This window comes from Micromonospora sp. L31, assembly GCF_052068075.1.
Classification (GTDB): domain Bacteria; phylum Actinomycetota; class Actinomycetes; order Mycobacteriales; family Micromonosporaceae; genus Micromonospora; species Micromonospora purpureochromogenes.
Window position 1 is genome coordinate 107,339 of record NZ_JBQHDC010000011.1, and the last position, 56,889, is coordinate 164,227.

The 56,889-nt window shown below is 73.0% G+C and carries 48 protein-coding genes and 1 pseudogene (1 of these 49 running past the window's edge); 22 read left to right on the forward strand and 27 right to left on the reverse strand.

What is annotated here, in order from left to right:
* Nucleotides 1-19: 19 nt before the first annotated feature.
* Together ACTMS9_RS25560 and ACTMS9_RS25565 are read right to left on the reverse strand one after the other, a co-directional pair.
* Nucleotides 20-343 carry a hypothetical protein gene (locus tag ACTMS9_RS25560; RefSeq protein ID WP_350799688.1) on the reverse strand — a complete coding sequence of 108 codons (324 nt, stop codon included), beginning with the start codon at nt 341-343 and terminating at the stop codon, nt 20-22.
* Nucleotides 343-663, reverse strand: coding sequence for a DUF6158 family protein (locus tag ACTMS9_RS25565; protein WP_441166201.1), 321 nt, complete (start codon nt 661-663; stop codon nt 343-345). The genes ACTMS9_RS25560 and ACTMS9_RS25565 overlap by 1 nt, the downstream gene beginning before the upstream one ends.
* Before the next feature lie 117 nt (nt 664-780).
* Between ACTMS9_RS25565 and ACTMS9_RS25570 the strand changes: the two genes are divergently transcribed.
* A complete protein-coding gene (locus ACTMS9_RS25570; protein WP_441166202.1) occupies nt 781-1,185 on the forward strand; it encodes a hypothetical protein in 405 nt (134 codons plus the stop codon).
* 25 nt (nt 1,186-1,210) lie between these two features.
* On the forward strand, nt 1,211-1,540 hold the full coding sequence (locus ACTMS9_RS25575) for a DUF3817 domain-containing protein (RefSeq protein ID WP_210775676.1): 330 nt from the start codon (nt 1,211-1,213) through the stop codon (nt 1,538-1,540).
* An 18-nt stretch (nt 1,541-1,558) separates the two neighbouring features.
* Here the strand turns inward: ACTMS9_RS25575 and ACTMS9_RS25580 are convergent, their stop codons facing one another.
* Nucleotides 1,559-2,086, reverse strand: a complete 528-nt coding sequence (locus tag ACTMS9_RS25580; protein WP_441142816.1) for a DUF6232 family protein — start codon at nt 2,084-2,086, stop codon at nt 1,559-1,561.
* A gap of 492 nt (nt 2,087-2,578) precedes the next feature.
* On the opposite strand from ACTMS9_RS25580, the gene ACTMS9_RS25585 reads away from it, so the two are divergent.
* Nucleotides 2,579-3,556, forward strand: a complete 978-nt coding sequence (locus ACTMS9_RS25585) for an NlpC/P60 family protein (protein WP_441142818.1) — start codon at nt 2,579-2,581, stop codon at nt 3,554-3,556.
* 72 nt (nt 3,557-3,628) lie between these two features.
* Here the strand turns inward: ACTMS9_RS25585 and ACTMS9_RS25590 are convergent, their stop codons facing one another.
* From ACTMS9_RS25590 to ACTMS9_RS25600, 3 genes are all read right to left on the reverse strand, one after another.
* On the reverse strand, nt 3,629-4,618 hold the full coding sequence (locus ACTMS9_RS25590) for a sigma-70 family RNA polymerase sigma factor (protein WP_210775679.1): 990 nt from the start codon (nt 4,616-4,618) through the stop codon (nt 3,629-3,631).
* Between the two features lie 452 nt (nt 4,619-5,070).
* A complete protein-coding gene (murQ, locus tag ACTMS9_RS25595; protein ID WP_280836066.1) occupies nt 5,071-6,021 on the reverse strand; it encodes an N-acetylmuramic acid 6-phosphate etherase in 951 nt (316 codons plus the stop codon).
* The gene (locus tag ACTMS9_RS25600; RefSeq protein ID WP_334571474.1) at nt 6,018-6,932 is read right to left on the reverse strand and encodes a MurR/RpiR family transcriptional regulator; all 915 of its coding nucleotides are present in this window, start codon (nt 6,930-6,932) and stop codon (nt 6,018-6,020) included. Before ACTMS9_RS25600 ends, murQ begins: the two co-directional genes overlap by 4 nt.
* A 159-nt stretch (nt 6,933-7,091) precedes the next feature.
* On the opposite strand from ACTMS9_RS25600, the gene ACTMS9_RS25605 reads away from it, so the two are divergent.
* Nucleotides 7,092-7,784, forward strand: a complete 693-nt coding sequence (locus ACTMS9_RS25605; RefSeq protein ID WP_441142821.1) for an SDR family NAD(P)-dependent oxidoreductase — start codon at nt 7,092-7,094, stop codon at nt 7,782-7,784.
* Here ACTMS9_RS25605 and ACTMS9_RS25610 read toward each other — a convergent pair.
* Nucleotides 7,769-8,494, reverse strand: coding sequence for a dTMP kinase (locus ACTMS9_RS25610; RefSeq protein ID WP_441166203.1), 726 nt, complete (start codon nt 8,492-8,494; stop codon nt 7,769-7,771). The genes ACTMS9_RS25605 and ACTMS9_RS25610 overlap by 16 nt on opposite strands.
* Before the next feature lie 87 nt (nt 8,495-8,581).
* Here ACTMS9_RS25610 and ACTMS9_RS25615 point away from each other — a divergent pair, with 87 nt between their 5' ends.
* The 4 genes and pseudogenes from ACTMS9_RS25615 to ACTMS9_RS25630 all read left to right on the forward strand — a co-directional run bounded on the left by ACTMS9_RS25615 (nt 8,582) and on the right by ACTMS9_RS25630 (nt 10,448).
* Nucleotides 8,582-9,262, forward strand: a complete 681-nt coding sequence (locus ACTMS9_RS25615) for a nucleotidyltransferase (protein ID WP_441142825.1) — start codon at nt 8,582-8,584, stop codon at nt 9,260-9,262.
* Nucleotides 9,259-9,525: a hypothetical protein gene (locus tag ACTMS9_RS25620; protein ID WP_088960633.1), complete on the forward strand. Its 267-nt coding sequence runs from the start codon at nt 9,259-9,261 to the stop codon at nt 9,523-9,525. The genes ACTMS9_RS25615 and ACTMS9_RS25620 overlap by 4 nt, the downstream gene beginning before the upstream one ends.
* A gap of 13 nt (nt 9,526-9,538) precedes the next feature.
* Nucleotides 9,539-10,314, forward strand: a pseudogene (locus tag ACTMS9_RS25625) (metallophosphoesterase family protein).
* Nucleotides 10,305-10,448 (forward strand): GPGG-motif small membrane protein, encoded by a 144-nt coding sequence (locus ACTMS9_RS25630; protein WP_165947907.1) that lies wholly within the window; start codon nt 10,305-10,307, stop codon nt 10,446-10,448. Before ACTMS9_RS25625 ends, ACTMS9_RS25630 begins: the two are co-directional and overlap by 10 nt.
* Nucleotides 10,449-10,629: 181 nt before the next feature.
* Here ACTMS9_RS25630 and ACTMS9_RS25635 read toward each other — a convergent pair whose 3' ends face one another.
* The gene (locus ACTMS9_RS25635) at nt 10,630-11,406 is read right to left on the reverse strand and encodes a peptidoglycan DD-metalloendopeptidase family protein (RefSeq protein ID WP_441166204.1); all 777 of its coding nucleotides are present in this window, start codon (nt 11,404-11,406) and stop codon (nt 10,630-10,632) included.
* 261 nt (nt 11,407-11,667) lie between these two features.
* On the opposite strand from ACTMS9_RS25635, the gene ACTMS9_RS25640 reads away from it, so the two are divergent.
* The 5 genes from ACTMS9_RS25640 (at nt 11,668) to ACTMS9_RS25660 (ending at nt 17,945) form a co-directional block, all read left to right on the forward strand.
* Nucleotides 11,668-13,008, forward strand: a complete 1,341-nt coding sequence (locus tag ACTMS9_RS25640; RefSeq protein ID WP_238449322.1) for an ABC transporter substrate-binding protein — start codon at nt 11,668-11,670, stop codon at nt 13,006-13,008.
* A 71-nt stretch (nt 13,009-13,079) separates the two neighbouring features.
* Entirely contained in the window at nt 13,080-14,129 is a 1,050-nt protein-coding gene (locus ACTMS9_RS25645; protein WP_280836058.1) for a carbohydrate ABC transporter permease, read from the forward strand.
* A 1-nt stretch (nt 14,130) separates the two neighbouring features.
* Complete coding sequence (locus tag ACTMS9_RS25650; RefSeq protein ID WP_154942333.1) at nt 14,131-15,093, forward strand: carbohydrate ABC transporter permease; 963 nt, start codon at nt 14,131-14,133, stop codon at nt 15,091-15,093.
* A 66-nt stretch (nt 15,094-15,159) separates the two neighbouring features.
* On the forward strand, nt 15,160-16,233 hold the full coding sequence (locus ACTMS9_RS25655; protein WP_441142831.1) for a LacI family DNA-binding transcriptional regulator: 1,074 nt from the start codon (nt 15,160-15,162) through the stop codon (nt 16,231-16,233).
* Between the two features lie 41 nt (nt 16,234-16,274).
* Complete coding sequence (locus ACTMS9_RS25660) at nt 16,275-17,945, forward strand: glycoside hydrolase family 13 protein (RefSeq protein WP_441143980.1); 1,671 nt, start codon at nt 16,275-16,277, stop codon at nt 17,943-17,945.
* A 725-nt stretch (nt 17,946-18,670) separates the two neighbouring features.
* Here ACTMS9_RS25660 and ACTMS9_RS25665 read toward each other — a convergent pair.
* From ACTMS9_RS25665 to xylA, 3 genes are read right to left on the reverse strand one after another with little or no spacing between them, the layout of a single operon-like run.
* On the reverse strand, nt 18,671-20,095 hold the full coding sequence (locus ACTMS9_RS25665) for an MFS transporter (protein WP_441142833.1): 1,425 nt from the start codon (nt 20,093-20,095) through the stop codon (nt 18,671-18,673).
* Nucleotides 20,096-20,153: 58 nt separating this feature from the next.
* Nucleotides 20,154-21,647 (reverse strand): xylulokinase, encoded by a 1,494-nt coding sequence (gene xylB / locus ACTMS9_RS25670; protein ID WP_441166205.1) that lies wholly within the window; start codon nt 21,645-21,647, stop codon nt 20,154-20,156.
* Between the two features lie 11 nt (nt 21,648-21,658).
* Complete coding sequence (gene xylA, locus ACTMS9_RS25675) at nt 21,659-22,846, reverse strand: xylose isomerase (RefSeq protein WP_441166206.1); 1,188 nt, start codon at nt 22,844-22,846, stop codon at nt 21,659-21,661.
* 48 nt (nt 22,847-22,894) lie between these two features.
* Between xylA and ACTMS9_RS25680 the strand changes: the two genes are divergently transcribed.
* The gene (locus ACTMS9_RS25680) at nt 22,895-24,154 is read left to right on the forward strand and encodes an ROK family protein (protein WP_441142838.1); all 1,260 of its coding nucleotides are present in this window, start codon (nt 22,895-22,897) and stop codon (nt 24,152-24,154) included.
* A 465-nt stretch (nt 24,155-24,619) separates the two neighbouring features.
* Here the strand turns inward: ACTMS9_RS25680 and ACTMS9_RS25685 are convergent, their stop codons facing one another.
* Nucleotides 24,620-25,126, reverse strand: coding sequence for a MarR family winged helix-turn-helix transcriptional regulator (locus ACTMS9_RS25685; protein ID WP_441142842.1), 507 nt, complete (start codon nt 25,124-25,126; stop codon nt 24,620-24,622).
* A 97-nt stretch (nt 25,127-25,223) separates the two neighbouring features.
* Here ACTMS9_RS25685 and ACTMS9_RS25690 point away from each other — a divergent pair, with 97 nt between their 5' ends.
* Entirely contained in the window at nt 25,224-26,354 is a 1,131-nt protein-coding gene (locus ACTMS9_RS25690; protein WP_441142844.1) for a PP2C family protein-serine/threonine phosphatase, read from the forward strand.
* Between the two features lie 3 nt (nt 26,355-26,357).
* On the opposite strand, the gene ACTMS9_RS25695 is transcribed toward ACTMS9_RS25690, so the two are convergent.
* From ACTMS9_RS25695 to ACTMS9_RS25725, 7 genes are all read right to left on the reverse strand, one after another.
* Entirely contained in the window at nt 26,358-27,842 is a 1,485-nt protein-coding gene (locus tag ACTMS9_RS25695) for a sugar transferase (RefSeq protein ID WP_441142845.1), read from the reverse strand.
* 214 nt (nt 27,843-28,056) lie between these two features.
* Nucleotides 28,057-29,796 (reverse strand): substrate-binding domain-containing protein, encoded by a 1,740-nt coding sequence (locus ACTMS9_RS25700; RefSeq protein WP_441142847.1) that lies wholly within the window; start codon nt 29,794-29,796, stop codon nt 28,057-28,059.
* Nucleotides 29,797-29,960: 164 nt separating this feature from the next.
* Nucleotides 29,961-30,992 (reverse strand): lactonase family protein, encoded by a 1,032-nt coding sequence (locus tag ACTMS9_RS25705; protein WP_441142849.1) that lies wholly within the window; start codon nt 30,990-30,992, stop codon nt 29,961-29,963.
* A gap of 142 nt (nt 30,993-31,134) precedes the next feature.
* A complete protein-coding gene (locus ACTMS9_RS25710; RefSeq protein ID WP_210778768.1) occupies nt 31,135-31,737 on the reverse strand; it encodes a GTP-binding protein in 603 nt (200 codons plus the stop codon).
* A complete protein-coding gene (locus ACTMS9_RS25715) occupies nt 31,718-32,104 on the reverse strand; it encodes a DUF742 domain-containing protein (protein ID WP_441142851.1) in 387 nt (128 codons plus the stop codon). Before ACTMS9_RS25715 ends, ACTMS9_RS25710 begins: the two co-directional genes overlap by 20 nt.
* Complete coding sequence (locus tag ACTMS9_RS25720; RefSeq protein WP_441142853.1) at nt 32,094-32,516, reverse strand: roadblock/LC7 domain-containing protein; 423 nt, start codon at nt 32,514-32,516, stop codon at nt 32,094-32,096. The genes ACTMS9_RS25715 and ACTMS9_RS25720 overlap by 11 nt, the downstream gene beginning before the upstream one ends.
* Nucleotides 32,516-34,870 (reverse strand): sensor histidine kinase, encoded by a 2,355-nt coding sequence (locus ACTMS9_RS25725; protein ID WP_441142855.1) that lies wholly within the window; start codon nt 34,868-34,870, stop codon nt 32,516-32,518. The genes ACTMS9_RS25720 and ACTMS9_RS25725 overlap by 1 nt, the downstream gene beginning before the upstream one ends.
* A gap of 597 nt (nt 34,871-35,467) precedes the next feature.
* On the opposite strand from ACTMS9_RS25725, the gene ACTMS9_RS25730 reads away from it, so the two are divergent.
* The 3 genes from ACTMS9_RS25730 (at nt 35,468) to ACTMS9_RS25740 (ending at nt 37,571) form a co-directional block, all read left to right on the forward strand.
* A complete protein-coding gene (locus tag ACTMS9_RS25730) occupies nt 35,468-36,061 on the forward strand; it encodes a hypothetical protein (RefSeq protein ID WP_441166207.1) in 594 nt (197 codons plus the stop codon).
* A 10-nt stretch (nt 36,062-36,071) separates the two neighbouring features.
* On the forward strand, nt 36,072-37,046 hold the full coding sequence (locus ACTMS9_RS25735) for a hypothetical protein (protein WP_441166208.1): 975 nt from the start codon (nt 36,072-36,074) through the stop codon (nt 37,044-37,046).
* A gap of 138 nt (nt 37,047-37,184) precedes the next feature.
* Nucleotides 37,185-37,571, forward strand: coding sequence for a hypothetical protein (locus tag ACTMS9_RS25740; RefSeq protein WP_441166209.1), 387 nt, complete (start codon nt 37,185-37,187; stop codon nt 37,569-37,571).
* 153 nt (nt 37,572-37,724) lie between these two features.
* Here the strand turns inward: ACTMS9_RS25740 and ACTMS9_RS25745 are convergent, their stop codons facing one another.
* On the reverse strand, nt 37,725-39,503 hold the full coding sequence (locus ACTMS9_RS25745; RefSeq protein WP_441142861.1) for a glycoside hydrolase family 6 protein: 1,779 nt from the start codon (nt 39,501-39,503) through the stop codon (nt 37,725-37,727).
* Between the two features lie 541 nt (nt 39,504-40,044).
* Here ACTMS9_RS25745 and ACTMS9_RS25750 point away from each other — a divergent pair.
* Nucleotides 40,045-41,259 carry a hypothetical protein gene (locus ACTMS9_RS25750; RefSeq protein ID WP_441166210.1) on the forward strand — a complete coding sequence of 405 codons (1,215 nt, stop codon included), beginning with the start codon at nt 40,045-40,047 and terminating at the stop codon, nt 41,257-41,259.
* Nucleotides 41,246-41,956 (forward strand): class F sortase, encoded by a 711-nt coding sequence (locus ACTMS9_RS25755; protein ID WP_441142865.1) that lies wholly within the window; start codon nt 41,246-41,248, stop codon nt 41,954-41,956. Before ACTMS9_RS25750 ends, ACTMS9_RS25755 begins: the two co-directional genes overlap by 14 nt.
* A gap of 56 nt (nt 41,957-42,012) precedes the next feature.
* Here the strand turns inward: ACTMS9_RS25755 and ACTMS9_RS25760 are convergent, their stop codons facing one another.
* Nucleotides 42,013-47,061, reverse strand: coding sequence for an NAD-glutamate dehydrogenase (locus ACTMS9_RS25760; RefSeq protein ID WP_441166211.1), 5,049 nt, complete (start codon nt 47,059-47,061; stop codon nt 42,013-42,015).
* 287 nt (nt 47,062-47,348) lie between these two features.
* On the opposite strand from ACTMS9_RS25760, the gene ACTMS9_RS25765 reads away from it, so the two are divergent.
* A complete protein-coding gene (locus ACTMS9_RS25765) occupies nt 47,349-49,307 on the forward strand; it encodes a penicillin-binding transpeptidase domain-containing protein (protein ID WP_441166212.1) in 1,959 nt (652 codons plus the stop codon).
* Between the two features lie 157 nt (nt 49,308-49,464).
* Here ACTMS9_RS25765 and ACTMS9_RS25770 read toward each other — a convergent pair whose 3' ends face one another.
* The 6 genes from ACTMS9_RS25770 to ACTMS9_RS25795 form a co-directional block, all read right to left on the reverse strand.
* Nucleotides 49,465-50,760, reverse strand: a complete 1,296-nt coding sequence (locus ACTMS9_RS25770; RefSeq protein ID WP_441166213.1) for an arginase family protein — start codon at nt 50,758-50,760, stop codon at nt 49,465-49,467.
* Between the two features lie 66 nt (nt 50,761-50,826).
* Nucleotides 50,827-51,753, reverse strand: a complete 927-nt coding sequence (locus tag ACTMS9_RS25775) for a tetratricopeptide repeat protein (protein ID WP_441166214.1) — start codon at nt 51,751-51,753, stop codon at nt 50,827-50,829.
* Nucleotides 51,754-51,955: 202 nt separating this feature from the next.
* Entirely contained in the window at nt 51,956-53,644 is a 1,689-nt protein-coding gene (locus ACTMS9_RS25780) for an acyl-CoA mutase large subunit family protein (RefSeq protein WP_441142873.1), read from the reverse strand.
* Nucleotides 53,645-53,736: 92 nt separating this feature from the next.
* Nucleotides 53,737-54,141 carry an Asp23/Gls24 family envelope stress response protein gene (locus tag ACTMS9_RS25785; protein ID WP_210776221.1) on the reverse strand — a complete coding sequence of 135 codons (405 nt, stop codon included), beginning with the start codon at nt 54,139-54,141 and terminating at the stop codon, nt 53,737-53,739.
* An 83-nt stretch (nt 54,142-54,224) separates the two neighbouring features.
* Complete coding sequence (meaB, locus tag ACTMS9_RS25790) at nt 54,225-55,229, reverse strand: methylmalonyl Co-A mutase-associated GTPase MeaB (protein WP_210776220.1); 1,005 nt, start codon at nt 55,227-55,229, stop codon at nt 54,225-54,227.
* A gap of 55 nt (nt 55,230-55,284) precedes the next feature.
* On the reverse strand, nt 55,285-56,484 hold the full coding sequence (locus ACTMS9_RS25795; protein WP_441166215.1) for an acetyl-CoA C-acetyltransferase: 1,200 nt from the start codon (nt 56,482-56,484) through the stop codon (nt 55,285-55,287).
* 62 nt (nt 56,485-56,546) lie between these two features.
* On the opposite strand from ACTMS9_RS25795, the gene mce reads away from it, so the two are divergent.
* Nucleotides 56,547-56,889: the 5' portion of a methylmalonyl-CoA epimerase gene (gene mce / locus ACTMS9_RS25800; protein WP_154942305.1), read on the forward strand. Its footprint extends 134 nt past the window's final position; only the first 343 of its 477 coding nucleotides appear in the window; its start codon is at nt 56,547-56,549; its stop codon lies beyond the right edge, outside the window.

The window sequence follows — 56,889 nt, forward strand, 5'->3', positions numbered from 1 at the left end:
GTTTCTCGTCACGTTCCGCTCATCCCGCGGTCAGGTTGTCGGCCACCTCGCGGGCGAGGTTGGTAAGGGTCTCGTCGGCCAGGCCGTCGTCCCCGCCGGTCAGGTCGAGGCGGACCCGGGACCCGCCGGCGTCGGCCGGCTCCACCTGGATCTCCGCCGACCACCCGGGGGCGGAGTCGCTGCTCCACCGGGCCCGCAGGTCGTCGGCGCTGGCCTGGGGGTGCTCCCCACCGTCGGACCGCAGCGGCTCCGGCAGCCAGGCCGAGGCCCGGTCCGGGTCGGTCGCGGTGTTGAACACCACCTCGGGCGGCGCGGACATCCCCCGCTCGGCGTGCGTGCCCATCAGGCGTCCCGCAGCCGGCTCGGATCCACCTCGCGCCCGGGGTGCCGGGCCAGGTACTCGGTCTCCAGCTCGGCGGTGCGGCGCAGGTGGTGGGCGAGCGCGGAGTCGGCCGCGTGGCGCAGCGTGTCCAGCCGGGTGCGGTGCAGGCTCTGCATCTCCCGGATCAGGTCCTCGTCGTCCAGCTCCGCCGGGTCCACCCCGAGCAGCTCTCCGTCGACGTGGCCGCCGGTGGCCGACGTGTCGCGGGCGTGGTCGCCGTCCCACTCCGTCATCCGCTGCTCCGGGCTGACGTCACCGGACTGGCGTACTGATTCGGTCATGTCGCCCCCTCGGGCTCGTTCGGGCTGGCAGCTAAACGGATGCCCAGCCGGGGTGTCACCAAACCCTCCTACGACACCGCGTCGGAGACGCCCGGCCGTCCCGGTACGCTCAATGCCATGAAACGGCTCTGGACACCGGCGTGGATCGCCCGCCACGTGGCCATGGTCGTGCTGGTCGTCGGGTTCCTGGCGCTGGGCTGGTGGCAGATCAGCCGGGCGGCCTCGGGCAACACGCTGAGCTGGGCGTACGCCGTGGAGTGGCCGATCTTCGCCGGCTTCGTGGTCTTCGTCTGGTGGCGTGAGGTCCGGCACACGCTGCGCGGCCCGGCCGCTGCGGCGCAGGAGACGGCCGGTGGCGCCGCGCCGGATCCGGGCGCCCCGGGGGTACGCCGCCCGGTGCGGGTGGCCCGGGTGCCGGCCGCGGTCGACGCCCCGGACGACGCGGACCTGACCGAGTACAACCGCTACCTGACATGGTTGAACGCCAATCCGGGCGCGAGGCCCGGTGACTATCCCGGCTGAGGCCGGTGCGGAAGGACGGACGACGGTGGGCGGAGCCCTTACCCGGTACCGCGTGATCGCCTGGATCGTGGGCGTGGCGCTGGCCGTGCTGGTGCTGATCGGCATGCCGCTGAAGTACGCGTTCGACGAGCCGATCGTGGTGGCGGTCGTCGGCACCGCGCACGGCTGGCTCTACATGCTGTACCTGGCCGCCACCTTCGACCTGGGCCGCCGGGTGAACTGGCCGCTCAAGCGGATGCTGCTGGTGATGCTCGCCGGCACGGTGCCGTTCGTGTCGTTCGTCGCCGAGCGCAGGGTCACCCGGGATCTCGCCGCCCGGCAGCCGCAGGCCCCGGAGCCGGTCGCCGCGCGCTAGGCCCGTGCGGGCGGCGACCTAGGCCCGTCGGGGCTGCGGTCGCCAGTAGCCGGCCGCGGCGGCCGGGTCCTCCGCGTCGGGATACGGGTGCAGTTCCCGGGCCTGGTTCAACGCCCGGCTGACCTGCCCGAACTGCCGCTCGTCGTCGCTGCTGAACAGCAGCACCTCGACGCCGCCGCAGTGCCCCCACAGCTCGTACGCCGGCGGCCGCCAGCGGTCGCCGGCCAGCGCCAGCAGCACCGGCAGCAGGAACACCACCCCGAGGGTCAGGTACGCCCCGGCGGTGAGCCGTTGCAGCCCACCGGTGAAGCCGAGCAGCACGCCGACGCCGGTGATCAGGGTGGCGGTCACCGCGACGGCGCGCACGGCCAGCCGGTCGTGCGGCCCGCGCCCCACCCGCAGGTGGGTGAGGTCGGCGACGGCGAAGGTGTTCCGACCGACGGTGAACCGTTCGGTGGTCACCACGATCCCCGGGCGCGCGTAGAGCAGGGTCGTCCCGCGCGACGAGCGCGGCGGGCGGGTGGCGGAGCGGTCTGCCTGCTGCACGGCATCCTCCCAGGGGCCGGCGGCGTCGGCTCTCCCACCGCCCCGTGCCTGCTCACGGCGGGATTCCCGGCACCGGGTTCCATTCTGTTGCCCGCCCGCCAGCCGTGCCGGTCGGATTCCCGCCTCCGCCGCGCCCGGCCGATCAGGGCCGCCCGCATCTGGCGTCCATTTCGGGTTTGTCCGGCGGTCGTCGCTCACGTGCCACGACATCCGCCCAGAACGACGAATCCGGCGCAAGCGACCAAGAGCGACGAAGCACCCGCGACATGCCGCACGCCACGGCACAACGGCGTCAGGGGATGTCACGCTGCGCAGCGGCCTTTCCTGCCCCTTTGCCAACTTTCGCCCCGGCTTCCTCTGCGCGTCACTCCCGTCCCGGGTTACGTTGGGCGGGCCGGCGCGGTCGGCCGCCATCCGTCCGGATGGCCCCGAGCCGGTGCCGTCGGGGGCGTCAGCATCCCCCGAGGGCCCGTGGAGAGGAGCCTTCCGCTCTTGTCGTCCTTACGGATGCTGGTGCGAACGCTCACGGTCGCCGGCCTCACGGCCGCGCTGATCGCCCCGTCGTCGGTGGCTCGGGCCGAGCCGTCGGTGGCCGAGCTGACCGCACGGATCGAAAAGTCCTCGACCGAGCTGGAACGGGTCGTCGAGTCCTACAACAAGCTCAACGAGGAGATCAAGGCCAACAAGAAGACCGCGGCCGCGCTGCACGCGCGGATCGGCCCGCTGGAGGAGCAGACCGCGCGGAGCCGGGCGGACGTCGGGCACATGGCCGTCACCGCGTACAAGACCGGCGGCCTGCGGACCGCGCAGGCGCTGCTGGAACCGGGCGGGTCCGCCTCCCTGCTGGACCGGCTCAGCACGATCGACCGGCTCACCCGGGAACGCCAGGACCGCATCGCCGGCTTCACCACCAGCCAACGCAGGTTGGTCGACGAGAAGAACCGGCTGGACGCGACGCTGGCCCGGGAGGCCGCACAGGCGCGCAGCATCGCGAACACCAGGAAGAAGATCGAGCGCGACCTGGCCCGCCTCTACGAGCTGCGCCGGGCGGCGTACGGCCAGGCCACCGAGGCGCCGAGCCCGCGGCCGGCCGCCCGCTCCGCCCCCGACGCACCCGCCGTGGCGGGCAGCGCCGGGGTGGCCGTGCGCTACGCGTACGGGGCGATCGGCAAGCCGTACGTCTGGGGTGCCGACGGTCCCAACGGTTACGACTGTTCCGGCCTCACCTCGGCCGCCTGGCGGGCGGCGGGAAAGTCCCTGCCGCACAACACCCGGATGCAGTGGGGTGTGGTGACCCACATCGGCCGCGGTGATCTCCGCCCGGGAGACCTGGTCTTCTACAGCGGCCTGGGCCACATGGCCCTGTACGTCGGTGGCGGCCAGATCATCGACGCGCCCAGCGCCGGGCGCAACGTGCTCAAGCGGGACATGGACATCATGCCGATCCAGGGCTACGGCCGGGTCCGCTGACCCCGTCCCGGCACGGCGAACGGCCGGCGTCCCCCTACCGGACGCCGGCCGTTCGCCGTCATTACTACCAGGTCAGGCTGCCTGCAGCCCCTCGGCGCGGGCCAGCTCACGGAGCCGGCCGAGGGCCTGGATCTCCAGCTGGCGGATCCGCTCCCGGGAGAGCGAGAAGCGCGACGCGACCTCGGTGAGCGAGTGCTCCCGACCGTCCTCGAGCCCGTACCGGGCCCGCATGATGCCGGCCGACCGGTCGTCGAGGTGGTTGAGCAGACCCTCGATCCGCTGCCGCTCCAGGCCGGTGAGGACGATCTCCTCCGGCGACGGGGCGTCGCTGTCGGCGACCAGGTCGCCGAGCTTGGTGTCGCCGTCGTCGCCGACCGGGGTGTCCAGCGACACCGTGTCCTGCGACCAGCGGACCAGCTCGTTGACCCGCTCGACGGTGACGCCGAGGGCCGCCGCGATCTGCTCCGGCTCCGGGTCGCTGCCCAGCTCACGGGTGAGCTGCCGGGCCACGTTGCGCATCCGGTTGACGTCCTCGACCAGGTGCACCGGCAGTCGCACGGTCCGCTCCTGCTGGGCGATCGCCCGGCTGATGGCCTGACGGATCCACCAGGTCGCGTACGTCGAGAACTTGTAGCCGCGCTCGTAGTCGAACTTCTCCACCGCGCGGACCAGGCCGGTGTTGCCCTCCTGGATCAGATCCAGCATGGGCATCCCGGACCGGACGTAGCGGCGGGCGATCGAGACGACCAGCCGCAGGTTGGCCCGGATGAAGAGATCCTTGGCGCGCTCGCCCTCGACGACCAGGCGCTCCAGGTCGTCCCGGTCGACGCCCTCGGGGACGCGGTCCTCGGCGAGCAGGTGCTCGGCGTACAGGCCGGCCTCGATGGCCTTGGAGAGATCAACCTCCTTGGCGGCGTCCAGCAGCGGCGTCCGGGAGATCTCGTGAAGGTAGACGCCGACCAGGTCGCGCTCCTCGGCGACCTCGTCGGTCCGCATGCCGATGTTCTTGTCCACGTTGCCCACGGTCCCCTCGCTCGCGCCGGTTGCCCGGTTCCTTGCCATCCCCACGTCCATCGGCCCTCCCCCGTAACCTCCGCTGTGCCCGTCGGTGCTGACACCTACACAACAGATGAGACGTGTCGGGGATTCCATGTCGTGAGTCGAAAGTGTCACGAATGCCTGAGTATCAGCTGTAAGCCAAGTCCACGTTTGCTGTCAGCGCCCATTCGGGGCTCACCGACTCCGCACCACGAACAGGCTGGCGGATCAGGGGAAATCGACCTCCGCCCCTGGCAATCGCACCATTGCGACCCCAACGACGCAGCGACCCTCGTCACCGCCCGGCTGCGATCCTGGTCACTGCCAGATACGCGCCGGCGTACCGGTCGGTTCATCCGCTCCGGGATTGATTACCCCGCCCCCTGGACAACAATCCGGGGCGTGTGGGACGTCCCATCCGCGACGTGTTCCGCGTCTCACCCGGCCGTGGGCGGGCCGGGGGGCGGCGGAGGGGGTCAGGAGGCGAGCAGGGCGAGCGCGCCGCGCACCTGGTGCGCGCTGCGGGCCAGGGCCGCCCGGGCGGCGGACACCTCGGCCCCGGAGACCAGCGAGACCAGGGCGGTCTTGAGATCGCCGGCGGCCTCGTGCAGGGCCCGCCGGCAGATCTCCTCCGAGCAGTTGGTGGCCTCCATCAGGATGGAGATCATCCGCCCGCGCAGCTTCGCGTTGGTGGCCACCATGTCGATCATGAGGTTCGAGTAGACCCGGCCGAGGCGCACCATCACGGCCGTGGAGAAGCTGTTCAGCACCAGCTTCTGCGCGGTGCCCGCCTTCATCCGGGTCGACCCGGTGACCACCTCCGGTCCCGTGTCCACCCCGATGAACACGTCGACCGAGGAGGCGGCCTGCGCCTCCGGGTTCGCACAGAGCAGCACCGTGGCGGCGCCCTGCGCCCGGGCTGCGGCGAGCGCCCCGAGGACGTACGGGGTGCGCCCGCTGGCCGCCAGGCCGACGACCAGGTCGCCCGGTCGTACGCACTCGGCCGCCTCGGCGGCACCGCCCCGCTCGTCGTCCTCGGCGTCCTCGACGGCGCGCCACATCGCGTCCGGGCCGCCGGCCAGGTGGGCGCAGAACCAGTCCCGCGGGGAGTTGAAGGTGGGGGCCAGCTCGGCGGCGTCGAGCACCCCGAGCCGGCCGGAGGTGCCGGCGCCGAAGTAGTGCACCCGGTGCCCGCCGCGCAGGGCCGCGACGGCCAGGTCGACGGCCGCGGCGATCTCGTCGAGGACGGCCGCGACGGCGGCCGGCACCCGGCGGTCGGCGTCGTTGATGACGGTGAGCACGTCCCGGGTCGACATCAGGTCGAGGTCGGCGCTGTCCGGGTTGCGACGCTCGGTCGGCGCGCCCACCCGGACCACCGGTCGGGCCACGGTCGCCGCCTCGTCCGGCTCCACCCGACCGGCGGTCACCCGCGCCTCCGACCCGGGCCGACCCGGTGCGACTGGACCGCCTCGGCGGTCGCCTCCAGGGCCTTGCGGGCGCGCGCCCGGTTCCGCGCGGCCACCCCGACGAAGAGCACGTCGACGACGGTGAGCTGGGCGAGCCGGCTGGCCATCGCGCCGGAGCGGTAGGTCGTCTCGCGGGCCGCGGTGGTGAGCACGAAGTCGGCCACCTCGGTGATCGGCGAGCGGGGGAAGTTGGTCAGCGCGACGGTCGCGGCGCCCCGCGCCCGGGCCTGCTCCAGCACCTCGATGACGTCGGAGGTGGTGCCGGTGTGCGAGATGCCGACGGCGACGTCGCCCTTGCCGAGCAGCGCGGCGGAGGTCAGCGCGGTGTGGATGTCCGGGAAGTAGAAGGCGGTGCGGCCGATGCGGTGCAGCTTCTGCTGGAAGTCCGAGGCGACGAAGCCGCTGGCGGCGGCGCCGTAGACGTCGATGCGGCCGGCGGCGGCGATGGTGTCGACCACCCGCTCGCAGACCGCCGGGTCGAGCTGCTCGGCGGTCTCCTCGACAGCCCGGGCGTCGTTGAACGCGATGGTGGCGATGATCTGCGCCAGGTCCGCGCCGGGCGGGATGTCACCACCGACGACCCGGGCGTCCGGCGGCTCGACCCGGCGGGCGGCCTCGGCGGCGAGCCGGATCCGCAACTGGGGGTAACCGTCCATGCCGACCGACCGGCAGAACCGGATGACGGTGGCCTCGGATGTCTCCGCGGCGGTGGCGAGATCGGTGATGGTCCGCCGCGCGGCGTCGGCCGGGTCGGAGACGACCAGCCGGGCCACCCGCTGCTCGGCGGGCGACAGCGAGGGGAGCAGGCCGCTGATGTGGACGATCAGCCCACCCGGCTCGTGACTCGCAGAAATCTTCGTACTCTTCGCCACGGATGAAACTTACTTTCATAAACGGTGGCCCGTCAACCATCACCGCGCGTATCCGACAACAAGTATCCCCCGCGCGCGTCACGTTCCGGCAGCGTATGCGGTCACCACAGCATCACGCTCCCGTCCGCCGCGGTCGAACACCACGCTACGGTGTCCCGCATGGCGGATCGCAGCGTGCTGGTCACCGGCGGAACGGGCGGGCTCGGCGGGGCGGTCACCGCCGCCTTCGTCCAGGCGGGCTGGCGGGTGGTCGTACCCCAGCGGGAGAGCGCCACCGGGGCGGGGCCGGCGGCGTCCGGCCCGGTCCGGGTGACCGCGGACCTGATGGACCCGGCGGGCGTCGAGCGGGCCGTGCGGGCCGCCGCCGACGACCCGGCAGCGCCGCTGCGCGCGGTGGTCAACCTGGTCGGCGGGTACGCCAGCGGCGGCCGGGTGCACGAGACGCCGGTCGAGGAGTTCGAGCGGATGCTCTCGATCAACCTGCGGCCCACCTACCTGGTCACCCAGGCGGCACTGCCGCACCTGATCGCGGCCGGCGGCGGCGCGGTGGTCTGCGTCTCGTCCCGGGCCGCGCTCGCGCCGTTCCCAGGGGCGGCCGGGTACGCCACCGCCAAGGCGGCCGTGCTCGCCTTCGCCAACGCGGTGGCGGTCGAGTACCGGGCCTCCGGCGTCCGCTGCAACACGGTGCTGCCCAGCGTGATCGACACCCCGGCGAACCGGGCCGCCCAGCCGGGCGCCGACCACCGCCGCTGGGTGACCCCGGCCGAGATCGCCCCGGTGATCCGCTTCCTCGCCTCGGACGACTCCGCGCCGACCAGCGGGGCGGCCGTCCCGGTCTACGGGCGGGCCTGAACCGGCGACCGCCCCGGGATCGCCGCGGCGACCGGCCGGTCGGCGGCCGACGCCTCGACAGCCGGCGGGCCGGCCTCGGGCGGTAGCCAGGCCGCCAGGTGGGCGCGGATGCGCCGCGCCACGTCCTCCGGCGCGCCACCGGCGTCGACCACCACGAAGCTCGGGTACTCGGGCAGGGTGCGGTATGCCGTGTCGGCGGCGGTCAGCCAGCCCATCGTCTCGTGGTCGTCGCCGCGCCGCTCGATCCGCCGGTACGCCTCCGCCGGGTCCACGGTGAGCAGGAAGGTGACCTGCGGGGGCGGGAAGACCCGGTAACCGACCCGGGCCAGGCGCTCCCAGCGCTGCCCGCCGTGCGCCCGGATGCTGGCGTACTGGCAGGCGGAGTAGCGGTCCATCACCGCCGTGCGGCCGGTCACCAGGCAGCTCAGCAGCGCGGCCGCGATCGCCAGCCAGCGCAGCACCGACTCCACGGCCAGCACGCCGTTGCGCCCCACCAGGCGCTGCGCGTCGGGGCGGCCGAGCCGGTTGGCGAGCCGGCCGAGCCAGCGCCGGCCGCCGGCGTTGCGGTGGTAGGTGGCGGGCCGGCCGGCCGCGGTGAGCGCGTCGGCGAGCCGGTGCGCCTGGGTCGTCTTGCCCGAGCCGTCAATGCCGATCAGGGCGACCCGGCGAAGTCGGGCCGCGCCGCCGGTCCCCCGCAATGATCTGGCCACTCTGCACAGGTTATCCGACCGGCGCTCGCCCACCGGCGGTTTGCCCGGTTGATGGCCGGGTGACCAGTCTCTGATCGCCGCCCAGGTGTGGGCGGCGGGCGGGCCGGGTACGCAACGTCATTTCCGACCGCCTGTCCACCTTCACGACGACGGGAGAACCAGATGGCCGAGCGCGGGGACGAGAGCCTGTTGCACACCCTCAAGCGGGTCGCCGCCGTGCTCAAGCAGAACGACATCCCCTTCGCCCTCGGCGGCAGCTTCGCCGTCTACGCGCACGGCGGCCACTCCAGTGAGCACGACGTGGACTTCCTGCTCCGCGAGGAGGACATCGAACGGGCGCTGGAGGCGCTGGTCGCCGAGGGCTTCAACGCCGAGCGTCCGCCGGAGGACTGGCTGGTCAAGGTCTACGACGAGGGGCGGATGGTGGACCTGATCCACCGACCGATCGAGACCCCGGTGACCGAGGAGACCTTCGCCGACACCGTGGTGCGCCCGGTGGACGCCATCCACATGCCGGTGCTGTCCGCGACCCGGCTGATGGTGCACAAGCTGCTCAGCTTCTCGCAGCACTACTGCGACTTCGCCCGCGGCCTGCCGCTGGCCCGCTCGCTGCGGGAACAGATCGACTGGGAACGGGTACGGAAGGAGACGCGGCACTCGCCGTACGCCGAGGCGTTCCTGGTGCTGCTGGACCGGCTCGACGTGGTGCCGTACGGCGGCACGCCCGTGCCGTACGCCCGCACCCCCGAGGGAGAGGAGACACCGTGACCGAGCATGGCGCCGGCCCGCCGGACGAGTACGTCGAGGCGGAGATCCACCGGCTGCTCGCCGAGGATCCGGACGTCGCCGAGCAGGGCATCACCGTGGTCCACCGGGAACGCGGTCTGGTCCTCTACGGCGAGGTGGAAACCCCGCACCGGCGGGAGGAGATCCTCCGGCGGGTCTCGGAGCGCTTCCCGGACCTGCCGATCACCAGCGACATCGGGGTGATCCGCGCGCAGGCGCCGACCCAGGTCGAGGAGCTGCCGTGAGGAGGGCCCGACGATGATCCGGATCGCCGCCGTCGGCGACGTGCACGTGGACGAGGACGTGGTCGGCCGGTTCCGCCCGGCGCTGGAGGAGCTGCCGGACTGCGCCGACGTGCTGCTGCTCGCCGGGGACCTGACCCGGCACGGCACCGAGTCCGAGGCGCGCTGCGTGGCCCGGGAGTTCGGCGGGCTCGGGGTGCCGGTGATCACCGTGCTCGGCAACCACGACCACCAGTGCGACCAGGTGCCGCAGGTCATCAAGGTGCTGGAGGGCGCCGGGATCACCGTGCTGGAGGGGACGGGCACGGTGGTGGAGTGCGCCGGCGGCCGGCTCGGCGTGGCCGGGGTCAAGGGCTTCGGCGGTGGCTTCGCCGGCCGGTGCGCCAGCGACTTCGGGGAGCCGGAGATGAAGGCCTTCGTCCGGACGACCAACGAGAGCGCCGATGCGCTGGGCAAGGCGCTGCGCGGGCTGGACTGCGACCGGCTGGTCGCGCTCACCCACTACTCCCCCGTGCCGGACACGCTCGCCGGCGAACCGCTGGAGATCTATCCGTTCCTGGGGTCGTACCAGCTGGGTCAGGCGATCGACTCGGCGCCGACCGCGCTGGCCCTGCACGGGCACGCCCACGCGGGCACCGAGCGGGGCACCACCCCCGGCGGGGTCCGCGTCCGCAACGTCGCGCACCCCGTGATCAAGCAGGCGTACAGCATCTTCCACCTGGGCGATCACCTCGAATGATCTCCCAGGTTTCCGGGATCGGAGAGACGGGTACTCAGCCGCCATGGAGCTGATTCTCTGGATTCTCGCAGTCGTACTCGTGGTCGCCGGCATCCTCGCGCTGTTCCGCCGGCAGATCCTGTGGGGCGTCGTCCTCATCGTGGTGGGCCTGCTGGTCGGCCCGGGTGGTGTCAGCATCTTCAATTGACGCTGGTTTCGCGTCACCGGACCCGCCGGGGTCGTCGCTTCCGGAATCTCCGTCCTCCCAGACCTGGAGATGCGGCAGCGACGACCCCGGCGCCGTGCGTCCGGGGTCTGTCGCGCCCGCTCTTGGGTCGGGTTTGTGCCGTCGGCCGGACGGACGCTGCTCTACGCGCTGTCCGCGCGCTTCAGCAGCGCGGGACGTTCGGGATCCAGCCGTCGTGGCCGGTGTAGACGTACGCGTCGGAGATGAACCGGCCGGAGCCGATCCGGTCCCAGATCGAGCTGGTGCCGTACGTGCCGGTGACGGTGGTGCCGGTGGTCTGGCAGTAGATGGTCACGCTGGCCCCGTCGGCGACCGAGCCGACCGCGCTGTAGCCGGTACCCGGGCCGGAGCGCACGGTCAGGTCCGCGCCGGCGGTGTTGACCGTGCCGGAGGCGGTGCCGCCGGAGCAGGCGTTGTCGCTGGAGTAGCTCTTGGTGCCCCAGTAGAGCGCCAGCGCGCCGTTGAACCGCACCTGGATGTCGTTGCCGTTGAGCCGCTGCTCGTAGTGCAGGTGCGGCCCGGTGGAGCCGCCGGTGCTGCCCACCCAGCCGATCACCTTGCCATAGCCGACGGTCTGGCCGACCGAGACGTTGAAGCCGTTGAGGTGGGCGTAGTAGGTGGTGTAGCCGCCGCCGTGGTCGATCCGGACGTACTTGCCGTAGCTGGTGCCGCCGAGGTCGGTGACCCGGTCGACGGTGCCGGGGGCGCTGGCCACCACCGGGTCGCCGAGGTCGTCGGTGCGGTTGAAGTCGATCGCGTACGCCGGGCTGTGGTCGGACCGGGTCTGCCCGGACCAGGACTGGCCGCAGGGGAACGGCACCTTGAACGTCGGCGCGGCCAGCGCGGGGGTCGCCGGGGCCACCAGGGCCACCGAGGCGAGCAGCGCGGCCGCGGCCAGGCTCCACCACCGTCTGCGCATCCAGCACCTCCAATGTTGAGATTCTTCAATCTGCTGGGCACAGCGTGGCAGAAACCTCCATCGATGGGAAGTGGCGCTTGGTGCAGGTCGCGACTACTGCGCGGGAGCGTGCCCACGGCCGCTGGGCGGGTTTCGGGATTGTTACCGGGCCGTGTCCGGCCAGGGCTGGACCGGAGGTGATGCAAGCGCTTACATGTGGAGACGACCATCGGACCGGCGCGACTTCGACTCCTCCACGCGCCGGCAAGGAAGGAGAACGGCATGGCGTTTGCCAGATCACGCCAGGCTCTCGCGATCGCCGGCGTACTGGGGCTGGCGCTCGGCGCCACCGCCTGCGGCACCGGCAACGACAAGAAGAGCAGCAACGCGGGCTCCGCGGAGTGCGCCGCATACGAGAAGTACCAGGGCCACGACGGCAAGAAGGTCACGATCTACTCGTCGATCCGGGACATCGAGGCCGACCGCCTGGAGCAGTCCTGGAAGCAGTTCGAGGACTGCACCGGCATCACGATCGACCACGAGGGCAGCGGCGAGTTCGAGGCCCAGCTGGGCGTCCGGGTCGACGGTGGCAACGCCCCCGACCTGGCCTTCATCCCCCAGCCGGGTCTGCTCAAGCGGTTCGTCGACGCGGGCAAGGTCAAGACGGTCGGCGCCGACACCAAGGCGCTGGCCGAGCAGAACTTCACCCCCGACTGGCTGAAGTACAGCACCGTCGACGGCAAGCTCTACGGCGTTCCGCTCGGCTCCAACGTCAAGTCGTACGTGTGGTACTCGCCGAAGACCTTCAAGGAGAAGGGCTGGCAGGTCCCGACCACCTGGGACGACCTGATCAAGCTCAGCGACACCATCGCGGCCAGCGGCACCAAGCCGTGGTGCGCCGGCATCGAGTCCGGTGACGCCACCGGCTGGCCGGCCACCGACTGGATCGAGGACGTCATGCTCCGGACCCAGGGTCCGGAGGTCTACGACCAGTGGACCACCCACGGCATCCCGTTCAACGACCCGAAGGTCGCCGACGCGGTGAACAAGGCCGGCACCATCCTCAAGAACGAGAAGTACGTCAACGGCGGCTTCGGCGGGGTGAAGAGCATCGCCACCACCTCCTTCCAGGAGGCGGGCGTCCCGATCACCACCGGCAAGTGCGCGCTGCACCGCCAGGCGTCCTTCTACGCCAACCAGTGGCCGCAGGGCACCAAGGTGGCCGAGGACGGCGACGTCTTCGCCTTCTACTTCCCGGCCATCGACCCGGCCAAGGGCAAGCCGGTGCTGGGTGCCGGCGAGTTCGTCGCGGGCTTCGCCGACCGTCCCGAGGTCCAGGCGGTGCAGACCTACCTGGCCTCCGGCGAGTACGTCAACAGCCGCGCCAAGATCGGCGACTGGCTGTCGGCGAACAAGAAGCTCGACCTGGCCAACGTGCCGAACCCGGTGGACAAGCTCTCCGTCGGCATCCTCCAGGACCCGAAGACCGTCTTCCGCTTCGACGGCTCGGACCTGATGCCGGCCGCGGTCGGCGCGGGCACCTTCTGGAAGGGCATGGTCGACTGGGTGAACGGCAAGGACACCGCGACCGTCCTCAACGGCATCGAGGGCAGCTGGAAGTGATCTGAGTTGGTGGCCCGGTCCGCGTCGCGGACCGGGCCACCACCGCAAACCGAGCCCTTGAAGGAGGGTCGATGGAGTTCGACTTCGCGGAGGAACAGCCGAAGTTCCTCATGCTGATGTACGGGCTGATCGCTTTCGTCGCGGTGGTGGGCGGTCTGCTCCTGCTCCTCGACGTGGTGCCGGCCTGGTTCGCCCGCCGTCGGGAGCAGAAGCTGGTCGCCGCAGCGGCGAGCGGCGGTCCACTGCCCCGCCGGCTGAAGCCGCGGGAGGGGCTGTTCGCCCTGTTCTTCCTGCTGCCGACGCTGCTGCTGCTCGCCATCGGGCTGGTGGTGCCGGCGATCCGGACCACGCTGCTCTCCTTCATGGACGCCGGCAGCAACGACTGGGTGGGCCTGCGCAACTACGGCTGGATGTTCTCCGAGGACTCGATCGTCCGGGTCCTGCTCAACACCCTGGTCTGGGTGCTGCTGGTCCCGCTGGTGGCCACCTCGTTCGGCCTGCTCTACGCGGTGATGGTGGACAAGGCCAGGTTCGAGGCGGTCGCCAAGTCGCTGATCTTCCTGCCGATGGCGATCTCGTTCGTCGGCGCCAGCATCATCTGGAAGTTCGTCTACGCCTACCGCGGCGACGGCCAGGAGCAGATCGGCCTGCTGAACCAGATCGTGGTCAGCCTCGGCGGCGAGCCGAAGCAGTGGCTGCTGGAGTCGCCGCTGAACACGCTGCTGCTGATCGTGATCATGGTATGGATCCAGGCCGGTTTCGCCATGGTGGTGCTCTCCGCCGCGATCAAGGCGATCCCGGCGGACATCGTGGAGGCCGCCCGCCTCGACGGGGTCACCCCCTGGCAGATGTTCTGGCAGATCACCATGCCGAGCATCCGGCCCGCGCTGATCGTCGTGGTGGTGACGCTGTCGATCGCCACGCTCAAGGTCTTCGACATCGTCCGGACCGCGACCAACGGCAACTACGACACCAGCGTGATCGCCAACGAGATGTACAACCAGGCGTTCCGGTACGGCCAGAACGGGCAGGGCTCGGCGCTGGCCGTCTTCCTGTTCATCCTGGTGGTCCCGATCGTGATCTACCAGATCCGCAACCTGCGTCAGCAGCGGGAGGGCTGAGATGAGCACCGCCACGCCCACGGTCCCGGCCGGCACCCAGGCCACCGGGAAGACCACCACCGCCGGACGCGTCCGCAAGCGGCTGAACAGCCGTACGGCCACGCTGATCTCGATCGTCATCGCGCTGCTCTGGACGATCCCGACCTTCGGCCTCTTCGTGTCCTCGTTCCGGCCGGAGGACGAGATCAAGAGCACGGGCTGGTGGACGTTCTTCACCAACCCGCAGTTCACCCTGGAGAACTACCAGGAGGTGCTCTTCGGCAGCTCGTCCTCCTCGGGTCAGCTCGCCAGCTACTTCATCAACTCGCTGGCCATCACCATCCCCTCGGTGCTGTTCCCGCTCGCCTTCGCCTCGCTCGCCGCGTACGCGCTGGCCTGGATCAACTTCAAGGGCCGGGACTGGCTCTACATCGCGATCTTCGCGTTGCAGATCGTCCCGCTGCAGATGGCGCTGGTGCCGCTGCTGAAGTTCTTCTCCACCGGCGTCACCGTCGCCGGCGTCACCCTGATGCCGGCCTGGGACCTGGTGGACGAGCAGAAGTTCGCCCAGGTGTGGTTCGCCCACACCTGCTTCGCGCTCCCCTTCGCGGTGTTCCTGCTGCACAACTTCATCTCGCAGCTGCCCAGGGACCTGATGGAGGCGGCCCGGGTCGACGGGGCCACCCACCCCAAGATCTTCCGCACCATCGTCCTGCCGCTGATCACCCCGGCCCTGGCGGCCTTCGGCATCTTCCAGTTCCTCTGGGTCTGGAACGACCTGCTGGTCGCGCTGATCTTCGCCGGGGGCGGCAACGAGACCGCCCCGCTGACCGTCCGGCTCGCCGAGATGGCCGGCACCCGGGGCAACGAGTGGCAGCGGCTGACGGCGGGCGCGTTCGTCTCGATCGTTGTACCGCTGATCGTGTTCCTGTCCCTGCAGCGCTACTTCGTCCGCGGCCTGCTCGCCGGCAGCGTCAAGGGCTGAGGCCTCGTACCGCCGCCGCCCGCCGGGCGGGCGGCGGCGGTGACGGGCGCGGAGCGGGGGAACACCATGACGAAGATTGATGACGTCGCCCGACTCGCCGGGGTCTCGACCGCCACCGTCTCCCGGGCCCTGCGCGGCCTGCCGACGGTGTCGGCCGCGACGCGCCGCCGGGTGCTCGCCGCCGCCGAGCAGCTCCAGTACGCCGTCTCGCCGAGCGCCTCGCGGCTGGCCGGTGGCCGGACCGGGACGGTGGCCGTGGTGGTCCCCCGGATCACCCGCTGGTTCTTCGGCACCGTCGTGGAGGCGGTCGAGGAGTTCCTCCACCAGGCCGGGTACGACCTGCTCCTGTACAACCTGGGCGGCCGGGAGCAGATCCGGCAGCGGGTGCTGCGCAACGCCAACCTGCACAAGCGCGTCGACGCCATCATGCTGGTCGCCACGCCCCTGCGGCCGGCCGACCTGACCGCGCTGGGCGCGCTGGACCTGCCCGGGATCACCATCAGCTCCGGCACCGTGGTGCCCGGCTGGCCCTGCGTCCGGATCGACGACGTGGCCGCCGCCCGCACCGCCACCCGGCACCTGCTCGACCTGGGGCACCGCCGGATCGCCCACATCTCCGGCGACCCGGACGACGAGCTGGCCTTCACCACCCACCTGGACCGGCGCCGGGGCTACCGGGAGGCGCTGCGGGCGGCCGGGATCCGCCCCGACCCCAGCCTCGACGTCGAGTCGCAGTTCACCATCGACGGCGGCACCCGGGCCACCGCCGAACTGCTCTCCCGGGGCGAGCCACCGACCGCGATCTTCGCCGCCTGCGACGAGATGGCGATGGGCGCGATCACCGCGCTGCGCGACGCCGGGCTGCGGGTGCCGCAGGACGTCAGCGTGATCGGCGTCGACGACCACGACCTGGCCAGCGTGCTCGGGCTCAGCACCATCGCCCAGCCCGCCGCCGAGCAGGGCCGGCTCGCCGCCCGGCTGCTGCTCGACCCGCTCGGCACCCGCACCACCGGCCCGTACGCCGGCCGGGTCCCCGACCAGCGGGTCGGCGGCGGCCGGGACGACACGCCGACCCCCCCGGTGATCCTGCCCACTCGGCTGGTGGTGCGTGAATCGACCGCACCACCGCGGGCACACTGAACGGATTCGACCGCACCACGGCTCGACACAGGGAGAAGGCTCTGAACACCGACGCGAGGCACCAGGAACAGTCCGGTGGCCCGGCCACCGGGTGGTGGACCGAGGCCGTCATCTACCAGATCTACCCGCGCTCGTTCGCCGACTCCGACGGGGACGGCGTCGGTGACCTGCCGGGCATCACCGCCCGACTCGGCCACCTCGCCGAGCTGGGCGTGGACGCCGTCTGGCTGTCGCCGTTCTACCCGTCGCCGCAGGCCGACGCCGGGTACGACGTGGCCGACTACCGGAACGTCGACCCGCTCTTCGGGCGGCTGGAGGACGCCGACAAGCTGATCGCCGAGGCCCGCGCCAAGGGTCTGCGGGTGATCGTCGACCTGGTGCCCAACCACACCTCCTCGGCGCACCGGTGGTTCACCGCGGCCCTGGCCGCCGCCCCGGGCAGCCCGGAGCGGGCCCGCTACATCTTCCGGGACGGTCTCGGCCCGGACGGCGACCAGGCCCCGAACGACTGGCAGAGCGTCTTCGGCGGCCCCGCCTGGACCCGGGTCACCGATCCCGACGGCCGGCCCGGCCAGTGGTACCTGCACCTGTTCGACACCGGCCAGCCCGACCTGAACTGGGACAACCCGGAGGTCCGCGAGGAGTTCCTGGACGTACTGCGGTTCTGGCTGGACCGGGGCGTCGACGGCTTCCGGGTCGACGTGGCGCACGGCCTGATCAAGCAGGCCGACCTGGCCGACTGGCAGGAGCCGCAGGAGATCCTCTCCGGCAGCGAGGTGGCGAAGCCCCGGCCCCCGATGTGGGACCAGGACGGCGTGCACGAGATCTACCGGGAGTGGCGCCGGTTGCTCGACTCGTACCCGGGCGAACGGGTCCTGGTCGCCGAGGCGTGGGTGGAGCCGGCGGAGCGGCTGGCCCGCTACGTGCGCCCGGACGAGATGCACCAGGCGTTCAACTTCGAGTACCTGCTCGCCTCGTGGACCGCGCCCGCCCAGTACGCGGTGATCACCCGCTCGCTGGAGGCCACCGACAGCGTCGGCGCGCCGACCACCTGGGTGCTCTCCAACCACGACGTGGTGCGGCACGCCTCCCGGCTCGGACTGTCCGTCGGCGGGGGCCGGCCGAACGGCATCGGCATCGGCGACCCGCAGCCGGACGCCGCGCTCGGCCTGCGCCGGGCCCGCGCGGCCAGCCTGCTGATGCTGGCCCTGCCCGGCAGCGCCTACCTCTACCAGGGCGAGGAGCTGGGCCTGCCGGAGCACACCACGCTGCCGGACGAGGTCCGGCAGGACCCGACCTGGGAGCGCAGCGGCCACACTCAGCGCGGCCGCGACGGCTGCCGGGTGCCGATCCCGTGGGAGGCCGACGCTCCGTCGTACGGCTTCGGGCCGACCGACGCCAGCTGGCTGCCGCAGCCGCCGCTGTGGGCCGAGTACGCCCTCGACCGGCAGCGCGGGGTGCCCGGCTCGACGTACGAGATGTACCGGACGGCGCTGCGGCTGCGGCGCGAGCACGGGCTGGCCCGGGGTCCGCTGCGGTGGCTCTCCTCCGGCGACGAGGTGCTGACCTTCCGCAACGGCGGGCTCACCGTGCTGACCAACTTCGGCGCGGCAGCCGTCCCGGCGCCGGCCGGGGAGCTGCTGCACAGCAGCGCCCCGCTGGACGCCGACGGCCGGGTCCCCACCGACGTGACGGTCTGGGTCCGCGCCTGACCACTGCCGCTCCCGCCGGCCCCGCGCTCGTCCGCGGGGCCGGCTGGTCGGCTCGGGCAGGACTGGCGGCCGTCACCTGTCGGCGTCGGCGGGGTTGGGCCTCGTCGCCCGGCACACCGATCTCGGGTACGTCAGGGCACGGCCGCTCGGCGGCTCGGGCATGGCGCGGCGCCTCGGTCACTGCCGTGTCCGGCACTCTTCACCCGTCCACCCCAGCACCCGGTTGGTTCGCTATGGATCTGATGTCGTAAACGACTCAGCCCTGCTTCCCCACCCCCGCAGCGCACCGGCACGGACCCCGCGTCCCGCCATGGTCGGCAGGCCAAGAGCCCTTGCGCTACCCCGTCGTTGACGGGGACAGGTGTGCGCGTCGCGATGGCGGCGCACGGGATGTAGGGCGGGTTCCACGGCGGGTCGTGTCCCGGGGCACGCTGCCGGACGTGTCGCGCCGTCCCGAGTGGACGGCGGTCTGCATCGTTCCGACATCAGGCCGGCCTGAATCGTTTACGACATCAGGTCCATAGCGTCCTGGGGGCACCCGGCCCGGTGGATCCGCCGGCTCAGCCCCAGCGCCAGCGCCGCTAAGCCGACCCGGCGCGGCGTGGACCGACCCGGCGCAGCCCGACCCGGCCCGGGGCCACCGTGCTGATGATCGGCGTCCACCTCGGCCCGGAGGCGTGGCATGGCCCGGCCCGGCGCGGCCGGTGAGGCCCGACGGCGATCGGTCAGAGGCGGTCGGCGCGGGCGTGCAGCAGGTCGTGCACCGCCTCGATGTCCTCCGGTGAGGAACGGGAGGCCCGCCAGTACATCAGGCCGGTGGGGATGAAGAAGAGTTGGAAGACGGCCAGGCCGACGGCGTAGTTCAGCGGCGGCGGGAAGGCCGCCCGCAGGGTGTGGAAGGCCACCCCGACCAGGCCGTTGCCGGCCGCCCGGCCCACCCCGTTGACCAGGTTGCCCAGGCTGTAGACGGTGCCCCGGTGCTCGGGCGGGTTGACGTCGGCGATCAGGGCGAACCAGTTCGGCGAGTTGGCCGAGGTCAGCGCCAGCGCGACCACGGCGGCGAGCAGGCTCAGCCCGACCGTCGGCTCGGTCAGCACGCTGGCCAGCACCGCCCGCACCACCGCCCCGCCGCCCGCCCCGTCGGGCACCACGATGCGGATCGGCACGAAGAAGAGGACCAGGTAGAACGGCACGGCCGCGAGGATGCCCACCGCCGCGACCAGGGCCCGTCCCCTCGCGGTACGCCGTTGCAGCGCGTCGCCGGCCAGTCCGCCGACGATGGAGAACACCCCGCCGAGTTGGAACAGCGTGGCGAAGACGCTGCCCACCACCACCGCGGTCGCCGACGAGTAGCCCTGGGCCTCGGCCCGTTGCGCGAAGAGCACCGGCAGCCAGACCAGCGAACCGAACGCCGCCTGCGCGGTCAGGCCCTGCAGGATCAGCCACCGGTTGGTCCGCCGGTGCAGGATCCGGGGCAGGTCGGCGCGGGTGATCCGGTAGTCGTACTCGGCCCCGGCGTTCAGCGCAGCGGCCAGCTCGGGCTCGCTCTGCCCGCGCCGGATGTCGTACGTGAAGAGGTAGGCCAGGGTGGCGGCCAGCCCGACCACGGTGAGCGCCAGGAACGGACGCCGCCAGTCGGTGGCCCCCAGCAGGCCGCCGGTGAGCGTGCCGGCCAGCGTCCCCACTCCCTGCGACAGCCCCCAGAAGCTCATCACCAGCCCCCGGCGGCGGGGCGAGATCAGGTCGGTGACGACGGAGAACCCGACCGAGCCGACCGCGCCGAGCCCGACCGCGGCCACCAGTTGCGCGGCCAGGAAGGTCGGGTAGTCCTGGGCGAGCGCGCTGCCGCCGGTGCCGGCCGCCCAGATCAGGGTGCCGACCATGAGCAGCGGCTTGCGGTTCGTCCGGTCCCCCACGTACGCCCAGGCCACCGCCGCCACCGCGCTGACCAGAAAGCTGACCGCGGTGACCAGCCCGAGCAGCCGCTGCGACACGCCCAGCGCACCGGAGATCGGCCCGTACAGGGGCGGGACCAGGCCGATCGCCACGTTGTCCAGCGAGGCGAGCACCACGAAGACCACGACACTGTAGAACCGGTGCACCGTGCCGCCGCCCCAGGACCGCGCCGCCCCACCCCTGGTCAAGGTCATGTGCGGCAGCCAATCAGGGCGAGGTCACGGTCGCGTCACCGGGGTCGGCCCCACCCGCTCAGCCCGGCGTCCGGTCGACGGTCCGGTCGCGGGCCTGGGCGTACCGCTCGCGGACGGCGGGGACGGGCTCGGCGTCGTACTCCCGGGTGTCGGCGTCGGCCCACTCCGGTGGCGCCGCGCCGCCCAGGGCGACCCAGGCGGCCTGGCGAGCGGCCCCGTCAGCGACGTACTCGCCGGGCGGTGGCACCACCACCGGCCGGCCGAAGACCTGCGGGGCGATCCGGCGCACCGCCGCCGAGCGGGCCCCGCCACCGACCAGGATCACCCGCCGCGCGTCGGCGCCCTGGGCGGTGAGCGCGTCCAGCCCGTCGGCGAGCGCGCAGAGCATCCCCTCGACGGCGGCCCGGGCCAGGTGCGCCGGGGTGGCGGTACGCAGGGTGAGCCCGTGCAGCGCGCCGGTGGACAGCGGCCGGTCGGGCGTCCGCTCCCCTTCCAGGTAGGGGACCATGACCAGCCCGTCCGCGCCGGGTGGGGCGGACAGCGCCAGCTCGCTCAGCTCGTCGAGGCCGACCCGGAGCAGCGCGGCGGCGGCGTCCAGCACCCGGGCGGCGTTGAGGGTGCAGACCAGCGGCAGGTACCGGCCGGTGGCGTCGGCGAACCCGGCGACGGCGCCGCCCGGGTCGGCGGCCGGCACGTCGGCCACGCTGAACACGGTGCCGGAGGTGCCGATCGAGACGACCACGTCGCCGGGGCCGGCGCCGACGCCGAGGGCGGCGGCCGCGTTGTCCCCGGTGCCCGGGCCGAGCACGATCCCGCCGGGCGCGGCACCCGACGGGCCGACCCCGGAGCCCCCGACCGCGCCAGGCCCCGGCGCCCGGCCGCCCAGCGTGGCCGGGTCCAGGACGCCGGCGGCCTCGGCCGGGCCGAGCACCGTCGGCACCGCCACCACCCGGCCGAAGGCCTGTTCCAGCAGGTCGAGGCGGTACTCGCCGGTGCGGGGCGACCAGTAGCCGGTGCCGCTGGCGTCGCCCCGGTCGGTGCGCAGCGCGGCCAGGCCGGGCGCGCCGGCCAGCCGCCAGGTGAGCCAGTCGTGGGGCAGACAGACGGCCGCGACCCGGGCCGCGTGCTCCGGCTCGTGCCGGGCCAGCCAGCGCAGCTTGGTGCCGGTGAAGCTGGCCACCGGCACGCTGCCCACCGCCTCGGCCCAGAAGCGGCGGCCCGCCACCTCGCCGCCGGCCTCGTCGACCAGGTCCCGGGCCGCGTCGGCGGAGCGGGTGTCGTTCCAGAGCAGGGCTGGCCGGACCACCTCGCCCGCCTCGTCCAGGCAGACCATGCCGTGCTGCTGGCCGGCGACCGAGACCGCCGCGACGTCGGCCAGCCCGCCGGCGGCGTCCACCGCCGTGCGCAGCGCGTCCCACCAGGCCCGCGGGTCGACCTCGGTGCCGTCCGGGTGCGGCGCCCGGCCCTGCCGGACCAGGGCCCCGGTGGCCGCGTCCCGGATCACGACCTTGCAGGACTGGGTGGACGAGTCGACCCCGGCGACGAGCGGCACGGCGGCCCGCCTCAGCGCGCGCCGAGCAGGTGCTCGACGGCGAGCTGGTTGAGCCGGACGAAGCCGAAGCCCCGCGCCGCGACCGCGTCCACGTCCACGTCCTCGAACGCGGACCGGTCGGCGAGCAGCTCGGCGTACCCCTCCCCCGGGTTCAGCGTCGGGGTGGACAGCTCGGCGACCTTGCTGCCGGCCAGCGCCTCGGCCACCTCCGGGTCGGCCCGGAACGCCGCGGCCCGCTCCTTGAGCAGCAGGTACGTGCGCATGTTCGCCTCCGCCGAGGCCCACACGCCGGCGAAGTCCTCGGTGCGGGAGGGCTTGTAGTCGAAGTGCCGGGGCCCGTCGTACGCGGGGCCGCCGTCCGGGCCGCCCTGCTCCAGCAGGTCCACCAGGGCGAAGGCGTTGAGCAGGTCACCGTGACCGAAGACCAGGTCCTGGTCGTACTTGATGCTCCGCTGGCCGTTGAGGTCGATGTGGAACAGTTTGCCCTGCCAGAGCGCCTGCGCGATGCCGTGCGCGAAGTTCAGCCCGGCCATCTGCTCGTGCCCGACCTCCGGGTTGAGGCCGACCAGATCCGGGTGGGCCAGGGTGGAGATGAACGCCAGCGCGTGCCCGATGGTGGGCAGCAGGATGTCGCCGCGCGGCTCGTTGGGCTTGGGCTCGAGGGCGAAGCGCAGGTCGTAGCCGGAGTCCACGACGTACTGGCAGAGCAGGTCGACCGCCTCGCGGTAGCGGTCCAGCGCGGCCCGGACGTCCTTGGCCAGGTCGTACTCGGCACCCTCCCGGCCGCCCCACATCACGAAGGTGCGGGCACCCAGCTCGGCGGCGAGGTCGACGTTGCGCAGCACCTTGCGCAGGGCGTACCGGCGCACGTCCCGGTCGTTGCTGGTGAATCCGCCGTCCTTGAAGACGGGGTGGGTGAAGAGGTTGGTGGTGACCATCGGGACGACCAGGCCGGTCTCGTCGAGCGCCTTGCGGAACCGGGCCAGGTGGGCCTCGCGGGCGGCGGCGTCCGCGCCGAAGGGGACCAGGTCGTCGTCGTGGAAGGTGATCCCGTACGCGCCCAGCTCGGCGAGGCGGTGCACCGCCTCCACCGGGTCCAGCTCAGCGCGGGTGGCGTCGCCGAACGGGTCGCGGGCCGGCCAGCCCACCGTCCAGAGCCCGAAGGAGAACTTGTCGGCGGGGGTGGGACGGGGTGCCATGGCAGACCTCCGGTGGTGTCGCCGCAATTTGTTCAATGGATGGATTAAATGACCGTGCTGTGGCACTGTCAAGGGGTGACCAGCACCAGCACCGCGGGCGCGGTCCGGCAGGGCAGCCTGCGCGAGCTCAACCTCGCCGTCGTGCTCGGGCGGATCGCCGCCGCCGACCAACCGCCGTCGCGGGCCGGCATCGCCGGCCAGACCGGTCTCACCCGGGCCACCGTCTCGGCCGTGGTGGACGACCTGATCACCGGCCGCCTGGTCACCGAGGCCGACCCCGCGCCGCGCGGCGGAGCGGGCCGCCCGGCGCGGGGGCTGCGGCTCGCCACCGACGGCCCGGCCGGGCTGGGGCTGGAGGTCAACGTCGACTACCTGGCCGCCTGCGTCGTCGACCTCGCCGGCACCGTCCGGCACCACGAGGTACGCCGGGCCGACCTGCGCCCGGTCGCCCCCGCCGACGCGCTCGCCCGGCTGGTCGAGCTGGCCGGGCGGGCCCGGGCCGCCGCCGACCGGGAGGGGCTGACCCTGGCCGGGGCCACGCTGGCCGTGCCGGGGCTGGTCGACGGCCACGGCCTGGTCCGGCTCGCGCCCAACCTCGGCTGGCGCGACGTCGACGTCCCCGCCCTGCTCGCCGGGCATCCGCCGCTGGCCGGGCCGGTCGACGGGGTGCCGGCGCTGGTGGTCGACAACGAGGCCAACCTGGCCGCCCTCGGCGAGCTGCACGCCGGCCCGGCCACGGCCAGCTTCCTGCACGTCTCGGGCGAGATCGGCATCGGCGCCGGGATCGTGCTCGACGGCGCGCTGTTCCGGGGCGCCCGGGGCTGGAGCGGCGAGCTGGGCCACGTACCGGTCGACCCGGCCGGGCCACGGTGCCGCTGCGGCGCGCGGGGCTGCCTGGAGACGTACGCCGGCCAGGAGGCCGTCCTCGGCGCGGCCGGCCTCTCCGGGGCGGACCTGCCGGCGGACACGGCGGCGCGCCGGCTGGCCGACCTCGCCGAGGCGGGCGACCCGGCCACCCTCGACGCGCTGCGCGCGGCCGGCACCGCCCTCGGGGTGGCGGTGGCCGGCGTGGTCAACCTGCTGGACCTGGACACCGTGGTCCTCGGGGGCGGATACGCCACCCTGGCGCCCTGGCTGCGCCCCCCGGTCCTCGCCGAGCTGACCGACCGGGTGCTCACCGCCGCCTGGTCACCGGTCACGGTCCGCGCGGCGGCGCTCGGCCCGGCGTCGGCCGCGGTCGGTGGGGCCGGGTCGGTGGTCCGCCGGATCATCACCCGGCCGTCCGGTTGGCTGGCCAGCCGGCCCTGAGCCGACCTTGCTGGATGGGTGCCCGTCGGTCCGCCTCGCTACCCTTGCCCTGAGGCAACGTTCCCGTCCGAGGAGTCCGCTACCAGCATGCGCACAGGTCGAGAGGCCGAGGCGACCGGCGACCAGCGGTGACGACCATCCGTCGTGGTGCACCCGCCGGGCCGGCCGGCGGCGGGGAGCCGGCTTCTCCCGCGCCGCGCCGACCGTCCTCCGACGCGCCGCTGCCCGCGCGGCGGCCCGACGGCGATGGAGATGTTCGGCGAGCGACGGCTGCGCGAGGCGCTCGCCTCGGCGGCGGGACTGCCGCCGAGCGCGGTGGTCGACGCCTGCTGCAAGTGGTGGCGGACTGGCTGGACGGGCAGAGCCACGACGACATCGCCATGCTCGCCGTCTGCGCCGCGCCCTCGGCGTGACCGGCCCGGAGCTGACCCACGACCGGCGGTGACGTCTCCCAGCGGGTCAGGATCAGGCGGAGCGGGCCGCCGACGGGTCGCCGATCGCGTCGTCGTGGGGCGGGACGCCGCTGCCCTGCCACGGCACCACCGGCGGCGCCAACTCCTCCAGGTCGCGGGCGACCCGGTCGAACTCCCGGACTCCCCGCAGCAGGGCCTGGCGATCCTCGTCGCTCATCCCGGCCAGCACGTCGGCCAGCCGCCGCCGCCGGTCCCGGCGCAGCTCGGCGAGGAGTCCCCGGGCCTCCGGGGTCAGGTGCAGGGAGATCTCCCGCCGGTCGACGCGGCCCGGCTCCCGCTCCAGCATGCCGGCCGCCACCAGCCGGTCGCAGAGCCGGCTGGCCGAGGAGAGCAGCATGTCGAGCAGGGTGGCGAGCCGGCGCAGGTTGATCCCGTCGTGCCGCTCCACCACCATCACCGCGCGCAGCTGAGCGGCGGAAAGGCGGCTGGTGGTGCTTTCCCGCGCCGCCTCCCACAGGGACAGCAGGGCACCGGCCGCGCCGTCGAGCTCGGCGGCCATACTCAGTTCCGGTCCCGCGGGACCATGTTGGTCGGCCATGGTGGGCCCGAGACTACCCGGAGTACCGGGTGGTCGGCCCCTGTCAGGAGGAGTGACGATGAGCGGACCGGACGGTCACGCCCGGCGGGTGCTGGTCGAGGCACCGGCCGACCTCCTGCTCGACCGGCTCACCGCCGAGCTGGAACGGACGTTCAGCATCACGGAGAGCGAACTCTTCCAGGTCGACTACCGCCTCTCGGTGCTGCTGCCGCTGGGTGACGGGGATCCGATCACCGAGCCCGGCCACCCGGCCTGGCGCTGCTTCGACCACCAGGAGCCGATCGTGGCCGGCGACGTCGGCTGGTTCCCGGTCGGCATGCGCGGCGAACGGCGCGGGGTGCTGCGCCTGGCCCCGGTCGCCGACGAGCCCGCCCAGGTCGAGGAACTCGCCGCCATCGCCACCGCCCTCGGGCACGAACTCGCCGCCGTCTCCGCCGGCACCGACATCTACCGGGCGTCCCGCCGGGCCCGTCGGCTCACCCTCGCCGCCGAGATGCAGTGGGAGCTGCTGCCCGGCCGCAGCCGGATCCGCCCGTCGTTCAGCCTGGCCGGTCAGCTGGAGCCGGCGTACGCGGTGCGCGGCGACAGCTTCGACTGGTCCGACGACGGGAACCGGGTCTGGCTCGCCACGATCAACGGGTCGGGTGAGGGGGTGGCCGCCGCGCTGCTCACCTCGCTGGCCACCTACGCGCTGCGCAACGCCCGTCGAGGCGGGCTCGGGCTGGCCGACCAGGCCGCCCTGGCGGACCAGGCGATCTACGCCCTGCACCGGGGCGAGCAGCACCTCTCCGCGCTGCTGATGGAGCTGGACCTCGCCTCCGGGAAGCTGACGGTGGTGGACGCCGGGTCGCCCCGCCTGGTGCGACTGCGCGACGGGGAGATCAGCGAGCACGTGCTCGAGAAGCAGTTCCCGCTCGGCATGTTCGAGGGCACCGACTACCAGGAGCAGTGTTTCGAGCTGCGCCGCGGCGACCGGCTCTTCGTGCTCAGCGACGGCGTGATCGACGCGACCAGCCAGAACATCCGGTACGGGGAGACCGCGCTGGACCGGTTCCTGCGCCGTACCGGGCCGATGGAGCCGCTGGACGCCGTCCGGTCGCTCCTGGGCGACCTGCGGGCGTTCGTCGCCGGCGACCTGATCGACGACGCGGTGGTGGTCTGCCTGGACTGGACCGGCCCGCAGCCCTGAGGGTCAGTACGCCCCGCGCCCGCGCAGCACCGCGCCGAAGGTCTTCCAGAGGATGGTGAGGTCGGCGGCGAGCGACCAGTTCTCGACGTAGTACAGGTCGAGCCGGATGCCGTCCTCCCAGCTCAGGTCGGAGCGGCCGCTGACCTGCCAGAGCCCGGTCATCCCGGGCTTGACCAGCAGCCGCCGGGCCACGTCGCCGTCGTAGCGGGCCACCTCGGAGGGCAGCGGCGGCCGGGGGCCGACCAGGCTCATCTGCCCCAGCAGCACGTTGACCAGCTGCGGCAGCTCGTCGAGGGACCACTTGCGCAGCAGCCGCCCGACCCGGGTCACCCGCGGGTCGTCGCGCATCTTGAACATCAGCCCGTCGGTCTCGTTGCGCACGACCAGCTCGTCGAGGAGGGCGTCGGCGTTGACCACCATGGTGCGGAACTTCAGCACGCCGAACTCCCGGCCGCCCCGCCCGACCCGGGTCTGCCGGAACAGCACCGGGCCCCGGCTGTCCAGCCGGATGGCCAGCGCGACCGCCGCTCCCAGGGGCAGCAGGAGCAGCAGGGCCAGCGCGGCGGCGGCCCGGTCGACGAACTCCTTGACCAGCTTGCGGGCGCCCCGGAACTCGGGCGCCTCGACGTGGATCAGCGGCAGCCCGGCGACCGGCCGGGTGTGGATGCGGGGGCCGGCCACGTCGGTGAGCGCCGGCGCGACGACCAGGTCGATGCCGGTCCCCTCCAACTGCCAGCCCAGCCGGCGCAGCCGGGCCGCGGTCAGCTCGCCGGAGGCGGTGACGGCGACCGTGTCCGCGCCGATCGCGCCGGCCGCCTCGGGGATGCCGCGCAGCGAGCCGACCACCGGCACGTCACTGAGCCGTTGCGGCACCGGCGCGAGCAGCGCGTCCGGGATGCAGGCACCGACCACCTGATAGCCGGCGTACGGCTCGCGGCGCAGGGTGTGCACGAGTTCCAGCACGTGGGCGGTGTCGCCGACCACCAGCACCCGGCGGGACCAGCCGGCGCCCCGATACCGGGCCCGGTGCAGCCGCTTGCGCGCGGCGAACCGGTTCACCTCCAGCGCCACGGTGCCGACGGCGAACGAGATGCCCAGGAATCCCCGGGACACGTCGGCCTCGGCGATGTAGCCGACGATGGCGATGCCACCGGCGAGCCGCAGGCTGGCCGCGCTCACCCGCCGGTACTCGTCGGCGCCGTAGCCGACCACCCGGTCGTCGTAGCAGCGCAGCATCCGCAGCGAGAGCAGCCAGGCGAGCACCAGGCCGGGGGCCACCAGCACGTACGGGATCTCGGAGCCGACCGGCACCCGGTCACCGAAGCGGGCGGCGTACCCGACCAGGACGGCGAGGGAGAGCACGGCAGTGTCGAGCACCACCAGCATCCGCACGTACGCCCGCTGGTCGGCCCGGGCGACCGGGCCGGTGGGCGGGCCGGCCGGGGCAGGCGGGATCCGTGCCGGCGTGGAGAGCGTCGCAGACGTCACCCGGCCTCCCCACATCGCGCGCACCGGCTCCGGCCGACGACCGCCCCGGGCGGGACCTCGACGCCGGAGCGTACCGGACATCCTGCCTGACAATGATGCTCGCCGATTGATTCGGACGTATTGCCGTCACTTTGCCTTCCGGCCCGGACACCGGAAATGCGAACCGCCGCACCGGAAAAGTCCGGCGCGGCGGTTCTCCGCACTGTCCGAAGACTCAGCGCGGCGCGTTCGGGCGCAGCGCGATCGCCTTCAGGAAGATGTCACCGATCTTGCTCGGGTCCTCGGTGACGAAGGTGCCGCCGCCGGTGACGTTGGTGATCGACTGGAGCTCGGCCTTGGAGACCTCGTTGCCGATGCCGATGACGACCACCTGCACCGGGCGCTCCGGATCGTTGAGCTGCTTGAGCTGGCTGATCAGCGAGGCCTGCGAGATGCCGTTCTTGTCGTCGTTCTTGCCGTCGGTGAAGAGCACGATCGAGTTCACCCGGCCCGGTTCCCAGTCCTTCTGGACCGTCTTGTACGCCTCCAGCACGGTGTCGTACAGACCGGTGTTGCCGCTGGACGGGCGGATCCCGGCGAGGCCCTGCTCCAGCCGGCTGCGGTTGGTGGAGAGCGGGTTGATCGGCACGAGCTCGCGCCAGTCCCGCGAGCCCACCAGCTCGGTGGAGAAGGTCCAGAGGCCGATCGACCAGGAGTCGTCGAACAGGTTCAGGCCACGGCTCGCCGCCGCCACGGTGACCTGCTCCCGGGTGGCGTTGCCCGCGGAGGGCACCTTCGCCTTCATCGAGCCGGAGACGTCGATGACGGCGAGCATCCGACCGGACTGGGTGGCGATGGACCAGCCGGAGACCGCACGGTCTATCGCGAAGGGGTCCAGGCCACCCACCGCGCCGACACCCGCCGGCGGGGCGGTCGCCGGACCACCGGCCGGGCTGGGCGCCCCCTGCGGCGCCTTGAAACCGTCACCCCAGTTGCCGTCCGGCGCCCGCAGCGACTGGGCGGCCAACCGGTTCTTGAAACCCTGCGTGGTGAGCAACTCGTAGAGCACCCTGGCGGCCGACTGCTTGGCCGGCTCGATGCCCGGCAGCACCGCGAACGGGTAGTCCAGCGGCATCGGCGCCGGCTCCAGGTAGAGCGCGGCCAGCGGGATCGGCGGCTTGGTGCTGTTGTACGCCATGACGTCTTCCTCGGACAGCGCGGCGGCGGCGAGCCCGCTGGCGATGGACGTCGGGTCGTTGGAGCGCGGGAAGCGGGCGAGCAGGTCCTGCCGCAGCGCGGAACGGCCGGTGGCCAGCGCCCGCAGCGCCCCGGTGGTCGCCTTCGCGGTGTCGCCGCCGGAGGCGCTCGCCGCGGCGGTGAGGGAGAGCAGGCCGGAGAGGCCGGCGGCGTCCTGGGTCGGCTCGACGATCCCGGCGCGCAGGCCCTTGCCGGTGCTGACCGCGTTCAGCAGGTCGGTCCAGCTGAGCTTCTTGTCCGGCCAGCCGAAGCGGGAGGCCACCGGCTCCGGCATCGCCACCACCACCGGGCTGCGGGCGACGGAGGCGCCGTTGCCCGGGGCGAAGGCGGTGGCGCCGTTGTTCTTCAGCCGCAGCAGCCAGGTGGAGGAGTCCGGGATCCAGACGTCGGGCGTGCTCACCGTGCCGCTGGCCTGGCCGACACCCGCGAGGGTGGCGCCGTGCTTGCTGGCGACCGCGGCCGCCACGTCCACCGGCTCGGAGGCACTCACGTTCACCGCGATGCAGGTGCCGCTCACGGCCGCGCCGTCCTCGACCCACTGCGCCGAGGCCTTCTGCACCGCCGGGGCGAGTTCGGGAGCGGCGGCCACCGACAGCTGGATCTCGCCGGAGCAGGAGGGTCCGGCCAGCTGCTGGTAACCGAACCAGGTACCCCCGACCACGACGACGAGCGCAGTCGCCGCCGCAGCGGCTCCTGCTCCACGGATACTTGAACGCATGCGATGGCGGCCAGACACGCTGACCATCTTGCGTAACTCGTTCGGATAGTGCCATAACCGTTCGGCTGAAAGTTACGCAGGAGAAACAGTTGATCGCTCTTTTGGCACAGTGAGTAATCAGTCAGTCTCGTGCCGTCGCCACGATCCACACCGGACGGCGCCGCTCAGGGCAGGACACAGGTCGGGCTCGGCACCGGCACGGGTTCGCCGAGCGGCTCGGGCGCGCCCGAGCCGGGGTCGACCCGGAACACCCGGACCATGTCGGCCCGCTCGTCCGCCACGTAGAGGTGAGGCCCGGTCAGCACGAAGTGCCGGGGCCACTCGCCCCCGGTGTCGACCTCGGCGACCAGCCGGGGCAGCTCCGCGTCCAGCGCGAAGACCGCGACCGTGCCCACTCCCCGGTTGCCGACGTAGAGGAAACGCCCGTCCGGCCCCACCGCGATCTCGGAGGGCTGGACGTGCCCGGTCCGCCCGCTGGCGTCCACCCGTCCCCGCTGGCGCAACGCCCCGTCCGGGGTCGACTCGTACGCGGTGACCGTCGCGTCCAGCTCGCCGGCCACCCAGCAGCGCCGCCCGTCGGGGTGCCGGGCAAGGTGACGGGGCCCGGTGCCGGCCGCGGTACGGATCCGGGGCTCGCGGGACACCAGCCGGCCCGGGTCGGCGTCCAGGTCGTACCGGTAGATCGAGTCGGTGCCCAGGTCGACGGCGAGCAGCGGCCCGGCCCCCGGGTCCGGGGAGACCATGTGGCAGTGCGCCTGCTCCTGGCGCTCCGGGTCGAGGCCGTGCCCCTGGTGCACCACCAGGTCGCTGCGCTCGGCGGGCGCCCCGCCGGCGTCCAGCGGGAAGACCGCCACGCTCCCGCCGCCGTAGTTGGCCACGAAGAGGTGCCGCCCGTCGGGCGCGACCGCCAGGTGGCAGGGGTCGGCCCCGCCGGTCGGCCGGACGCCCAGCGGGGTCAGCTCGCCGTCGCCGCCCACCCGGAAGGCGCTGACCTGCCCCGCCGGCAGCTCGTTCACCGCGTAGAGAACGGGCAGGGCGGGATGCCGGACGAGGAAGGAGGGCGAATCGGTCACCGCGACGGTGCCGAGCGGAGTGAGTTCCCCCGATCCGGGATCCCGACGGGCGGCGACGATGCCGTCCCCCCGCCCGCCGCTCGCCGCCGTGTAGCCGCCGATGTGGACGATCGTGTTCGTCACCGGTGCACCCTCCGCCGAATCTGCCGTCGATCCCACCAGAGGCTTCCCCGTCGACCCGGGCGTCAGCCCTGTTTTCCGGAAATTCCTCCGAACGCCGCCGGCGGCGGCTCCGGCTCCACCGCCCGGCCCCGCCGCCCGCGGGTCAGGAGACCGGGACCGGTTCACCCCGCTGCCGGGCGACGTGCTCGACCAGCGAGATCAGCACCAGCTTGGCGGACTGCCGGTCCCGGGCGTCGCAGAGCACCACCGGCACGTCCGGGTCGATGTCCAGCGCCTGGCGTACCGCCTCGATGCCGAACCGGCGGGACCCGTCGAAGCAGTTCACTCCGACCACGAACGGGATGCCCCGCTGCTCGAAGTAGTCGATCGACGGGAAGCAGTCGGCCAGGCGCCGGGTGTCGGCCAGCACCACCGCGCCGAGCGCGCCGAAGGCCAGCTCGTCCCAGAGGAACCAGAAGCGGTCCTGCCCGGGCGTGCCGAAGAGGTAGACCTGGAGGTCCTCGTTGATCGTGATCCGGCCGAAGTCCATCGCCACGGTGGTGGTCGACTTCGCCTCCACCCCGGAGAGGTCGTCGGTGCCGATGCCGGCCCCGGTCAGCACCTCCTCGGTCTGCAACGGGCGGACCTCGCTCAGCGCGCTGACCAACGTCGTCTTGCCCGCGCCGAACCCCCCGGCGATCAGGATCTTGAGAGCCAGCGGCAACCGGGGCCCGGAGGAGTCCCGGTCAGAGCGCACGTAGTCCACTGACCACCGCCTTGAGGATGTCGTTGTCGGGAAGACCGGCGGCCGGGGGCTCGTGCACCGAGACCAGGCCCCGGGCGAGCAGGTCACCGAGGAGGACCCGGACCACGCCCACCGCGAGGTCCAGGTCGGCGGCGAGGTCCGCCACCGCGACGGGACGCCGGGCCAGCTCGACCAGGCGCCGGTGCTCCGGCTGGAGGCCCGGCTGGGCGGACGGGTCCGCGCCCGCGCCGGCCAGCACGAACGCGACCAGGTCGAACCCGTCGACGGCCGGGCGCACCCGGCCGCCGGTGAGGGTGTACGGACGAACCACCGGGCCGGCCGCCGCGTCCAGCCACTCGTGCTGGGCGCCCGGCGGCTCAGCCCGCATCGACGGCCCCCACCGTCGCTCGGGCGGGCGCGGTCAGGTTCTCGCCGACCCGGATGACCAACATCGCCATCTCGTACGCCACCAGGCCGATGTCCGCGTCGGCCGCGCAGACCACCGCCAGGCAGGCGCCCCGCCCGGCGGCCGTCACGAACAGGTACGCGGACTCCATCTCCACCACGGTCTGCCGCACCCCGCCGCCGGCGAGGTGCCGGCTGGCGCCCTTGGCCAGGCTGGAGAAGCCGGAGGCCAGGGCGCAGAGGTGCTCGGCGTCGGCGCGGTCCAGCTCGGCGGAGGCGCCGAGCAGCAGCCCGTCGGCGGAGAGCACCACGGCCTCCCGGGCGGCCGGTACCCGGTCGACCAGTTCGTCGAGCAACCAGCCGAGGTCGACGTTCTGCCTCGTCGTGTCCACCACTAGGCGTCCCTCTCAGTCGCGGTCGGGGAATCGGGGGTCGCCGCCGTCGCACCCGGCGGCGGGGACGGCGCGGGATCCCCGCCCCGCCCCTCGGTACGGCCGCCGGTCGGGGCGGGCACGGCGTCGTCGGGTCGCCCCGGCGGCACGGAGCGGATCGCGCCGTCGCGCCGACCCCGGGCGGTGCCGGCCTGGAGCGCGGACATCTGCCGGCGTACCTCCTCTGGGGAGCGGGCGGCCGGGGCCTCGGCGACCTGCGGGCGGGGGCGGGCGACCGGCCCGCGCCGGCGGACCCGGCGGGGCAGGCCGTCGCCGTCGGGGGCGGCCTCCACCGAGGAGATGCGGGCCGGGGCGAACGGCAGCACGGTCTGCTCGGCCCGGTCCCGCCCGGCGCGGCCGGCGCGGGTCCGGGGCAGGGTGGCCAGCCGGGTGACCACCGAGGCCGGCCGCCCGGTGTTGACCGGCGCGGCCGGCGGCTCCTCGGTGACCAGGTCGGACGGGACGAGGACCACGGCGGTCACCCCGCCGGGAGCCTCGGAGCGCAGGGTGACCCGGACGCCGTGCCGGGCGGCGAGCCGGGACACCACGAACAGGCCGAGCCGGGCGCTGTCCGCCGGGTCGAACTCGGGCGGCCGGGCGAGCCGGCGGTTGGCGTTCTCCACCGCCTGCGGGGTCATGCCCAGGCCGTGGTCGGTGATCTCCACGACGTAGCCCCGGGGCACCTGCTGGCCGGAGACCTCGACCCGGGTCTCCGGCGGGGAGTAGGCGGTGGCGTTCTCGATCAGCTCGGCGAGCAGGTGGATGACGTCGGCGACGGCCCGGCCGACCACCCCGGCCGGCTGCACCGCCCCGATGTCCACCCGGTCGTACGCCTCGACCTCGGAGACCGCGCCGCGCACCACGTCCAGCACGGCCACCGGCTGCCGCCAGCCCCGCCCTGGGGCCGCACCGGCCAGGATGACCAGGTCCTCAGCGTGCCGGCGCAGCCGGGTGGCCAGGTGGTCGACCCGGAACAGCTCGGCCAGCTCGTCCGGGTCCTCGGTACGCCGTTCCATCCGGTCGAGCACCGCCAGCTGGCGGTGCACCAGGCCCTGGCTGCGCCGGGCGAGGTTCAGGAACACCTCGTTGAGGCCGCGGCGCAGGGTGACCTCGTCGACGGCCGCCCGGACGGCGGTCCGCCGGACCTCGTTGAAGGCGCGCCCGACGTCGCCGATCTCGTCGGCACCGTACTCCAGCGGCGGCGCCTCCCGGGCCACGTCCACCTGCTCGCCCCGGCGCAGGCGGGCCACCACGTCGGGCAGCCGCTGCTCGGCCATCTCCAGCGCGGCGCTGCGCACGCCGATCAGCCGGCGGGCCAGCGTCCGCCCGACCCGGACCGCGACCAACAGCGACACCACGATCGCGGCCAGGCCGAGCAGCCCGGCGACGGCGAGCCGGACCAGGATGCCGACGGCCACCGGCACGGACCGCTCGGCCAGCCCGTCGGCCTGGCTCAGTTCGAAGTCGCGCAGCGCCTGCTGGACGGCATCGTGGCTGGTCTGCCAGCTGCGGGCGTCGACCGGCGGAGGGGCGGCCGGGTCCGCCCGCAGCAGCCCCTCCTGGAGGGTGCGCAGCCGGACGAAGGCCGGGTCCTCGGTCAGCCGCTGGTAGGCGCTGCGGGCCTCGGGCGGCAGGTCGGCCACGGCCGTGTCGACCAGGAACCGCTCGTTGCCGATGGTCTGGGTCAGGAGCAGGTGCTCGCCGTCGGAGAACCGCCCGCCGGCGAGCGCGCCGGCCACCAGCGCGTCGGCCTGACCGAGCAGGTCGCGGGAGCGGCCGAGCGCGGTGAGCGCCAGCGCCTCCCGGTTGAGCTCCGGGTCGGGTAGGGCGGCCATCGCCGAGAAGGTCTGGAAGGCGAAGGAGATCATGCCGCTGTAGAGCCCGACGGCGCCGGCCCGGTCCACCTGCCGGCGGTCGATGAAGCCCCGCCCGGCCGGCAGGGCGTCGAGCGCGGCGACCAGCTTGTCGAGCCGGGCGTCGAGCAGTTCGCCGGCCGCGTCGCGCAGCTTGTCCCCGCCGACCCGGTCCCGGAGCTCGGCGATCGCCGCGTCGGTGCGGCGGCGCTGGTCGGCCAGGGCCGGCAGGGCCGCCGGGCCGGCGAGCTGCACCACCGAGAGCCGGCGTTCGCGTTGCAGCTCGGTGACCACCACCTCGCCGGGGCGGCCCAGGTCGTACAGGAGGGTCCGTGCGGAGAGCAGATCCAGCGCCGGGCCGAAGGTCAGCGTGGTGGCGAAGATCCAGAGCGCGAGCAGGGCGGCCACCGGGGTGACGACCAGGGCGGTCAGCTTGGCGCGGATCGGCCAGTCGCGGGTGTCCATGAGTCCTCGCCCGAAGGGGTGGCAGCGGTGGCGCCGGCACCGGCCGGGCAGCGTCCCGGCCGCGCCGGGCACCGGCTCGGGCGCCTTGGGCAGGATACGTAATCCCGCGCCGTAGCACTACCGTCCGTCTCGCCCGTCACTACCAATCCGGTGTGGACCGTCCCCGGAGGACACTCGCTTCCCGGACGACGGACCTCCCGCCGGTGGATCGGCGGAGCGTCGCGTGCCGAGCGGAACGGTCAGTCGTTGTTTGAGATGCCGAGGCCCTCGGCGACCCGCTGAGCCAGGTTGTCGACCAGGTTGAGGATCAGATCGTCCCGCTCCCGGTCGGCCATCCCGCGGTAGGGCGCCGGCCGGCCTGGGAGTCGTCGTCTGCCGCTGGATCAGGCCCGATCGTGGCGCAGCCCGGTCCGTCCGGCGTCGGAGTGGACCGGCATCACCCCGCCCAGGCGCTTTTTCTGGAACAGGTCAAGTTTTTGGGACGGCTCACCCGGTGGGCCTGGCCATGCTCGGGTGGGGGAATCGGCCAGGAAAGTGCGCGGGATCGGGATTGGCGGCCAGCGCGCGGAGGGAATACCAGGTGGCGAAGGAGGAGCCATGTCGCCCACGCAGGTAATCGTTGTGGTTCTCGTCGTGCTGGTGGTCGTGGTGCTGGTCGCCGCGGCCGTCGTCGCCGGCCGGCGGCGCGCGCTCAGGCGCCGCTTCGGCCCCGAGTACGACCGGGTCGTCGCGGAGCAGGACAGCCGCGGCGCCGCCGAACGGGAGCTGCGCGACCGGGAACGCCGGCACGCGGAGCTCGAACTCACCCCGCTGGACCCCGAGTCCCGGGCCCGGTACGCCGCCGCCTGGGAGGAGCTCCAGGTCCGCTTCGTCGACTCCCCCGGTGAGACCGTCGGCGACGCCGACGAGCTGGTCAGCCGGCTGATCGCCGAGCGGGGCTACCCCACCGGGGACTTCTCGGACCAGATCGCCCATCTCTCCGTCGACCACGCCCGCACCCTCACCCACTACCGGGACGCGCACGAGATCCGGGTGCGCAACGAGCGCGGTGAGGCCAGCACCGAGGAACTCCGCCAGGCCGTCGTGCACTACCGCGCCCTCTTCGCCGACCTGCTCGGCGAGGAGCCGGTCGGGCACCGGCCGCCGGAGCAGCGCCGCCCGGACAGCCCGCACGACGTCACCAGCCACTGAGGAGCCGACGATGCGCCAGGAAGAGCAGCAGGGCAGCAGCGACCACCCGGAGGCGGTCCGCTCCGCCCCGGTGCCGGTCCCCCCTCCGGACGCCGCAACCCGGACGCCCCGGGACGACCGGGACGGCCGGGCCGACATCCCCGACGACGTGCTGGACGACCGGGGCACCTTCGACGACCCGCGGGTGGCCGCCGACCGGCGCGCCGACGACCCCGACGACACCCGCCCGTACGACGTGCGTGACCTCGACCGCGACGACGCCGACGGCGACGGACGGCCGGAGTTCCACGAGCCGGCCCCGCTGCCGACCACCTTCGGCGCGGCCTCCGTGGGCGACGCGGTCGCCGCGTCGGCGCTGGCCAGCGGCCGTCCCGAGGACGAGCGGGACGCCCGGGGCGAGGACACCGTGGCGCCGGGTGACGGCGCGCCCGGGCGGACCGAACCCTTCGACGACGAGCGGGCCGACCCGACCGCCGCGGACCGGATCCACGACCGGCAGCGGTGGGAGGCCGAGCACACCCCGGGTGGGGTACGCCCGGACGGCGACGCGTCGGCGGAGGGCGCGGCCGGGTACGGCAGCGCCGAGCCGACCATGGTCGACCCGGACGCCGAGGCGCCGGAGGGTGGCGCGGCGGCGGCCGCGGCCGGCGTCGGCGCCGCCGGAGCGGCCGGGGTGGCCGAGGCGGCCCGGCCGTCCGGAGCGAACGTCCCGACGCACGCGGCGACGCTCTTCGAGGCGGACGCGGCGCAGGCCTTCCGGGACCGCTGGCGGGAGGTGCAGCTCCGCTTCGTGGACGACCCCCGCGCAGCGGTCGGCGAGGCCCAGTCGCTGGTCGAGGAGGCGATCCAGGCCCTCTCGGACGCGCTCGCCACGCAGAAGGAGAAGCTCGGCGGCTGGCAGACGGCCGGCTCGGCGGACACCGAGCAGCTGCGGGTGGCCGTGCGCCAGTACCGCGACTTCCTGGATCGGGTCCTCGGACGCTGACCACAAACCGGGCGCCCCGGCCGTACCAGCGGCCGGGGCGTTCGCGTGCGTACCGGAAGGCGTGACCTCCGCCGGCATGGGCCGGTCCCAGCGGGGTACGCGAGATCAGGGACGCGCCCGGGACAGGAGGTCAGCACCATGACAGATCGTGACCCGAACCGCCGACCGCTGGAGGAGAGCCCGGAGGTGGCCGCCGCGGTCGACGACGAGACCACCGTGCCGCAGTTGGCCACCGGGGGCGGCGCCGACCGGGACAACCCGTCCTTCACCGAGCCCGGTGGCGGGGCGGGCGGCGGCGTGCCGACCGAGGACCTGCTCGGCGACCCGTACGCGGCCGGCACCGGCGCCACCGGGACCGGCACGGGGGCCGGCGGGGACAACATCCGCACCGGGGCCGAGCAGCCCTGGGAGCCGGAGGACCTGGTGATGGCCCGCGGGCAGGACATGACGCCGCAGAACCTCGAGCGGGCCCGCCGCGACCTGGCCGAGCACGGCCGGGCCGCGATCGAGCGGACCGTCCCCTGATCGGCACGCCGCACCGGGCCCGCGCGCCCGACCGGCGGGCACGGCGGGGGCCCCTGGCCCGACCGGATGGACCGGTCGGGCCAGGGGCCCGTGGGGAACCCGCCGCGGCAGTGCCTCACTCCCGCCGCGGCGGGTGGGCCGTCCGCCCGGTGCTCAGAGCGCCGGGTAGGCGTTCCTCATGAGCTCCTGGAACTGCGCGGAGAACCAGGCGCCGGAGATCGGCGCGTTCGGCAGGGCGCCGCTGAGGCTGTTGCCGTTGCGGGCGTTGCCGGTGTAGGTCGGGTCGCACATCCGGTCGAAGCCCTTGCCCTCGTTGTTCGGGATCAGGCTGCTGGAGCCGTCCGACTCGCCCGGGGGCTTGACCCAGACGTACGCGTCGATGCCCGGCTCCGGCGCGGCCTTGGGCCGCTCGCCGAGGCCCGCCCCGGCCTGGTTGCACCAGTTGCCGGCGTGGATGCGGCGGTCGATGCGGCCACCGTTGACGTAGGTGTCCACGTTGGTCGTCGCGCCCGGGCCGGTGGGCCGGGCGGTGCCGCCCCAGCCGTTGCGGGAGGTGTCGATCAGCATGCCGATGTTGGCGTCGAAGCCGACGGAGACCAGCTTGCTGCGGAACGCCTGGGCGAACGACAGCTCGTCGACGTACTGGTTCCAGTCGATCCACTTGGACTGGCGGACGGTCTGCCCGTTCACCGTGTCGGTGATCTTGATGTACGGCTCACGAAGCGCCGAGTAGTTCGCGGTGTTGACGATGAAGCCGTGCACGTTCTTCACCGTGCTGCCGGAGGCGGTGGCGGCCTGGTGGAGCTGGGTCGCGGTCGGGCCGAGGTTGCTGTCCCAGCCGATCCAGCCGTGGTGGGCGGCGTCGATGTAGTTGTAGACGTTGCCGATGGCGCCCAGCTTCGCCAGGGCGTACCCGACACCGTTGACGTACGCGCCGTTGGCCTTGACCGTGTCGCACATCGCGGTGCCGCCGGGCTGGCCGGAGGTGTTGGTGACCAGGTTCGGCAGCGAGTCGATCTCGATGATGTTGACGATGCGCAGGCTGGCGTACTTCGGGTCGCCCTGGATGGCCGCGATCGGGTCGATGTACTCGGCCTTGTACCGGGGCAGTTCCTCCGGACCCAGCTCACCGTTGGAGGCGAGCGCCGCGCAGTCCCGGCCGGGCAGGTTGTAGATGACGAACTGGATGTAGCTGGCGCCCTGGGCCAGGGCCTTGTCCAGGTGGTCACGCACTCCCATCGCGCCGTTGGAGCTGCTGCCGGTGGTGCCGTTGATGGCGGCGATCCGGTCCAGCCAGACGGCGGTCGGGTTGTTCGACACCCGGCTGCCACCGGGCTCGGCGTCCGCCTTCGCCTTCCACTCCGGATTCACGTACCCCTTGGCCCCGACGTACGGGTTGTCCACCTTCTGCCCCGGCGTGGTCGGTGACGGGGTCGGGTCGGTGGGCGTGGGGGTTGGGTCGGTGGGCGTGGGGGTCGGGTTCGTCGGCGTCGGCGTCGGGTTGCCGCCGTTGCAGACCGTCCCGTTCAGGGTGAACGAGGTCGGCTTGGGGTTGCTGCCGCTCCAGGCGCCGTTGAACCCGATGCTGGCGCTGGCGCCGGAGGCGAGCGAGCCGTTGTAGGACTCATTCGTGGCCGTGACGTTCTGGCCCGTCTGCGACCACTTCGCCGACCAGCCCTGCTGCACCTTCTGGCTGCTGTTCGGGAAGGTGAAGCCGAGGTTCCAGGAACTGACCGGGTCACCGAGGTTCTTGATGACTACGGTGGCGGTGAACCCGCCCGGCCAGTCGTTGGTGGTGTAGTCGACGCTGCACTGGGTCGCGGCCTGCGCCGCGGTGACCGGAATGGCCACCATCCCGCCCGCGACCAGGGCGCTCGCACCGGCTAGCGCGACCGCCCGGCGCCGGCCGGACAGGTTTCTCCACAGATTCATGCCACTGAACTCCTTGGGCGAGACCGGATCCGCGTACGGCCCGGCGGAATGGCCCGGGTGGACGTCCCTGCGGGGACGGTCCTCGGCGCCAACGGGATATCTCGGGGGTGCCCGACCCGGACGGGCGTGGTGGTGGTGACGTCGACCGGTCACGCGGACCGGTCCAGCGGCGACGCCGTCCGGTCGGACCGGTTGCCCTCGACGTCTGCCTGCGCGGTGTGGCTCCCCGAACCGCGTGCAGCGATTCTTGCATGGGAGCGCTTCCATGGCAATGCCTCGATACCTGCTGCAAACCCCCACACCCGGGGAGCATCGGTGACCCGGACGTACGCCCTTCCCGCCGCGGAGACACCCAGAGCGCCCGGCAGGTCGACAGCGGGGCCACCGGGCGGACAGAAGCCATCTAGCACCTCTATCGCCCTGACTGCCTAGAAACTCTTAAACGCGAATCTTTCCCCGCATAAGTCGCGAAACGGTCTAACGTCGGTCATAGCTCGACTGTCGTCGGGCTCAGGACAACAGGGATGGAGTGACGCAGGTCATGGCAAAGAAGATGCTCGGGAAGGTCGTAGCGGGTGCCGCCCTCGGCGGCGCGTCCCTCCTGGTGTTCACGCCGGGGATCGCGTTCGCGGACAACAACCACGACAGCGAGGACCGCGGCGGCAAGGTCATCGCCAAGCCGCACGTCGTGAAGGCCGGCGACGAGGTCAAGCTCCTCGAGATCTGCCCGGAGCGGCAGAAGCACGCCTTCGTCTGGTCCAAGGTCACCGGCAAGGTGGAGCTGAAGCCGGTGGACAAGGACCGGCATGACGACCGGGGCGAGGACCGCGGCGGCGAGCACGGGGACTGGAAGGACAAGGACAAGGACAAGGACAAGGGCGACTGGGAGCACGGCAAGGACGACGAGCGCCGCGACGAGCACGGCAAGAAGGACGACCACGGCAAGAAGGACGACGGCAAGAAGGACGACCACGGCAAGAAGGACGACGGCAAGAAGGACGACCACGGCAAGGGCGAAGAGGGCCGCGGCGACGAGCACGGCAAGAAGGACGACGGCAAGAAGGACGACGGCAAGAAGGACGACCACGGCAAGGGCGAGGACGGCAAGGGCCAGTGGTCGAACGAGGGCGGCCAGCCCCCGGCCAACGGCGCGGGCGGCGGCTTCGCTGCCGACAACGGGCCGGACCGCGACGCCAAGAACCACGAGGAGGGTCGCGGCGACGAGCACGGCAAGAAGGACGAGCACGGCAAGAAGGACGAGCACGGCAAGAAGGACGAGCACGGCAAGAAGGACGACCACGGCAAGAAGGACGACCACGGCAAGAAGGACGACGACAAGAAGGGCCACGACGAGTACGGCCAGGAAGAGGGCCGGGACCGCAACGGCCACGACGAGAAGTCCGACGAGCACGGCGACAAGGGCGACTGGAAGAACGGCCACGACGAGAACGGCCGGGACGACCACTCGGGCTACGGCGATGACGAGGACCGCTGGGAGCACAAGAAGGACTTCGTCTACTACGGCGAGGCCAAGGTCTCCAAGGACGCCCGTCCGGGCAAGTACGAGCTCAAGGGCTCCTGCGGCGAGGGCGAACTGGTGGTTCTCCCGCGCGGTGGCGTCGACGGTGGTGACGGTGGCATGACCAGCACCAGCACCGACCGCGGCATGGCCATGGGCGGGGCGGGCATGATCGGCGCGGCCGCCCTGGGTGGCATCGTGCTGATGCGTCGGCGTCGGGCCGATGGCCTCGTCTGACCAGACGGCGACACGGGCCGGCGGCCGTCACGGGAGACCGTGGCGCGCCGCCGGCGCGGCCGTCGTCGTCCTGCTGGCCATGGTGGGCGCCGGCATGATCGGCGCGTCGCTGCGGACCGAACCCCCGCCCCGCCCCCCGCAGCCGCGGGCCCAGTCCGCCCCGCAGACCCCCGCCGCCGAGCCGGACGTCGTAGCCGGCGAAGGCCCGGTCGAGGCGGTGGAGGTGCCCCCCGCCGCGTTGTCCCGAGCCGCCCCCGGCACCATCTCGATCCCGCGGATCGGGGTCGACGCCGAGATCATGACGTTGGGCACCAACCCGGACGGCACCGTCCAGGTCCCCCCGCTGGACCAGGCCCAGCGCGCCGGCTGGTACTCCCCGGGGCCCAGCCCCGGCGAGGTCGGCAACGCGGTGATCGTCGGGCACGTCGACTCGGCGAAGCTCGGCCCCGCCGTCTTCTTCGAACTCGGCGCCCTCCAGCCGGGTGACACCATCACCGTCACCCGGGCCGACGGCGTCAAGGCCACCTTCGCCGTCGACGAGGTCCGGTCGTACCCGAAGGTGTCCTTCCCCACCGAGCTGGTGTACGGCCCGAACGACAAGCCCGCCCTGCGGGTGGTGACCTGCGGCGGCGAGTTCGACCAGGCCACCGGCAGCTACCCCGACAACATCGTCGTCTTCGCCACGATGACCCCGTGAACGCGACGCGCCTCCGGCGGGACCTGAGTCCCGCCGGAGGCGCGTCGGCGTACTCGTCAGGCGGCGGCGGAGGTCCGCACCAGGGTGCGGATCTGGCGCAACAGCACCGACAGGGCGGCCAGGTCGGCCCGCGACTCGTCGAACTCCCCCATCGCCCGACGGGCGCGGTGGATCGAGGTGGCGTTCGACTGCTCCCACTGGAGCACCCGCTCGTTCGAGGGCAGGTTGTCCGGGGTAGAGCCGAGAACCTCCGCGGTGAGCGCGGCCAGCGCGGCGTACAGGTCGTAGCGCAGCGCCATCCGGGCCAGCGTCTGCCAGCGGTCCTCCCGCGGCAGCAGGGAGATCTTCGACAGCAGGGAGTCCACCCGGAACAGGTCGGACAGGACGAAGTAGACCGAGGCCACCTCGCCCACGTCCCGCCCGCTGGAGGTGGCCGTCTCCACCACGTCCAGCAGGCCGAAGCTGTACATCAGCCGGGTCGCCTGCTCGGCCAGGTCGCGCGGCAGACCCCGCTCGGTCATCGAGTCGATGTGTGCCGCCAGCGACTCCCGCTCGCTGCCGTAGAAGCGCTCCTCCAGGTCCGGCAGGAGTCGGGCCACGCCGTCGCGCAACCGGGCGATCTCGGCCGGCACGTCGATCGGGGAGCGCCGGTTGGTGACCAGCCAGCGCACCGCGCGGTCGAGCAGCCGCCGGGTGTCCAGGTAGACGCTGGTCTGCAGCTCCGGGGAGACCTTGTTGTCCAGCGCCTCGACGGCGTCCCAGAGTTCACGCAGCCCGAAGACCTCGCGGACCACCACGTACGCCCGGATCACGTCCGCCGACGACGCGGCCGTCTCCTCGACGACCCGGAAGACGAACGAGATGCCGCCCCGGTTGATCGCCTCGTTGACCAGCACCGTGGTGACGATGTCGCGGCGCAGCCGGTGCTGGGCCATCCGATCGGCGAAGCGCTCGCGCATCGGCGTCGGGAAGTAGTTGACCAGGACCTCGGTCGTCCACTCCTCGTCGGCCAGCCCCTCGGCCAGGATCTCCCGCTCCAGCACGATCTTGACGTACGCGAGCAGGACCGCGAACTCCGGCGCGGTCAGCCCGGACTCGGTGCGGACCGCCAGTTCCTCGTCCGGCGGCAGCGCCTCCAGGGCCCGGTCGAGCTGACCGGCCCGCTCCAGCTCGTTGATCATCCGGCGGTGCACCGGGAGCAGCGACGCGGCCTGGGCCTGGGCGTTGTTGATCGCCCGCGCCTGGTCGTAGTTGTCCCGCAGCACCAGCTCGGCGACCTCGTCGGTCATCTGGGCGAGCAGCTCGTCCCGCTCGGGGACGTCCAGCGCGCCGTCGGCGACCGCCGTGTTGAGCAGGATCTTGATGTTCACCTCGTGGTCGGAGCAGTCCACCCCGGCCGCGTTGTCGATGAAGTCGGTGTAGATCCGTCCGCCCGCCAGGGCGTACTCGATCCGGCCGAGCTGCGTGCAGCCGAGGTTGCCACCCTCGCCGACCACCCGGCAGCGCAGGCTCTTGCCGTCCACCCGGATCGCGTCGTTGGACTTGTCGCCCACCTCGGCGTTGGTCTGCGTCGACGCCTTCACGTAGGTGCCGATGCCGCCGTTCCAGAACAGGTCGACCGGCGCGGTGAGGATCGCCTTCATCAGCTCCTGCGGGCTGAGCTGCGTCGTGCCCTCGTCGAGGTCGAGCACCGCCCGCACCTGCGGCGTGATCGGGATCGACTTGGCGGTACGCGGGAAGATCCCGCCGCCTTCCGAGATCAGCTTCCGGTCGTAGTCCTCCCACGACGACCGGGGCAGCTCGAACAGCCGCTTCCGCTCGGCGTACGAGGTGGCCGCGTCCGGGTCCGGGTCCAGGAAGATGTGCCGGTGGTCGAAGGCGGCCACCAGCCGGATGTGCTCCGAGAGCAGCATCCCGTTGCCGAACACGTCACCGGACATGTCGCCGACGCCGACCACGGTGAAGTCCTGGGTCTGGGTGTCGTGGCCCAGCTCGCGGAAGTGCCGCTTGACCGACTCCCAGGCGCCCCGGGCGGTGATGCCCATCTTCTTGTGGTCGTACCCGGCGGAGCCGCCGGAGGCGAACGCGTCGCCCAGCCAGAACTGGTGCGCCGCCGAGATCTCGTTGGCGATGTCGGAGAACGTGGCGGTGCCCTTGTCCGCCGCCACCACCAGGTACGGGTCGTCGACGTCGTGCCGGACCACGTCGGTCGGCGGCACGATCTCGCCGCCGACGATGTTGTCGGTGACGTCGAGCATCGCGCCGACGAACTCCTTGTAGCAGGCGACCGCCTCGTCGCGGTCCCCCGGCTTCTGCTTGAGCACGAAGCCGCCCTTGGCGCCCACCGGAACGATCACGGCGTTCTTCACCATCTGCGCCTTGACCAGGCCGAGCACCTCGGTGCGGAAGTCCTCCCGCCGGTCGGACCAGCGCAGCCCGCCCCGGGCCACCGGCCCGAACCGCAGGTGCACGCCCTCGAACCGGGGCGAGTACACGAAGATCTCGAACTTCGGCCGCGGGGCCGGCAGGTCCGGGATGGCCTGCGGGTCCAGCTTGAACGCCACGTACGACTTGGGCCGCCCGCCGACCGGCTTCTGGTAGAAGCTCGTCCGCAGGGTGGCCTGGATCAGCGTCAGGTACGACCGCAGGATCCGGTCCTGGTCCAGGCTGGCCACGTCGTCCAGGGCCGCGCTGATGGCGCCGACCAGCTCGTCGCCGCGCTGCCGGCGCTCCTCCATGCTCGCCGAGCCCGGGGCGAACCGCGTCTCGAAGAGCTCCACCAGCAGGGCGGCGATCTTCGGGTACGCGATGAAGGTCTGCTCCATGTAGTCCTGGGAGAAGACGGTGCCGGCCTGGCGCATGTACTTCGCGTACGCCCGCAGCACCACCACCTGCCGCCAGGTGAGACCGCCGCGCAGGACCAGCTCGTTGAAGCCGTCCACCTCGGCCTCGCCCCGCCAGGCGGCGGCGAAGGCGTTCTCCACGTGCGGACGCACCTCGGCCAGCTCCTGGTGCCTTTCGGGCAGGCGCAGGCCGAAGTCGTACAGGAAGACCCGGCCGTCGACCCGGTCCACCTCGTACGGGTGCTCGTCGACCACCGCGACGCCCAGCGAGTGCAGCACCGGCAGCACGGCGGAGAGCATCATCGGCTCGCCGTACCGGTAGACCTTGAAGCGGACGTCCATGGCGTCGTCGGCGTCCCCGCCGGCCCCGCGCGGCGCGAGCTGCTTGCGGAACAGGTGCATCTCCAGCTGGCCGGGCTCCTCCAGCAGCTCCAGCTTCGCCAGGTCCTTCATCGCCTCGTACGGCGTGTGGCCGTCCTTGTAGCCCTCGGGGAAGGCGTCGGCGTACCGGCTGAACAGGTGCTTGGCCTGCTCGTCGCCGAGCTTGCGCTCCAGCACCAGCCGGTAGTCGTCGTCCCAGAGCCGGGTGGCGTCGGCCAGCTCCTCGGCGAGCAGGTCGGCGTCGACCTCGCCGGGCGGGTTGGTCGGGTCGGTCCGGACGATGAAGTGCACCCGGGCCAGCATCGACTCGGTCACCCGGGTGGTGTAGTCCACCCCGACGCCGTTCAGCTCGTGCAGCAGGATGTCCTGCATGCGCAGCCGGTTCTGGGTGGTGAACCGGTCCCGGGGCAGGTAGATCAGGCAGGAGATGAACCGCCCGTACGCGTCCCGGCGCAGGAAGACCCGCAGCTGCCGGCGACCGGCCATCCGCAGCACGCCGATCACGGCGTGGTACAGGTCGTCGGTCTTGATCTGGAACAGCTCGTCGCGCGGGTAGGTCTCCAGGATCTGGAGCAGGTCCTTGCCGGAGTGGCTGCGCTGGCTCAGGCCGGAGCGGTCCAGCACCTCGGCGACCTTACGTCGGACCACCGGCAGCTCACGGACGCTGGTCCGGTACGCGGCGGTGGAGAACAGGCCGAGGAACCGCCGCTCCCCGACCACCTCGCCGGCCTCGTTGAAGATCTTGAACCCGATGTAGTCCAGGTAGGCCGAGCGGTGCACGGTCGCCCGGGAGTTCGCCTTGGTGATGATCAGCAGGCGCTTCTCCATCACCTTCTCGTGCGCCTCGGGCGTCATCGACGACAGCGCCCGGGCCTCCGGCGAGTCCGACCGCAGGATGCCCAGCCCGGTGCCGAGCACGGCCTCCAGCGCCGGTCCGTCGCCGCCGTCGCTGTCGACCAGCCGGTACTCCCGGTAGCCGAGGAAGGTGAAGTGGTCGTGAGCCAGCCAGCGCAGCAGCTCCACCGAGTCGGTGATGTCCTTCTCAGGCACGGGCGGACGGTTGTCGGAGGTCCGGGCCGAAGCCAGTTCGTCGGCCAGCGCCAGGGCGCGCTGCCGCATCTTCGGCCAGTCCTCCACCGCCTCGCGCACGTCGGTGAGCACCCGCTGCAGCTCGCGGCGCAGCTTCTCCCGCTCCCCCGCGTCGCGGACCGGGTCGATCTCGATCCGCATCCAGCTCTCGACCAGGTCGCCGGCGATCGCGTCGTCCGGCTCGACGTCGGCGGAGACCTCGGTCAGCCGGCCGAGCGGCTCCCGCCGCACCACGACCAGCGGGTGCACCAGCAGGTGCACGTCGAGGTGGTGGGAGTTGAGCAGCGCGGTCACCGAGTCGACCAGGAACGGCATGTCGTCGGTGACGATCTCGATGACCGTGTGGTGCTGCTCGGCGTCCGGCTCGTGGATGCGCAGTTTCAGCTCGCCCGGCACCCGCTGCTGGGCCAGGTCCCGGTGCGCCCTGGCGGCGTCGAGCATCTCCTCGGCGGTGAATCCGATCAGTTCCTCGTCCGGCGCGAACCGCCAGAAACGGCCCACCAGGGTGGCCGCGTCGTGGTCGTCGCCGGCCAGCGCCACCGCCTGTGCGACCAGGCGCTCCGCGTTGGGTACCGGCTCGTCGAGCTCCGCGTCCTCCACGTCGTCACCGAGCGCTTCGGAAGGAAGCCCCAGTTCGTAGAGGGTGTCGATACTCGAACCGGTCATCCCGGTAACTCCTGTGTCGAGTCGGCCGAAGCCGTCCCCGTCGGTCGCCGAATCGAAGCTGTCGTCCCGGCCGGTGTCAGCCTGCCGGAGGTCGGGTCCCGGTTTGATCGCCGGACGCCGGTCCATCGGTGCCACTCCCCTCGACCCACCGCGTTGTGGGTCACTCTGCCGCCCAGCCTAGGCCCTGCCACTCTGTCCGTTCGTCGGCGGACCACCGGCCGGACGTCCGGTTCGGGACTCTGTCCTTTCACCCGTTGCAGATGCGTGGTCGGCCGGCTGCGGAGTACCCCGACTCGCGATGTTCATCACACCGCCGTCGGGGTCTTCACGCAGCGTGCGGCCACGCCAGGGCGGTACGGGGAGCACGGTCGTACTAGCGTGCAGGGCAGTCCGAGATCCGGAGGTACCGCTCCATGCCCGTGTCGTACCCGCTCCGCCGTCCCCGTACGCGCCTCCGGCCGGCCCTCGCGGCGCTGACCGCCACCGTGCTGGCGGCCGGCGCGCTCACCGGGTGTTCGGACGGTGACGGACCGGAGCGGACCGTCGACGCCTTCCTGGCCGGCTGGCGCTCCGGCGACCTCGGCGCGGTCGGGTTCATCGACCCGACCGGCGCCCGGCTGCCGGCCACCGAGGTCGCCAAGGAGATCAAGGAGCTCTCCGGCGAGCTGGCCGCCACCCCGCCCACCCTGCGCCGCTCCGGCGACGCCGAGGTCACCAAGGACATCGCCACCGCCAAGGTCCGGGTGGAGTGGGCGCTGCCGGGAAAGACCACCTGGGCGTACGACCGGCCGGTGCGGCTGCGCCAGGGCCGGGACGACCAGTGGCAGGTGATCTGGGAGCCGCAGCTGGTGCAGGAGCAGCTCGGCGAGGGCGACCGGTTGACGGTACGCCGGACCGCCAGCCCGCGGGCCGGGGTGCTGGACGCCGCCGGGCAGCCGATCGTGGCGCCCCGGCAGGTGGTCCGGGTCGGTGTGCAGCCCAGCGAGGTGACCGACGTGAAGGCGCTGGTCAGGCAGCTCGACGCCGCGTTCAAGGCGATCCGGCCGGCGCTGAATCCCCCGGTCGACCTCTCCGACCTGCCGAAACGCCTCAGCGAGGCGGATCCGGGCGCCTTCGTCGAGGTGGTGACGCTGCGGGACGAGGCGTACCGGCAGATCCGGTCGCGCATCTACGACCTGCCCGGCACCCGGTTCCCCACGGAGAAGCGGGACCTGGCCCCCACCCGGGAGTTCGCCCGGGCGCTGCTCGGCTCCGTCGACGAGGCGCAGGCCGACGACCTGGCCGCCCACCCCGACCGGTACGCCAAGGGCGACCTGGTCGGGCACGGCGGCCTCCAGGGCCGCTACGACGACCGCCTGCGCGGCACTCCCGGGCTCACCGTGCTCGTGCAGGGGCCGGCCGGTCCCGACGGCAGCCCGGAGCCGACCGAGGTCTTCCGGCACGAGCCGCAGTCCGGCCAGCCGCTGAAGACCACCCTCGACGTGGCCACCCAGAACGCCGCCGACGCCGCGCTGCGCGGCGAGAAGCGCCGCTCGTCCCTGGTGGCGGTACGGATCAGCGACGGCGCGGTGCTCGCCGCGGCCAACGGGCCGGGCGCGGCCGGGGAGAACCTGGCCTTCACCGCCCAGGTGCCGCCGGGCTCCACCTTCAAGGTGGTCAGCACCCTCGGCCTGCTGGACCGCGGCGCGGTCGGCGCCGACTCCGTCGTGGACTGCCCGAAGACGTTCACCGTGGACGGACGGCCCTTCAAGAACTCCGACGACTTCGTCCTCGGCAAGGTGCCGTTCCGCACCGACTTCGCCAGGTCCTGCAACACCGCCTTCGCCTCCCTGGCACCGAAGCTCGGCCCCGACGGGCTGGCCGTCACCGGCCGTACCCTCGGCCTGGAGGGCAGCTGGGACCTCGGCACGGACGCCTTCACCGGCAAGGTCTCGGCCAACGGCTCGCCGGTCGAGCAGGCCGCCGCCGCGATCGGCCAGGGCACCACCGTGGTCAGCCCGCTGGCCATGGCCGGGGCCACCGCCGCGGTCGCCCGTGGGCGCTGGGAGCAGCCGAAACTGGTGCTCGACCCGGCCCCGGCCAAGCCGGCGGAGCCCGGCCCGCAGCTCAAGGCCGAGTCGGTGGAGCCGCTGAAGGCGATGATGCGCGAGGTGGTCACCGCCGGCACGGCGAAGGCGCTGGCCGACGTCCCCGGCGGCCCGGTGTACGGCAAGACCGGCACCGCCGAGTACGACAACAACCCGGCGCACACCCACGCCTGGTTCGTCGGCTGGCAGGGTGACGTCGCGTTCGCGGTCTTCGTCGAGCAGGGCGGGTCGAGCACGGCCAGCGCGGTCCCGATCAGCGAGCGCTTCCTCCGCGCCCTCCGCTGACCCGCCCCCAGCGCCGGCGCGCCTCGCCGGCCGCGAGCGTTGGTCGACTCCGTTTGCGGCGAGTCGTGGTGTCCGTCAGCCGTGATATCGCAACACGCCGCAAACCGTGTCGATCACAGACCAGGCGAGCCGGGCCGGACCGGGGGTGGGCGATCCGTCAGGCGATGCCGGCGGACGACGGTGAGGGGTCGTCCTCCGACGTCCCGTCCTCGTCGGCACGGGGCACCCGGCGGAGCAGGCCGGGCCCGACGGCGGCGGGCGGCCCGACCGGCTCGACGGCGACGGCGGGCACCGGCGTCTCCACCGGCGCCGGCGCGAGCCCTCCGGTCGCCGGGCCCGTCGCAGCCTCCGGCTCGTCCACCGCCGGCTCGCCGGACCCGAACGGCGCGATGCCGACCGGGGAGCCCGGCCCCGGCGCTCCGGCCGGCCCGGCACCGCCGTTGGGCGGGGTGGCGAGACCGGCGCGGGTCGCCGGCCCGGTGGACCGGACGCGCTGCGGCGACGGGGCGGCCGGCAGCAGCCGGGGCGGCACCGCCTGCGGCACCGACACCGGGGCCAGGCCGGCCACGACGGTGTTGACGATCTCGGCGGCGTACGAGCCGTCCGGGTCGTAGTCGGGGTCGAAGACGGTCAACTCGACGCCGAGGCAGTGCGGGGTGTCCACCAGCCCGGCGAGCAGGATCTCCAGTTCGGCGAAGGCGATCCCGCCCGGGTCCGGCGCGTCCACCGCCGGCATCACCGCCGGGTCGAGCACGTCCACGTCGATGTGCACCCAGTAGCCGGCGCAGTCGGCGAGCTGCTCGTGCGCCCACTGGGCGGTGCGGGCCGCGCCCTCGGCGCGCAGCGCCGGCACCGGCCGGGTGGTGATGCCGGCGGCCTGGAGGTCGAGGCGGTACTCGTCCTGCGCGCGGATGCCGAGCACCACCACGTCGATGTCCCGGAAGTAGGGGCGCCGCCCCTCGATGGCGGCCAGGTCGGCCTGCCCGCGCCCGGTCACCAGGGCCAGGTCCTCCCCCGCCGCCGCGCCCACGTACGAGGCGTTGCCGGGGTGCCGGAAGTCGGAGTGGCCGTCGACGAAGACCAGCCCGATCCGGCCGCCGACCGCCTCGCCGAGCCGGTGCATGGCCAGCGCCGAGCCGAGCAGCACCGAGCAGTCGCCGCCGAGCACCAGCGGGAACTCGCCCCGGTCGATGATCGCGCCGATCCGGTCCGCGAGGGCCACCGAGTAGCCGGAGATCTCCCGGGCGTGGCAGACGCCGTCGCCGGGCCGCCAGTCGCCCGGGTCGTACCGGGGTGGGGTGAGGCAGCCGGCGTCGCGGGCCCGCAGCCGGGCGAGCAGGTCGTGGTCGCGCAGCGCGCCGGGCGCCTTGCCGCAGCCGGGAACGGAGGTGGACGTGGGTGGGCGCAGTCCCAGGTTTGTCGGCGCGTCGAGGACGGCGATCCGGCGCATCATGGGCTCCCGTCCTCGGTGGTCGGGCGGGCCGGCCGGAACGCCGGCCCGCGCTGGCGTGCTACGAACTCAGAACAGGGCGCTGGCCAGGGCCCGCCGGGCCGAGGCGACCGCGGGGTCGTCCGGGCCGGCGATGGTGAACAGCGAGACCAGGTGCTGGCGTACCTTCTCCCGGTCGTCGCCGGCGGTCCGCCGGACCAGGCTGACCAGCCGGGCGTACGCCTGCTCGGCCAGGCCGCTGAGCACCTCGATGTCGGCGGCGAGCAGCTGCGCCTCGACGTCGTCGGGGGCGGCCTGCGCGGCGGCGACCGCCGCCTGGGGGTCGACGCCGGCGACCCGCCGGGCCACCCCGACCTGGGCCAGGCCGGCCTCCGCCGCGGCGTCCGCCGGGGACTCGGCGAGGATCTTCTTGTACGCCCGCTCGGCGGCGTCCAGGTCGCCGCTCATCAGGGCGTCGTCGGCCTCGTCGAGGCGCGGGTCCTCCGGCTCGGCCACGGCCACGCCGCCGGCCTTGAGCACCGCCGAGATCCACTGGCGCAGCTGCGGCTCGGGGACGACGCCGGGGAACGCGTCGATCGGCCGCCCGCCGACGACCGCGTAGACGGTCGGGATCGCCTGGATCTGGAACATCTGGGCGATCCGGGGGTTCTCCTGGACGTCGACCCGGGCCAGCACCCACGCGCCGGCGTCCTCGGTCGCCAGCCGCTCCAACACCGGCGCGAACTCGTCGCTCTCCGGGTAGCCGGCCGCGCCGAAGAAGACGACGACGGGCGTGGTCAGCGAACGCTCGAGCACCTCGGACTGGAGGGTCGCCTCAGTCACGTCGATCACGGCGAGGCCGCCGCCTCCGGTGGCGGGGCCGCCCGGGAGACCGGCGGACGGGCCGGCCTGGGCCGGTGTGCTGGGGCGGGTGTTGGCCGGTGCGGTGCTGCGCAGCGCGCTGAGGTCGACCGCGCCGCGGGTGAAGATCGACGAGGTGATCCGTGGGTCGCTCATGGTTATCTAGTCTCGCACGTGTCCCGCGGAACTCAGATCAACCGCGACGGCGACAGTTGCAACTCTCACCCCTGCTCACCGCCCACCCGGCCGCTGCCGCGACCGCCCTCCGCGAGCGCGCCCGCACGGGTGGCCGTTCGCACCTTTCGCGGTGCCTTCGGGGCCACCGGCGAGGCACCGGTCGCGGAGGGCGGGAGGCGGGTCAGAAGCGGGCGGGTTCGCGGTAGACGCCCCACTCGGCGCGCAGCGCGTCGCAGATCTCGCCGAGGGTGGCCTCGGCGCGGACGGCGTCCAGCATGGCCGGGATCATGTTCTCGCCGGTGCGGCCGACCTCGACCATCCGGGCGACGGCGGCCTTGACGGCGGCGTCGTCCCGGGCGGCCTTGCGCTCGGCGAGCACCCGACGCTGCTCCAGCTCCACCTCGTGCGAGATGCGCAGGATCTCCAGCTCCTTGGCGACCGTGCCGGTGTGGCAGTTGACGCCGACGATCCGCTTGTCGCCCTTCTCCAGCGCCTGCTGGTAGACGAAGGCCGACTCGGCGATGTGACCGGTGAACCAGCCGTCCTCGATGCCACGCAGGATGCCGGAGGTCATCGGGCCGATCTGGTGCGGGCCCTCGCCGCCGAGCTGCCGGATCCGGGCGAAGATCTCCTCCGCCTCGGCCTCGATCTTGTCGGTGAGCGCCTCGACGTACCAGGAGCCGCCGAGCGGGTCGGCGACGTTGACCACGCCGGTCTCCTCCATCAGCACCTGCTGGGTACGCAGGGCGATCTCGGCGGACTCGTCGGTGGGCAGGGCCAGGGTCTCGTCGAGGGCGTTGGTGTGCAGCGAGTTGGTCCCGCCGAGCACCGCGGCGAGCGCCTCCACGGCGGTCCGTACCACGTTGTTGACCGGTTGCTGCGCGGTCAGCGACACCCCGGCGGTCTGGGTGTGGAACCGCAGCCAGAGCGCCTTCTCGCTGGTCGCGCCGTAGACGTCGCGCAGCCAGCGGGCCCAGATCCGGCGGGCGGCGCGGAACTTGGCGATCTCCTCGAAGAAGTCGACGTGCGAGTCGAAGAAGAAGCTCAGGCCCGGGGCGAAGACGTTGACGTCCAGCCCGCGGCTGAGCCCCAGCTCGACGTAGCCGAACCCGTCGGCCAGCGTGTACGCCAGCTCCTGCGCGGCGGTCGCCCCGGCCTCGCGGATGTGGTAGCCGGAGACCGAGAGGGGCTTGTACCGCGGGATCTCCCGGGCGCAGTACTCCATCAGGTCGCCGATCAGGCGCAGGTGCGGCTCGGGGTCGAAGAGCCACTCCTTCTGCGCGATGTACTCCTTGAAGATGTCCGTCTGCAGGGTGCCGTCCAGCTTGGACAGGTCGGCGCCCTGCCGCTCGGCGGCGACCAGGTACATGCAGAAGACCGGCACGGCCGGGCCGGAGATGGTCATCGAGGTGGTGACGCCGGCCAGGTCGATGCCGTCGAAGAGCGCCTGCATGTCGGTGGCGGTGTCGATGGCGACGCCGCAGTGGCCGACCTCGCCGAGCGCCTGCGGGTCGTCGGAGTCGCGGCCCATCAGCGTGGGCATGTCGAACGCGACCGAGAGCCCGCCGCCGCCGGCGCCCAGGATCATCTTGTAGCGCTCGTTGGTCTGCTGGGCGTTGCCGAACCCGGCGAACTGCCGGATCGTCCAGGTGCGCCCCCGGTAGCCGGTCGGGTGGAGCCCCCGGGTGTACGGGAACTCGCCCGGCCAGCCGATCCGGTCGAAGCCCGGGTACGCGGTGCCCTCCGGCGGGCCGTAGACCGGGTCGACGGTCATCCCGGACAGCGTGGTGAAGTCGGCGTCCCGCTTTCGCGCGGCGTCGTAGCGGGCCTGCCAGCGTGCCCGTCCGGCTGCGATCTCGTCGGCGTTCATCCGCGGGGCTCCTCCTCGAGTCCTCGACTGAAGACCGAGTGTAGAACGGAGTCCTGAACGATCGCTAAGGAAGTTCGTACCGGTCGGTAACCTTATCCGGCCGGGGCGTCGAGCGCGACGTCGTCCACCCGGATGTTGATCTCGTCGGCGCGCAGGCCGTACGCCTCGACCGCCGCCGTCACCGCCGCCCGTACCGCGTCGGTCACCTGCGGCACCGGGTGCCCGGCGGAGATCACCAGCACCAGGTTGACCACCGCCCCGCCGTCGGTCACGTGCGCCGAGCAGCCCCGCCGCGCGTCGCCGACCTGGTCCAGGCCGACCCGGTCGAGCACGGCGTTGAAGAACCGGGCGACGTCGCCACCGAGCTCGGCCACCCCGGGCACGGACCGGGCGGCGGCCACCGCGATCTTCTCCACCACCTCGTCGGAGACGTGCGTCGTCCCGCCCGCCACCGCGTCCGGAGTCACCGACAGCTCCTGCGTCGCCTCGTCAGCCATGGTTTACCCGCCCACTCGTCCAGCCCCACGCTCGCCGTGGAGCGGTGCGAGCGTACTAGGCGGGCAGGTCCGCAGTGGACCGGTCAGGACCCGAGCTGGGCCAGCAGCTCGTCCGCTGCGGCGTACGGGTCGAGCGCGCCCTCGGCCACCTTGGCGGCGAGCGTCGACAGCTCCGTACCGTCGCGCAGTGAACCGATCCGGGCGCGGAGCGCGCCGAGCGCGATCGCCTCGATCTCGGCGGCGGCCCGCGTCTCCCGGCGGCGGCGCAGCTCGTCGTGCTGCTCCAGCCAGCCGCGGTGCTTGTCGATGGCGGCGGCGATGTCGTCGATTCCCTCGGCCCGTGCGGCGATCGCGCGGACCACCTGCGGACGCCACTCGCCGGGCCCGCGTTCACCGAGAGCGATCATGCCCTGGATGTCGCGGACCGTCGCGTCGGCGCCGTCCCGGTCGGCCTTGTTGACCACGAAGACGTCGGCGATCTCCAGGATGCCGGCCTTGACCGCCTGGATCGCGTCGCCCATGCCGGGGGCCAGCAGGACCAGGGTGGTGTCCGCGAGCGAGGCCACCTCGACCTCGGCCTGGCCGACCCCGACGGTCTCCACCAGCACCACGTCACAGCCGGCGCCCTCCAGCACCCGCACCGCCTGCGGGGTGGCCGCGGACAGCCCGCCGAGGTGGCCCCGGCTGGACATCGAGCGGATGTAGACCCCCGGGTCGGTGGCGTGGTCCTGCATCCGGACCCGGTCGCCCAGGATCGCGCCGCCGGTGAACGGGCTGGACGGGTCGATCGCCAGCACACCGACCCGGTGACCGCGCGCCCGCAGCGCCCGCACCAGCTCGTTGGTGGTGGTCGACTTGCCCACCCCCGGCGAGCCGGTCAGGCCCACCACCTGGGCCTGACCGGCGTACGGCGCGAGGGCCGCCGCCACCTGCGGCAGCACCTCGTCACCGGACTCGACCAGGGTGATCAGCCGGGCCACCGCGCGGGGGTCACCCGCGCGGGCCCGCTCCACCAGCATCGGTACGTCCCGGCTGCGGCGCACCGGCCCGGTGGCCGTCGCCGGGACGTGATCGACGGCGTCGCTCACTGTGGTCCCTTTGTTCACGGCTGCGAAGCTCGCAGCACCGACTCGCTCCGCGCGCTCACTGCTGGCTCTCGGCCCCAGCCGGCACGTGGATGATCAGTGCGTCACCCTGACCGCCGCCGCCGCAGAGCGCGGCCGCGCCGGTGCCGCCACCCCGGCGCTTGAGCTCCAGCGCGAGGGTGAGCACCAGCCGGGCGCCGGACATGCCGATCGGGTGGCCCAGCGCGATCGCGCCGCCGTTGACGTTGACCTTGTCCGGGCTGACCCCGAGGTCGCGGGCCGACTGGATGCCGACCTGGGCGAACGCCTCGTTGATCTCGATCAGGTCCAGGTCGGCGACGCTCAGCCCGCCCTTCTTGAGGGCGTGCTGGATGGCGTTGGACGGCTGCGAGTGCAGCGAGTTGTCCGGCCCCGCCACGTTGCCGTGCGCGCCGATCTCGGCCAGCCAGGTCAGCCCCAGCTCCTTGGCCTTGGCCTTGCTCATCACGACCACGGCGGCGGCGCCGTCGGAGATCGGCGAGGAGCTGCCGGCGGTGATGGTGCCGTCCTTGGTGAACGCCGGGCGCAGCTTCGCCAGCGACTCGGCCGTGGTGTCGGGGCGGATGCCCTCGTCCTCGCTGATCACCAGCGGCTCGCCCTTGCGCTGCGGGATGACCACCGGGGCGATCTCGTCGGCGAAGTGGCCGTTCTTCTGCGCGGCGGCGGCCCGCTGGTGGCTGGTCGCGGCGAACGCGTCCTGCTCCTCGCGGGTGATGCCGTGCCGCACGCCGTGCTTCTCGGTGGACTCGCCCATCGCGCAGCAGTCCCAGGCGTCGGTCAGCCCGTCGAGCGCCATGTGGTCCTTGATCATGACGTCGCCGTACTTGTAGCCGGAGCGCTGGCCGAGCAGCAGGTGCGGGGCGTTGGTCATCGACTCCATGCCGCCGGCCACCACGATGTCGAACTCACCGGCCCGGATGAGCTGGTCGGCCAGGGCGATCGCGTCCAGGCCGGAGAGGCAGACCTTGTTGATGGTCAGCGCCGGCACGGACATCGGGATGCCGGCCTCGACCGCCGCCTGCCGGGCCGGGATCTGCCCGGCGCCGGCCTGGAGCACCTGCCCCATGATCACGTACTGCACCTGGTCCGGAGCGACGCCGGCGCGCTCCAACGCCGCCTTGATCGCGACGCCGCCGAGCTTCGTCGCCGGGAGATCCTTGAGGTTGCCCAGCAGGCGCCCCATGGGGGTCCGCGCGCCGCTGATGATCACCGAAGCCATTGCCTGCCTCCGAGGGGGTGCCGACCTGTACGCCTTAACGATTGTTCGGTCAGACTAGCGCCATGGCTGAGAACTCCCCCGTCGAGCCCGCTGCCGACTATGTCACAGACATCGGCCTGCGCCGCATCGACCACGTCGGGGTCGCGGTCGCCGACCTCGACGCCGCGATCGACTTCTACCAGCGCACCTTCGGCATGCGGTGCGTGCACGTCGAGACCAACACCGAGCAGGGCGTACGCGAGGCGATGCTGGCCGTCGGCCCGACCACCGAGGGCGGCTGCGTGCAACTGCTCGCCCCGCTGACCCCGGAGTCGACCATCGCGAAGTTCCTGGACCGCAACGGGCCGGGCGTGCAGCAGGTGGCGTACACGGTGGCCGACATCGACGCCGCCTGCGCCGCGCTGC

Bases quoted from the DNA above. Each gene is read 5' to 3' on its own strand.
- ACTMS9_RS25735 (WP_441166208.1), top strand. From the start codon at position 36,072: ATGCGCCAGGAAGAGCAGCAGGGCAGCAGCGACCACCCGGAGGCGGTC.
- ACTMS9_RS25560 (WP_350799688.1), bottom strand. From the start codon at position 343: ATGGGCACGCACGCCGAGCGGGGGATGTCCGCGCCGCCCGAGGTGGTG.
- ACTMS9_RS25755 (WP_441142865.1), top strand. From the start codon at position 41,246: ATGGCCTCGTCTGACCAGACGGCGACACGGGCCGGCGGCCGTCACGGG.
- ACTMS9_RS25590 (WP_210775679.1), bottom strand. From the start codon at position 4,618: ATGGCAAGGAACCGGGCAACCGGCGCGAGCGAGGGGACCGTGGGCAAC.
- ACTMS9_RS25780 (WP_441142873.1), bottom strand. From the start codon at position 53,644: ATGAACGCCGACGAGATCGCAGCCGGACGGGCACGCTGGCAGGCCCGC.
- ACTMS9_RS25650 (WP_154942333.1), top strand. From the start codon at position 14,131: ATGAGCACCGCCACGCCCACGGTCCCGGCCGGCACCCAGGCCACCGGG.
- ACTMS9_RS25665 (WP_441142833.1), bottom strand. From the start codon at position 20,095: ATGACCTTGACCAGGGGTGGGGCGGCGCGGTCCTGGGGCGGCGGCACG.
- ACTMS9_RS25640 (WP_238449322.1), top strand. From the start codon at position 11,668: ATGGCGTTTGCCAGATCACGCCAGGCTCTCGCGATCGCCGGCGTACTG.
- ACTMS9_RS25785 (WP_210776221.1), bottom strand. From the start codon at position 54,141: ATGGCTGACGAGGCGACGCAGGAGCTGTCGGTGACTCCGGACGCGGTG.
- ACTMS9_RS25605 (WP_441142821.1), top strand. From the start codon at position 7,092: ATGGCGGATCGCAGCGTGCTGGTCACCGGCGGAACGGGCGGGCTCGGC.
- ACTMS9_RS25740 (WP_441166209.1), top strand. From the start codon at position 37,185: ATGACAGATCGTGACCCGAACCGCCGACCGCTGGAGGAGAGCCCGGAG.
- ACTMS9_RS25645 (WP_280836058.1), top strand. From the start codon at position 13,080: ATGGAGTTCGACTTCGCGGAGGAACAGCCGAAGTTCCTCATGCTGATG.
- ACTMS9_RS25730 (WP_441166207.1), top strand. From the start codon at position 35,468: ATGTCGCCCACGCAGGTAATCGTTGTGGTTCTCGTCGTGCTGGTGGTC.
- ACTMS9_RS25770 (WP_441166213.1), bottom strand. From the start codon at position 50,760: ATGATGCGCCGGATCGCCGTCCTCGACGCGCCGACAAACCTGGGACTG.
- ACTMS9_RS25680 (WP_441142838.1), top strand. From the start codon at position 22,895: ATGACCGTGCTGTGGCACTGTCAAGGGGTGACCAGCACCAGCACCGCG.
- xylA (WP_441166206.1), bottom strand. From the start codon at position 22,846: ATGGCACCCCGTCCCACCCCCGCCGACAAGTTCTCCTTCGGGCTCTGG.
- ACTMS9_RS25725 (WP_441142855.1), bottom strand. From the start codon at position 34,870: ATGGACACCCGCGACTGGCCGATCCGCGCCAAGCTGACCGCCCTGGTC.
- ACTMS9_RS25570 (WP_441166202.1), top strand. From the start codon at position 781: ATGAAACGGCTCTGGACACCGGCGTGGATCGCCCGCCACGTGGCCATG.
- ACTMS9_RS25715 (WP_441142851.1), bottom strand. From the start codon at position 32,104: ATGCGGGCTGAGCCGCCGGGCGCCCAGCACGAGTGGCTGGACGCGGCG.
- ACTMS9_RS25690 (WP_441142844.1), top strand. From the start codon at position 25,224: ATGAGCGGACCGGACGGTCACGCCCGGCGGGTGCTGGTCGAGGCACCG.
- ACTMS9_RS25765 (WP_441166212.1), top strand. From the start codon at position 47,349: ATGCCCGTGTCGTACCCGCTCCGCCGTCCCCGTACGCGCCTCCGGCCG.
- ACTMS9_RS25795 (WP_441166215.1), bottom strand. From the start codon at position 56,484: ATGGCTTCGGTGATCATCAGCGGCGCGCGGACCCCCATGGGGCGCCTG.
- ACTMS9_RS25775 (WP_441166214.1), bottom strand. From the start codon at position 51,753: ATGAGCGACCCACGGATCACCTCGTCGATCTTCACCCGCGGCGCGGTC.
- ACTMS9_RS25760 (WP_441166211.1), bottom strand. From the start codon at position 47,061: ATGGACCGGCGTCCGGCGATCAAACCGGGACCCGACCTCCGGCAGGCT.
- ACTMS9_RS25565 (WP_441166201.1), bottom strand. From the start codon at position 663: ATGACCGAATCAGTACGCCAGTCCGGTGACGTCAGCCCGGAGCAGCGG.
- ACTMS9_RS25685 (WP_441142842.1), bottom strand. From the start codon at position 25,126: ATGGCCGCCGAGCTCGACGGCGCGGCCGGTGCCCTGCTGTCCCTGTGG.
- ACTMS9_RS25630 (WP_165947907.1), top strand. From the start codon at position 10,305: ATGGAGCTGATTCTCTGGATTCTCGCAGTCGTACTCGTGGTCGCCGGC.
- ACTMS9_RS25750 (WP_441166210.1), top strand. From the start codon at position 40,045: ATGGCAAAGAAGATGCTCGGGAAGGTCGTAGCGGGTGCCGCCCTCGGC.
- ACTMS9_RS25745 (WP_441142861.1), bottom strand. From the start codon at position 39,503: ATGAATCTGTGGAGAAACCTGTCCGGCCGGCGCCGGGCGGTCGCGCTA.
- ACTMS9_RS25655 (WP_441142831.1), top strand. From the start codon at position 15,160: ATGACGAAGATTGATGACGTCGCCCGACTCGCCGGGGTCTCGACCGCC.
- ACTMS9_RS25635 (WP_441166204.1), bottom strand. From the start codon at position 11,406: ATGCGCAGACGGTGGTGGAGCCTGGCCGCGGCCGCGCTGCTCGCCTCG.
- ACTMS9_RS25700 (WP_441142847.1), bottom strand. From the start codon at position 29,796: ATGCGTTCAAGTATCCGTGGAGCAGGAGCCGCTGCGGCGGCGACTGCG.